Source organism: Hymenobacter sp. (genome assembly GCF_036388155.1).
Taxonomy (GTDB): domain Bacteria; phylum Bacteroidota; class Bacteroidia; order Cytophagales; family Hymenobacteraceae; genus Hymenobacter.
In genome coordinates, this window is record NZ_DASVSI010000150.1 from 1 (window position 1) to 57,671 (window position 57,671).

Genomic DNA, 57,671 nt, shown 5'->3' on the forward strand with positions numbered 1-57,671 from the left:
GCATCTCGCGTGCCACCACTAATCCTTTTTCAACGATTGAATTACTACCCCACGCGAGATGCTTCACTGTGCTCTGCATGACGTTCTTAATTAATCGTTAACCACTAATCATTAACCACTATCAAAATGGCCTTTGTCGAAAAACTCGCCCTGCTCCTCCATGGCCACCAACACGAAGCTTACGAATCGCCCGGCGACTTCAACGAGCGCGAAACGCGGCGGCTGCCCAGCTACCGCAACTTTCGCAAGCGCGCCTTCACGGTGGGCATTGGCGGGCCGGTGGGCACGGGCAAAACCGCGCTGCTCAAGGCCTTGTGCGAGCGCCTGCGCCACGAGTTCGAGCTAGGCGTGGTCACCAACGACATTTTCACCCGCGAAGACGCCGAGTTTCTCATTCGCAACAGCGCACTGAGCGAAGACCGGATTGTGGGCGTGGAAACCGGGGGCTGTCCTCACGCCGCCATCCGGGAGGATATTTCGCTGAACATGGACGCCCTCGAAGGCCTCATGCAGCGCTTCGATTACGGCTTGGACTACCTCTTTGTGGAGAGCGGCGGCGACAACCTGGCCGCCCACTTCAGCCGCGAGCTGGTGGACTATTCCATCTACGTCATCGACGTGTCGGGCGGCGACAAAATCCCGCGCAAGGGCGGCCCCGGCATCACGCAGTCGGACCTGCTCATCATCAATAAAATCGACCTCAAAGACTTAATTAAAGCCGACCTCGGCGTGATGGAGCGTGACTCGCGCAAGATGCGCGGCGAGGGGCCATTCCTATTCGCTCGGGCCGTCGACGGGCACGGGCTGGAGGAAATCATCGCCCACATCAAAGCTGCCAAAGCCCGGGCCCTGGCCGCCGTGCGCGAAGACCGGCGGTAGCCTACCGGTCAATCCTAGCCAAAGCAGCGCGCAATTCATCGGCCGAGACGGGGTGAAACGGCAGGCCTTTTTCAATCTGTTCGCTCATCACGACGTCTTTGATGGCAAGGTAGGTAACGCCGCTTTCTCGTTTTATGGCGACCAAGGTGGCCGGCTCGCCTGCGGGCGCGGAGTGGAACAGCTGCAGCCGGGTGCCGGGGCGCTCGCCGTCGCTGGGTATCACGGCCCGCGCCCGCCGAAACACCAGCTGCACCCGCGTATTGGGCGCGTCGGTTTCTACGCCGTAGTAAATGCGCTGGCTGGCTAGCTGCCCCGTCCGGTCGCAGTTGGCCCAGCCCAGGCTGGTGGCGCTGAACAGGTAGCCGCTGAGTGAGTCGAGGCTGGTGGCTTGGAGCGTCCGGGCGTCGGCGCGGCGCAAGTACTGGCGGGCGCTGTCGGCCCGGAAGCTTTTTAAGTTGTCGAAGCCGTTCAGCCCGTTGGCTGTGCCGAGGCTGGGCCAGGGAAACAACACCTGCCCATCTCGGGCGAAGCCGACTTCAATTTCCCAGTTGCCAGCCATAGGCAGTTGCGGCAAGGGCTTGGCAGGGGCCACTCGCCGCTGGCGCCGAATGATGGTGAGGTAGCTGCGTGGCGTGGCGGCGGCGGGCCGCGCGCGAACCGGGCCGGTCAAGGTGGCCGGCCGGAAGGGAGGCAGCTGCCGCCCGGCGCTGCACAGCTGCTCCCGCAACACGGAGTCCTGAATGCCGACGGCCGTAGCGTTGACGACCGTGCCCCGACGGTCGACGGCCACCTCCAGCCGGCCGTACTCCACCAGCCGCCTGCCCACGAAGCGGCTGGCTTGCCGCAGGGCTTTGCGCTGTGGCAGTGTTTGGGCGGCCCGGAGGCGTTGGGCGGTGCTGGCAGAGAAGGCCAGCCGCTGCCGCAGGAAAGCCCGCAGCTGAGCTTCAGTGCCGCGTACCTGGGGCCCTTCCGGCTCAAACGCTTGTGGCTTCAGGGCCGGCCGGGGCCGTTGCCAGTCCAGTTTGCGCCCGGGCATGGGCACCCCCGCGTATAGCTGCATGCCTGCTTTGGGATGCGCGGCCGGTATCTGCACCAGCAGCTCCGCGCCGGGCCGGAGGTTGCAGGGCTTGCCATTGGCCGAAACCGCCGCCAGGTGCAGCATCCCGCCGGTTTCGAGCAGGCCGTCCTGGCTGGAATTGGTGGAAAGGTTGTTGAGCAGAATGTCGGGCAGCGAATAAAATTCCTTGAGCTGCAGCTCCACGGGGCCCGTCGGGGTGGGAGCACCCAGGGCGGCTTCCACAAAAGCCTGGGCCGGCACCCAAATGGTGGTGCCTTCGGTGCCGTAAAGCACCGTGTCGCGGCCGGGCCGCAGCCAGAAGCGTTGCGCAATCTTGGCCGCCCCAATGGCAACGGTGTCGGTTTCGGCGGGTTCCGGCGCAGGCGCGGCATCGGCGTACGTGGTGGGCCGGGGTGCCGGGGCGCGGAGTGGTTGGGACCGGGGAAGGGGTGGTAAGGCGAGGCGCCCTAGGTGGTCGGGGGCAATGGCTGCTACCACCGCGGTAGGGGCGGCGGGGGCCGGAGGCGCAACGGGCTGTGGGCGCTGGCGGCCCGCCTGGGGTGGCGAGGCATGCTGGGCATCAGGGCTGGCGCAGGCTGCCAGGCACACGCTCACAACAAGATTGTAGAAGAAGCGCATAGGCGTCGGGTCCGGGCTGTGAAATCCGGATGACAGCCGAACGCAAAATGCGCCTATCTAGTATTTGCGCTTCAAGGGGTTATAGCCCAACAGCTCTTCGTGGCCCAGCGCTTCCAAAAGCTGGTCGCACAGGGGCTGCAGCTCCAGGCGGCTGCGTGCGGCGGCCCGCAACACCCACACGTTCTCCCGCGCTTTGGCCACCGAAACCACGTACGGCTGGCTGCTGATGCGAAAATGCGGCCCGGTGCTGCCCGGCATCTTTTGCCGCTCCAGCACCTCGGCCAAGTGGCGAAACCGCGCATCATTGGGGCTGCCCACCAGGAAGGCCGAGAAGAAGGTTTGGTAGTCGGCAAAATTGGCGGGCGAGGTGGCGATGTGCTCTTCCGGCGCAAAGGCAAACCGGTCCAGCACCAGCAGCCGGCCAGCCACGCGCACCCGCAGCTCCGAATGCAGCGCCGTAAAGGCAAACCGCTCCCCCTGGTCCATGCGGCCGGAATGAAACCAATCGACCAGGAGCAGGAGGGAGGTGGGGTGCAGCTGCCATTCCTGCAACTGGCGGTAGCGGCTTTCGGCCTGCAGCACCACCGGGTCGGGAAAGACTACGGCCAGGGCCTGCTCGCCCAACTCGCCCACGGTGTGCTGCTCGGCTTGGCTGCCGTCAATCGAGCGAAAAATCTTCGTGCTGGCCTGCGTGCTCACCACGGTGCGCGTGTGCGCGTGGCCACGAATGCGCAGCCGAATGACGTCGCCGGCCACCATGCCCCCGCCGTAGCTGCTCAGCACCACGTGGCAGGCAGTCGTGGGCGCCGCCGGGTTGAATACCTTCAGCGGCTGTTGGTTGTGGCAAGTCACCAGCCGCGATTTGTCGCGCACTTGCGCTACTTCCAGCGTGCTCCAGGCGGCAGCAGGGGCGGCGGGCACGGGCAATAAAGTGGCGGGCGAAGGCATCGGGCAGTAAAGAGTAAAAGGGGCGTGGCGCGAAGTACGGCGGTGGCCGCTGCTAACCACCGGCCTAAGCCGCTCACATGGTTGGGCTGGGCGGCGGGCCCGGCTGCAATTTGCTTACGCGTTGGGCAATAGAGTCGCGCTGGGGCTCGTTTTTATGGCGGCCGGTCTGTATTTTTCGGGACACGTCCGCGTTTGGCTCATGCAGAACTACTACCGCGTTTTAGGTATCGGCCCCCTGGCCACGGCAGGCGAAATCGAGCAGGCTTATGCGCGCCAACGTGCGCGCTTCAAACGCCTCGCCGCCGCCGACCGGGTCATGAAAGCCCGCCTAGCGGACGTCGAAACCGGCTACGACATCCTGGCCCACCCCCTCCGGCGCATTGCCTACGACTTGCTGCTGGAGCAGCTGCCGCCCGCCCCGGTTAGCGCGCGCCACGACGAGCGCCTGCTCCGCTACGCCCGCGTGGCCCGGAGCTTCAACGTGGCCCTGCTGGCCTGCTGCCTGCTGCTGGCCCTCGACCTGGCCTTGCCCCAACGCCAGTTTGCCAACGAAACGGTGCGCACGCGCTTTCCCGTGTCGGTGTCTTCGTCGCTGTCTAACCCGCAAATTGCCTACCGCGTGCACACCGAGCACACGTCGTTCCGGCTGCCCAGCGCCATCGGCTACCGCGTGCGCGAGCAAGACCGCATCACGGTGTGGAAAACGCGGCTGCTGGGCGTGGTGCGCCGGGTGAGCGCGCCCAACTCGCCCGACGGCCCAGCGCCGTTTCAGCCCTATGGCGGCACCATTTACGGCACGTTTGCGCTGCTGCCCCTGCTCATGGGCGTGGTGGCCGCGGTGGGCTGCCTGCCCGGCCGCACCGTCGAAACCATCGTAAACACTGCCGTCGTGAGCGGGTTATTGGCTATCCTCACCCTGGTGGTGTTGCTCTGGTTTTAGCCCATCGGCCAAGGGGAGGCAACGCACGAGCTGTCGCCGGGCCAACGCTAGCGGCGCAGCGCTCGTACTTTTCGACTCTCCATCTTCCCGCTGATTAGAATACATGGATTTCACTTCCTCCCGCCCCGAAGACCTCCTCTTTGACGCCGCCCGCCGCGGCGACGTGTCGACCCTGCACGAAATCCTGGCCTCCGGGCTCGACGTGAACACGCCCAACTCTAAAGGGTTCACCGCCCTCATCCTGGCAGCGTACGACGACCACTACGACGCCACTAAGTTCCTGCTGAACGCCGGCGCCGACCCCAACGTGCAAGACGTAACCGGCAACAGCGCCCTGATGGGCGTCAGCTTCAAAGGCTATTCCGACGTGGCCCGCCTGCTCATCGACCGCGGCGCCGACCTCAACCTGCAGAACGGCAACGGCGGCACGGCCCTCATGTTTGCCACGCTCTTCGGGCGCAACGAGATGGTGCGCATCCTGGTAGAAGCCGGGGCCGACAAGGACATCAAGGACGCGCGCGGCCTCACCGCGCTGCACCTGGCCGGCCAGCAGGGCAACGAGGAAGCCTGGGCCGTGTTGGGCGGAGAATAGCAAGGCCCGCCGGCTTGGGTAATGCGCGGGTGCTGCCCAAGCTGGGGGCCCAATAGTCAGTGGCAAAGCGAAGCACGCGCTTGCGCATTGCGGCGGTCGTCAGCAACACCCTGGGTACAAGATTCAATAGCAACAATTGCCTGTGGGTGAGCAGTGTGTCCAGGTAGTTTGCCTGGATAGGGTTTTTCAGCACCTTCTGCAAGGGCCTGCTTTAGGTTGCAAAGGACTTAAATAACCGCATGAATAAGGCCGTCATGCCGAGCGAAGCGTCTGGCATGAAGCACTGACTCAAGCGTCTGGCATGCTGAGCGGAGCGAAGTATCTTCTCACCTAAGCACGAGTCGTATGGACCTGAGAAGATGCTTCGCTCCGCTCAGCGTGACAGAAGGCGCGGGCGAGGTGGTTTGCCACGCTCGGCATGAAGCTCAGAAGAGTCGATTGTTTCTGAATGGGTGCGTAGGCGACTGCCTTTTGTGACGCATGAATGATTATCGCCCCGCAACACATTCGGGCAGAGGCAGCGATAAAGAGTAGTGGCTTGCGTAGGCTCGCGGACTACGGCAAGTAGAATAATTACGGGTTAGCTGACCGCGCGAGTCGGAAACAGTTGGCCGCTATTCACAGGCGGCAGTATGGCATAAATCGAAGTAGTGGGAAGGAACATTTTTTTTTAGGTTGCTACGGGCTGTCCTAAGTGCGTGTCCTTGGCCATTACCCGGTAGCCCAAGCCGTCTGCTTTGTACATAGTGTACTGGGAAGAGCTATTTATGTGCTCAATGAGCCGTAAGGCAGTGTATGGGGCTTTCTGCTATCCAATCCAGCAGTTAAGCTTTCTTTACCTGAATCATTCTTAGCGATGAAATCACGGCCTTTTTAGAGAAAAAATACAATATTATAGATGTCATTTACAAAACGAAAAAAATGTTTTTATTTTAAGAATATAAAATTTGCAATGATGGAGAAGAATATGCTTTCTTTGCATCGTTAAGTTTTACTAGACAGAGAAATAGAAGTTATCAGTAGCTATCCGTCCGTTATCATTAGTGGCTTAGATTAGACGTATTAGTAGAAATAAATAGGGTAGAACACTGGCTTTTAAAGGTGATTCTACTGGGCATATAACTATTCTATACCGGTGTGCCCCCGACTATAAAGTCGGGGGCATTTCCCATACCACTCCCTCAATCGATTGTTGGCGCTTCCGGCGCTTTTCTTTCTTGCTTATCCACTCAAACCCGCCCGCTATGTTATTCATTTCTACAGTATTGTTGCTCAGCCAAACCTGGGCCGCCGGTTCGCAACTGGAAACAGGCCCTCCTTTGCCCGTAGTTGCCCATGCTGTTGCCGCGCCCACAGTGGCCGGCCGGGTAGTAACCGAGTCGGATGTGCCGCTGCCAGGCGTGGTGGTGACGGTGCAAGGCACGCCCCACGTGACCAGCACCAACGCCGACGGCGACTTTCTGCTGCCCCTGGCCGACGTAAAAACGGTGCTGGTGTTCAAGTGCCAGGGCTACCGCGACCAAACGTTGACCGTATCGGCCAGCACGCCCCTCACCGTCAAAATGTACTCGGCGGGCGTCGCGGTTCCGGTTGGTGGGGTACCCATCAAGTCGGAGGCGCTGAACTACTCGGAAGTGCTGCCCTCCTTTCCCGGAGGCGAAAAGGCTTTCCGCACCTTCGTGGGCCAAAATGCCCGTTTTCCCGAAGCGGCGCTGGCCAAAGGCATTTCAGGCACCGTCTACGTGGGTTTCATCGTCGACGAGCAGGGCCGCATCACCGACGCCGAAGTGGTGAAGTCGGCCGGCAATGGTTTCGACGAAGAAGCCCTGCGCATCATACGGCTCATGCCGTGGTGGAACCCCGGGCAGGTGGCCGGCAAGCCGGTGCGGGTGTCGCGCGTGTTGCCCATCCCGTTTGTCATCCGGGAGAGGCCGTAATCATCACTGCCGTTTCATGAAAAAGGCCAGGAGACGGAAGTTTCCTGGCCTTTTTGTTATGCTATTTTGGGTGGCAGGCTCTAGGTGCCGGCCCTGTTGTGGGACCGCCGGCGTCACGTACCTGCACCCTCCTGCACGCCAGCCCTACACAAACAAGCCCCGACCAACCGGCCAGGGCTTGCAATTGGGCTTGTATTTATGGTGCAAACCCGCTACAGGGTGTTGCCAGTGGCCACGGTGCCCGGTCCCTGGTAAAACAGCGAGGTCCCGTTGCCGGTCAGGATGTTGTTGAGAATGCGGTTGTTGTTGGTGCGGGGCGTGGTTTCGCGCACGCCGTAGGTGCAGCCCGATACCTGCAGGCTCTGCACGGTGTTTTGCTGAGAGGGAATAAACTCGGTAGTAGAGCGCGAGGTGATGCGCACGCCCTCGGCCCCGCAGTTGGAGATGGTGCCGTCTTTCACGTTGATGGACTGGCTGTCTTCGATGAGGATGCCGTGGCTGCTCGACCCGATGATGTCGACGTAGTTGACGGTAACGCCGTTGGAGCCCGACACGCTGAAGAAGCCGCGCCCGCACTCCCGGGCCGTCACCCGGTTCACGGTGATGTTGGGGCCGCAGCTGTTGGCCACCCGGAAGGCCGCGTAGCCGCCGCCGTAGTTGGCGCGGGTGGCATTCACGGTGCCCACGGTGCCGTTTTTGGACTTGTTGAGCAGCAGGCCGCAGGCGCCGGTGCTGTTGGTGGTGACCGTGCCGATGGTGAAGCCGTCGACGCCGTAGGTTTCCACGGCGTTGTCGGTGGTGCCGGTCACGTTGGCGTTGTCCAGGTTCAGGTTGCGCGACCAGTCGCCCTTGCTGTCATCGACGCGGATGCCCAGGCGGCCGCCGTTGCTGAAGTTCATGGTGATTTGCGACAGCACCATGTTGGTGCAGCTTTTCAGCCAGATGCCGTAGCGCGGGTTGCCGGTCACGCGCAGGTTGCGAATCTCAATGTCGGTGCGGCGCTCGCCCTGGATGGGCACGATGAGCGGCTCGCCGCTGTCGTTCACGTTCATGGTGGTGCCGTTGAAATTCAGGATGGTGTAGCTCGGGATGTTCACCGCTTTGATGACGCCGGCGTCGGGCCCGGTGTCGCCGGAGTTGCGGATGTTCACGGTCTCCTTGGTGGTGCGGCCGGCGGTGAGGTTGTTGGCGGCGGTCTGGATGGCCGTTATCATGTCGGGGCCGGTGTAGCGGGTCACGCCGTTCACCTTGGCCGTCCAGGTGGAGTTGTATTTGGTGACTTCGCCGGTGGCCAGCACAGCATCGGCCGTTTGGCTGGTGGCCTGCACGGTGGCGGGCGTCACGTTGTCTTTGGAGGCGCAGCCGGGGGTAGCGAGCAGGGCCAGGCAGGTGGCGCCAACGGCCAGGGGCCGGGCAACGGTAAGCATGTTTTTCAGCATTACTTGGTGGGTTTTGAATGGGTTGGAATTGGACTGTGATGTCCAGCCTCCCCACGCCCTCCAAGCGTTGGTTAGGTACCATTCCCCGCGGCGCGGGAGACGTGGTCAGCGGGTTCATCGGCAGCAAGTTGCCGCCTTCCTGAGGCCCTCCTGTCCTGTACCTGCATGTTACTAACTCGATATTAATTTGGATAGGGCTACCGGCGCGGCCGCCACCCACGCGCTGCCCTCGGTCCGGCCTCAGGCGAGCAGCAGCGCCGCCAGGGCCAGCAGCGCGGGCACGGTTTGCACCAGCAGGATGCGTCCGCCCGCCGTTAGGGAGCCGTAGATGCCCGCCACCGCCACGCAGCCCAGAAAAAACGACGCCACGTTGCGGTGCCACTCGGGGTTGGTAATCAACAGGGCCCACACCAGCCCCGCCGCCAGAAAGCCGTTGTACAGCCCCTGGTTAGCGGCCAGCACCTTGGTGGGCTCGAACGCTCCGGCCGCAGCGAGCGAAACGTTTTGGGCCCGCGCGTGGTCCAGGCAAACATTTCGAGCCACAGGATGTACAGGTGGATGGCGGCCACGAGGCCGATGAGTACTTGGCTGAGCAGTTGCATGGCGGAAATATAGCGGTTTTACCATGCCAACTTACGGGTTATTCCTTCTGACGCCGTGCTTAATGCCAACTGGATGTTTCTGAGGGGCTTCGGGCACACAAAAGGCCCTGCCGGTGGGGCGGGCCTGGTGTTAGGAGGGGATGCTATTATATCGAGTGGGTGTAGGGGCTCTTGCGTACCTCCAATAGATAGCCGGTCTGTTTTAAAAAACGGCCTTTCATCTGCTGAATCTTGGTAGCAGGTAGGGGGCAGTGATGGTGGATGATAAAAAACAACTTGGCTGCAATGGCCACCTTTAGATTGAATAATGTGCTCTTCAACTGCTCAACGGCATGTTCAACGTCACTCCCTTTCAACTCTACATACAACGCCTGAGTAGATAGTATCACCACATAGTCACATTGCGGGACGGATGCCGACAGGTGCTCGTCTACTTTGATGAGATTTACTGCTACAGCGGAAGGGTAGACCAGAATAAATTTACTACGCTCCTCTTCTAATACCAGCCGCAGGATAGCCCGCACCGTCTTAGCTGGCTTTTTCATTCGCAGCAGCTTGAGCTTCTAGTTGCAATAGCTTGTCGAACTGCTGCGAAATCCTTTCGGATACTTCATCCAGTTTATCGGCTACTATCAAGCCGTCTTCGGCGGAGATGATGGAGCGGGCTTTGCCATCTGCTAAAGCGTAGACGCGAAAATCATCTAGGGCCAGTTGTTGGTTTTTCGGTACGATGCGGTAGAGGGCTTTTAATTGTTGAGGAGAGTTTTTGAACTGCTCGGCCAACTGATGAGCCCGGATAAGATTATTGAATGTTGAAAGTAGATAAGGGCTGTGCGTGGTAATGGTTAGCCGTGAGGAAAAATCGACTAGACTTAAGTTAAATACGCTAGCCATGAGCCGCACTATGGCCCATTGTGAATCAGGATAAAGGTGAGCCTCGGGTTCTTCCACATACAGTGCATGAGCGACGGATTTTTGGTCACTCAAAAAGCTAAGGAGAAAAAGTATCAATGGGAATGCTTCTTGTTGACCGGAAGAGGCATGGGTCAATGAAATTTGTCTTCCATCAGTTAACATCAGCAAGTCATCGTCTTGCCGTGTCACGAGTTGACCTTTTAGTATATATTCCACCAAAGGGGCTAAACTCTTTAGGTGGGATTCGTCAGGCGAAGGTTGTGTATTACGAGCAAACTCGTACGCCCTCAGAAAGTCCCGTAAAAGCGGGTCTGTGACTGGTGTAGTAGATAGAAAGGTAAGAAGGGTACCCTTGAGAGCGGAAAAAATAGAGCGCCCCGCAATAACAAAATCTTGGTCTAGGAATGGTGGAGAGCCCATCACATCCCAGATTTTATACATCCACTCGTCTATTAACCTGGTCTTGTCAATTTCCGCTTGTTTGATTATGGGCCTGCTGGCTCGTTTGGGAGAGGCAACAGTATACTTCTCTTCAAGCAACCTAAGTTGAGTTCGTAGTTCTGCGGCGAGATTTTGTATAACAGTGGAGTAAATCAGCCGAAGTCGTTTTTTTTCCTGTTTAATTTCTGCGAACGCTTCACCTATTTCATAACGTACAGAGAAGTCAACCGTAGTCTGCCACAGATTCGGGAAATATTCCTTAAAGCCTTCCAAGTATAACGCATCCATACTACGCTTGTCTGGGCCTACTTCTCCCCCAAATGTTAAATCAGAGAAAAAGGAACGGAACCAGTACAAGCATCGAGCACACACACTTTTACCGCTAGCCTGTGGGCCAATAAAAATTGTGATTTCACCCACATCTAGCTCTACGTTGAGCCCGGCAAAATTTCGGATGATGAGACGTTCCTGCATAATTAATGACAAAGAAAGCAGTTTACTCCCCCAGCTTCTTTAAAATTCCGGTGCTGCTGTGACGATGACCGTTCCGGACCATACACGCCGGCCACCCAAAGCTAGCGCTCATTAAGCCGAAACGTTGGCGGCACTCGCTGCTCCTGTTCCAGCGCAAGAACGAAGGGCATGAGAAGCGAGGATTAAGCCACCGGCGTAATATCGAAGGTTGCCAATCCCGCAACTGAAAAGGGGAGGCGTGTGGGTGACGATGGCGGCTATTTCGAGCGGTAATGCCCCGGCCCGCAGCGGCCGGGGCGGCCGGGCCACCAAGCAATAGATACCGGAGTAGTGGTTGTCGTCTACTCTATCGAAAGCGAACAAGCCACGCCTGACGTACTCCAAATAGCTGCTCAAGTCTCCTTCCGGGGTGGCAGCGGTGAAGGTTGCCTTGATTTCCTCGTCGGTTGAAAGCTCCGGCAAGGCGTTGAGATAATCGTTGAGGACGTCCAGGTTTTCTCGGGAGGCCACCACCGAAGCCGGCAGCTTGCCGCCCCACGAGCTTAACTGCATGAGGTAGCCGTCGGCGTCCACCGCGAACCAGTCGAAGTCATACGCGCCTGCTGGTCGTCGTCAGAAATGCGCATACCCATCTGGTTTGACTACTCCCCTAGCTTCCCCAGAATCTCCAGCGCCGCCGTGGCAATCACCGTACCCGGCCCATACACCCCGGCCACGCCAGCATTGTAGAGGAACTTGTAATCCTGGGCCGGAATCACGCCGCCGGCGATGACCAGAATGTCCTCCCGGCCCAGCTCCTTCAGCTCCGTGAGCAGCTGGGGGAGTAGGGTTTTGTGGCCGGCGGCGAGGCTGCTCACGCCCACCACGTGCACGTCGTTGTCGGCGGCTTGGCGGGCCACTTCGGCGGGGGTTTGGAAGAGGGGAGCAATGTCGACGTCGAAGCCTACATCGGCGAAGCTCGTGGCGATGATTTTGGCGCCGCGGTCGTGGCCATCCTGGCCCATTTTGGCCACCAGCATGCGGGGGCGGCGGCCTTCGCGGGCGGCAAAGGCATCGGCGGCGGCGCGGGCTTGTTCGAAGGCTTCGTTGTGCGACATCTCTTGGGAGTACACGCCGGCCACGGTGCGCGTGGTGGCCTGGTGCCGGCCGTACATGGCTTCGAGGGCGTCGGATATTTCGCCCAGGGTGGCGCGGGCGCGGGCGGCGTTCACGGCCAGAGCCAGTAAGTTGGTAGTTGGTAGTTGTTCGTTGTCAGTTGTTAGTTTCGATTTGGTCAATTCTTCGACTCTAACTCCGGCCGCCTCAGTGAGGGCCGCCAGAGCCACTTTCACCGCCACGTTATCGCGGGTAGCACGAATGTTCTTGAGCCGGGCGATTTGGCTCTCGCGCACCGCGTCGTTGTCAATGTCGAGCACCTCGACCTCGGTTTTCTCGGTGGTCTGGTACTTGTTCACGCCCACGATGATTTCCTTGCCCGAGTCGATGCGCGCCTGCTTGCGGGCGGCAGCTTCTTCGATGCGCAGCTTGGGCAGGCCGGTTTCGATGGCCTTGGCCATGCCGCCCAGCGCTTCCACTTCCTGAATGAGGGCCCAGGCCTTGTCGGCCAGCTCGTGGGTGAGGGTTTCCACGTAATAGCTGCCGCCCCAGGGGTCCACCACTTTGGTGATGTCGGTTTCGTGCTGGAGGTAGAGCTGGGTGTTGCGGGCAATGCGCGCCGAGAAGTCGGTGGGCAGGGCAATGGCCTCGTCGAGGGCATTGGTATGCAGGCTTTGGGTGCCGCCCAGGGCCGCGGCCAGCGCCTCGATGGTGGTGCGGGCCACGTTGTTGTAGGGGTCCTGCTCGGTGAGGGAGTAGCCCGAGGTCTGGCAGTGCGTGCGCAGGGCCAGGCTCTTGGGGTTGGTGGGGCTGAACTGCTGCATGAGCTTGGCCCAGAGCAGGCGCCCGGCCCGCAGCTTGGCAATCTCCATAAAGTGGTTCATGCCAATGGCCCAGAAGAAGGACAGGCGCGGCGCAAACTCGTCAATCTTCATGCCCGCCGCCAGGCCGGCGCGCACGTATTCCAGGCCATCGGCCAGGGTGTAGGCCAGCTCCAGGTCGGCGGTGGCGCCGGCTTCCTGCATGTGGTAGCCCGAAATGGAAATGCTATTGAACTTGGGCATGCGGGCCGCCGTGTAGCTGAAAATGTCGGCGATGATGCGCATGCTCGGCGCGGGCGGGTAGATGTAGGTGTTGCGCACCATGAACTCCTTCAGAATGTCGTTCTGAATGGTGCCCGACAGCTTTTCCGGGCTCACGCCCTGCTCTTCGGCTGCCACGATGTAGAAGGCCAGCACCGGCAGCACGGCCCCGTTCATGGTCATCGACACCGACATTTGGTCGAGCGGAATCTGGTCGAAGAGGATTTTCATGTCCTCCACCGAGTCGATGGCCACGCCGGCCTTGCCCACGTCGCCCTGCACGCGCGGGTGGTCCGAGTCGTAGCCCCGGTGCGTGGCCAGGTCGAAGGCCACGCTCAGCCCTTTCTGCCCCCCAGCCAGGTTGCGCCGGTAAAACGCGTTGCTGGCCTCGGCCGTGGAAAACCCCGCGTATTGCCGGACGGTCCAGGGGTTCTGCACGTACATGCTGGCGTAGGGCCCGCGCAGGTAGGGCGCCTGCCCCGCCCCAAAGCCCAGGTGGTCGAGGCCCGCCACGTCGGCCGCCGTGTACACGGGCTTAATGGCAATGCCCTCGGGTGTGAGTGCAGCGGCAGTTTCTGGCGCGGCGGGGGCAGCGGGGCCAGCGGCGGCGTTGTAGGGAATCGAAGAGAAGTCGGGTTTCATGGGTGGGAATTACGACGAGGAAGGAACGTCATGCAGAGCGCAGCGCAGCATCTCGCGTGTGGGTGTAATTCAATCGTTCAACGTCATTGATTAGCGGTGGCACGCGAGATGCTTCGCAGCGCGCTGCATGACGTTCTCTATCACCGCCCTTGCAGGCGGGCCAATACTTCCTCGGTGGTGTAGCCCTGCACCTTCATTTCGTGGAAGCCAAACACGCGCACGGCCTCGTGCAGCGTGGCCATGTCGGAGCTGAGCAAAGCCGGTGGAATGAAGTGCTGCTTCTCGGTCGGAATCTGGTAGATGAAGCGAGCAAACTTCTGGAACTGCTCTGGCGTGGCATACATTAGAGTTGCTTCCTCGGGCGTGGAGTACAGCAGCGAGAGCGTGCCCGGCGGGTGGCTGGCCGCAATTTCGGGCCGCTCGTGCGGCTGCAGCATCTGCACAAAGGTTTCCAGGATGACTTGGTTGGTGTTGGTGCCCAGCAGCACTACGGCCGCGCGCTTGCTTTTCTTTTCGCGGCGCTCAAAATGCAGGGCCGTGGCCAGGCGCAGCACCTCGGTGGGATACGCGGCGCGGGTCACGTCGAATTCAGCCGAGCGCAGCAGTTTTTTGGGGTGGAAGCTGAACTGCTCGTTCGGGTTCTGGAAGCGGTTGGTGCCCACCACCACTTGCTGGCCGCTGGCAATGCGTCGAAAAGTCTCGGTGGCCACCGCCTTGATTTCGTCCAGCATCTGGCCGCGCACGCGGGGCAGCCCCCCGGCCGCCTCCATGCGCTGAAACACCACCCAGGCTTCCTGGGCCAGCTGGTCGGTGAGCGTCTCCACGAAGTAAGACCCGGCGGCGGGGTCCTGCACCCGGCCCAGTCCCGATTCTTCGCGCAGCAGCACCGACAGGTTCCGCGCCAAGCGACTGGAAAATTCGTTGGCGTCCGCAAACAGGTTATCGAAAGGCGCCACCGACAGCGAGTCGGCGCCGCCCAGCACGGCGCTCATGGCCTCGGTGGTGTGGCGCAGCAGGTTGGTGTGCGGGTCGAGGGTGGTCTGCGTCCAGGTGGCCGTGGTGGCATGAATGCGCAGTCCCGCGTTCAGCGTGGCGGGCAGCCCAAAGGCGTGCAGCAGCGTGGCCCACAGCCGGCGCAGGGCCCGCAGCTTGGCTATTTCCAGAAAGTAGCTGGGCATAACCGCCACGTGCACGTGCAGCGCCGCCGCCACTTGGGCCGTGCTGATTTCTTCGTTGGGCAGCTCTGCCAGCAGGGCGGCGGCGGTGTTTAGGCTGAAGGCAATTTGCTGCGTGGCCGTGGCGCCGCGGTTGCCAAAAAAAGCGCCGTTCACGGCCAGGGTCCGAAATTCGGGCATACCCGAACACAGCTTCACGCAGCGGCGCAGCACCGGGCGATGGTCGGCTAGCTCGCCACCCTCGGGCGCCTGCCCCGGCACAAAGCGCAAAAAGCCGCGAAGGGCGGTGCCCGGGGCCGCGTCTACGAGCTGGCTCAGCAGCAGGTCGGGGTCGGTGGGAGTGGTGTAGCCGATGAAGGCCTTCGCGAGCGGCAACTGCTCGACCAGGTAATGCACGGCAAAGGCCGAGGCATCGGTCAGCACAAAGTGGATGCCATCGGCCCCGCGGGCCAAAGCCTCCCGGGCCTGGTCAATTTGCGCGCGTCCGTCGCCGGCCGGAACGTTCAAGGAAGGCACGTTCAGCCACGGCGACACGGGGTGGGGCAGGGGGGCAGGCGCCCCGCCGAGCGCGGCCAGGGCTTCGCGGTGGTAGAAGGGCTCCACGCTAAAGCCGTCGGGCAGGGGCCAGCGCAGCGTGGCCGGGTCCTGGCCCTTCAGGTCGCGGGCCAGGCGGGCTTGCCATTCGGCGGTGGTCACGGCCGGGAACTCAGCAAAAGAAACGGGCGTGGTAACCGGGGTGTCGGACATATCTCTCTGAAAACTCTTGTTCTGCTGCGACGCGCCCGCGCAGCGGGCCTGCCTGTAAACGGGCCGAAAGATACCGCCTGCACCCCGAAGGCCCTTGCACAGCTTTTGCAGGTCTTAGGCAAGGCCAGCAACGTAGATTTGCGCTGGCAACTTCCGTTGCTTTCGTTTCTCGCCTGTTTTTCGTTACATGCAGCCCCTTTCTTCTCGCTTCTTCCTGGCGCCTGTTTTGGCACTGGCCCTGCTGGCCGGCTGTCAGCGCGCGGCCTATGCGCCCACGGCCCGTTTTGCGCCTGTAACTAGCCAGCCCGTGGGCAAAACCCAGGCCGAGGACCCGGCCATGGCCGCCATCATAGCCCCGTACCACGACAAAGTGACCAGTCAAATGGCCGAGGTGCTGGGCACAGCCCCGGCGCCGCTGGTCAAAAGCCCCGGCGAGTCGCCGCTGGCCAACTTCGTGGCCGACTTGCAGCGGGAACGCGCCAGCCAGGTGCTGGGCGAGCCCGTGCCCCTGGGTGTGATGACCAACGGGGGCTTGCGCGCCAGTTTTGCGGCCGGGCCCGTCACCTTGGGGTCGGTGTTTGAATTGATGCCTTTCGAAAACGAGCTAGTGGTGCTCGACGCGCCGGGCCCGGTGGTGCAGCAGCTGTTTGACTACGCGGCCCGCTCGAAGATGGCCGTATCGGGCGCTACCTACGCCGTCACGTTCGACGGCCTGCCCAAGGACATTCGCATTGGCAGCCAGCTGTTCGACGTCAACCAAGACCGAACCTGGCCCATTGCCATCTCTGATTACCTGGCCTCGGGCGGCGACAACATGGTTTTCTTTAAGGCGCTCCCGCCCCGGCACACCAACGTGCTGCTACGCACCGCCATCGCCGACCACATTCGCAGCCTCACCAAAGCCGGCAAACCCGTAACGGCCCGGGTGGAAGGCCGTGTCAAGGCCAACTAATTTTTTCTATGCAACGCCGCGAATTCCTCCGCAACTCCCTGCTCGGCACTGCCGGCCTCACCGTGTTGGGTGGGCTGGGCGCTACTGCCGAAGCCGCTCCCGCCGCCAAAGGCCCCATCAAGCTCACCATTCTGCACACCAACGACATGCATTCGCGCATCGAGCCCTTTCCCGACAACGGCGGGCAGTGGGCCGGGTTGGGCGGCATGGCCCGGCGGGCGGCACTCATCAAAGACATTCGCGCCAAAGAAGCCAACGTGCTGCTGCTCGATTCGGGCGACATTTTCCAGGGCACGCCCTACTTCAACTTCTTCGGCGGCGAGTTGGAATACAAGCTCATGAGCCAGATGGGTTACGACGCCAGCACCCTTGGCAACCACGACTTCGACAACGGCCTCGACGGGCTTCAGCGCCAGTTGCCCAACGCCACGTTCCCCTTCCTCGTCGCCAACTACGACTTTTCCAAAACGGCCTTGGCTGGCCGGTTTGCTCCTTACAAGGTGTTTGAGAAGCAGGGGGTTCGCATCGGAGTTTTTGGGTTGGGCATTGAATTAGCGGGGCTGGTGGGCGACAAAAACTTTGGCCAAACCGTGTACCTCGACCCCGTGGCCAAGGCCAAAGAACTGGTTGCCCAGCTGCGCGGCGCCGAGAAGTGCGACCTGGTCATCTGCCTGTCGCACCTGGGCTACAAGTACGAAAGTGCCAAAGTCGACGACCGCAAGCTGGCGGCCCAAGTGGCGGGCATCGACCTGATACTGGGCGGCCACACGCACACGTTCATGGACGCGCCCGAGCCCATTGCGGGCCCCGGTGGCCACTCCACGCTGATAAACCAAGTGGGCTGGTCGGGTATAAATTTAGGAAGGTTGGACTATGAATTTTCGGCGAAAACAAAACGCGCTGGTTTAGCTAGTGCCGCTGTTGTGCCGGTTCGGTCAGCCTGTTAAAAGCGCGACATAAACAAGCCTTTTGCGGCTTTTTTAAGTGCGGAGTTTTCCACAATTTTGTCCCCCTCTAAAAAATAATGGTACCGTTCAGGTGCTGATTTCGTCACTGCTTTCGTTGCCGGTTAGGTACCGGTTAATGCCTAATTGTTCTCATGCTCAAAGATTTTCGCACGGTTTGGGCTGGCTGCCTTCGCAGCATCTCGGCGGAAATCGGGGAGCAGAGTTTCAGAACCTGGTTTCAACCCATCGTTCCGGTTGAGCTAAAAGGCAACGTGCTGACCATTCAGGTGCCCAGCGCGTATTTCTACGATTGGCTGGAGGAGCACTACGTGGACGAGCTGCGCCGGGCGCTGTTCCGGGAACTGGGCCCCGAAGGCCGCCTGGAATACAGCGTGGTGGTGGACCAAGGCAACGAGCAAGCGCCCCCGCGTGCCCTGCACCTGCCTCCGCCCCGCAAAACAGCCGCCCCCGACCCGCGCGATGCGCCCCAAACCCCGCCGCCCGCACCCGGTGGCAACCCGCTGGCGGGCAGTGCGCGCGCGGCCTCGGCGCGCTACGTCAATTCTGGCGCGGTGCGCACCACGCCGCGCGGCAACTTTGGCAGCAACAACCTGGCGGGCGCCGAAACGCTGGCCCCGCCCCGCAACCCCTTCGACACGGCCCGTCCCATGGACGGCAACCTCGTGCCGTCGCAGCTCAACGGTTCGTACACGTTCGACAACTATATCGAAGGCGACTGCAACCGGCTGGCGCGCTCGGCGGGCTTGGCCGTGGCCAATAAGCCCGGCACCACCAGCTTCAACCCCCTCATGGTGTACGGCGGCGTGGGCCTGGGCAAAACGCACTTGGTGCAGGCCATTGGCAACCACATCAAGGCCACGGCGCCGGAGCGGTTTGTGCTCTACGTGTCGGCGGAGAAGTTCACCAACCAGTTCATCGACAGCGTGCAGCGCGCCCAGGTGCAGGACTTTGCCAACTTCTACCTGCAAGTCGATGCCCTGATTCTGGACGACGTGCAGTTCCTGGCCAACAAAGGCAAAACCCAGGAGATGTTCTTTCACATCTTCAACCACTTGCATCAGTCCGGCAAGCAGATTGTGATGACGTCCGACCGTCCGCCCAAGGACCTGTTGGGCTTGGAGGACCGGCTGCTAAATCGTTTCAAGTGGGGCCTGACGGCCGACGTGCAAAGCCCGGATTTTGAGACGCGGGTGGCCATCATCCGCAACAAGATGGAGCAGGACGGCATCGACATTCCGCCGGACCACGTGGTGGACTATTTGGCCAACTCCGTGCACACCAACGTGCGCGAGCTGGAAGGCGTAATTGCGTCGCTGGTGGCCCAGAGCAGCTTGTCGCGCCGCGACATTGACCTGGAAATGGTGAAGCAAGCCCTGCGCCACATCATTGAAGAAGTGGAAGCGGAAGTAAACCTCGACTTCATTCAGAAGACGGTGGCCGCGTATTTCAACATCTCGGTGGAGCTGTTGAAGGACAAAACTCGCAAAAAAGAAGTGGTGACGGCCCGGCAAGTGGCCATGTACTTTGCCAAGCACCACACGGCCCACACCCTGAAAACCATTGGGTTCCACTTCGGCGGGCGCGACCATACTACAGTAATGCACTCGGTGCAAACGGTGTCGGACCTGGTGGATTCGGACAAGAAGTTCCGCGACCAAGTCGACGAGCTACGCAAGAAGTTCTCGAAGTAGGGCGGGCACCTAACTTCAGCCGAAGCGCGTTACATTTGGAAAAGCCCCTGCTTTATGGAAACCCTTGCTCCGGAAATCTCCGACTACGAGTTTGAACGCGGAAAGCCCATGCCCAGCTTCAATCACAGTGCGATTCAACTCAATATCGGATTTGAACTGAAGACCCGTTACCGCGAGCAATTTCGTTTCATGTCGGAAATCAACATCGCCATTTCGGGTCGGGTAATGGTGCCAGACATCGGAATCTTTCCCAAGATGGCTCTCGACATGGCCAATGACAGCATCGTGGCGCCGCAATTGCCCCTCACAACCATTGAAATTTTATCGCCCTCGCAGGCATTAAGCGAGCTGATTAGCAAGGCTAACGGCTATTTTCAGGCCGGTGTAAAATCGTGCTGGATAGTAGTGCCGGAAGTGCGCGGCGTTTTCCTGTACGGAACGCCCGGCAATTATACTTTTTTTCATCACGGCCAGACCCTCACCGACCCGGCCACTGGCATCGAACTGCCGCTGGCACCGTTGTTCGAGTAGCGCTTAGGCGGTGGCCGCGGGGTTGCTTTCTAGCAGCTGCACGTTGTGCTGGGTAGCAAACTGCCGCACTTGCTCCCGGAAGCGGGTTTTGCGCATCTTGCCTTTTACTTCACGCAAATTCAGGGCGTAGACTTCGCCGTCTTTTTGCTGCACGCGGAGCAGCATGGGGCGCAGTTCGAGCACGGCAATTTTTTCGGCCGCAAATACTTGTTTTGGGCGGAACAGGCCGCCTTTGTGCACAATGTAGCCGGGCGTGAATTCTAAGTAGCTCTGGGTGCCAAAAATGGGCGCGTTGTGCACCAGCACGTAGCCGATGTACACGAGGCTAAACACCAGAAACACCCAGTGCAGGAAGTGGTAGTCGTGCGCATTGGAGTCGCCCCACATCATGAACAGCACGTACGTCACCCAAAACAAGCCAATGGCGAGCTGGCCCCAGAAAGGGATGCGGGAGGTGTTGGCGGGGCGAAGGCGAATGCGTGTGGTACCAGTGGGCATGGGGCAAAAATAGGGCGAAGAATTCAGTCGTACGCGGCGGCGGAGCTGCTGCCTAAAGCAGAACGTCATGCTGAGCGCAGCCGAAGCATCTTGCCCGCAGTAGTAAAGTGAATTACTACCACACGCGAGACGCTTCGGCTGCGCTCAGCATGACGAGCTTTTAGCGTAGTCGGAGCTGAAACTAGCCGACGAACTTGGCTTCCAAAGTCATTTCGGGCACGGCGCTCAGGGCTTTCGAGACGGGGCAATTGGCTTTGGCGTCTTCGGCGTGCTTCTGGAAGTCGTCGGCCGTGATGTTGCCGCCGCTCACGTGGCCTTCCACGCTGATGTGGATGCGCTCGATGACGGGGTGCCCATTGTTGGGGTTCATCGTGACGGTCGAGGTCGTGTTGATGGTTTGGACTTGGTGGCCGTGCTTGCTGAGCACGCTGGTCAGGTACATGGTGTAGCAGCCGGCGTGGGCCGCGCCAATGAGCTCTTCGGGGTTGGTGCCGGGCTTGCCTTCGAAGCGGCTGCCCACGGAGTAGGGGGCGTTGAGGTTGCCGCTTTCGGTGCTGAGCGTGCCGCTGCCTTTGATGTCGCCGGTCCAGGCGGCGGTGCCTTTGTGGTCTGCCATGATGGTGTTGTGGTTATTGAGGTAAGTGTTGAGTATAGGTAACACGCGTAACGGCGCCAAGTTAGGTGGGTTGCCGTTGCCAACCATCCGTGCACTCGGCCAACGTACCTTCGCGGCCCTTTCAACGGCGTTTTTATTCGGATTATGGGAGTGAAATCTGTGTTGAGCCGCCCCTTGGCAAGCTACGTGGTGCACCGCGACCAGCAGTGGCAGCGCGACCCGGTGGGCACCCAGCTCCGAACGTTGCAGCAGCTCACTACAACGGCCGCGGCTACCACTGCCTTTGGCCGCGACCACGACTTGCCGCCCGCCGCCACGCCCGCCGCGTTTGCCCGGCAAGTGCCCGTGCGCGACTACGAGGGCCTCAAGCCGTACTTCGACCGCACCCAGGCAGGCGAGGCCGACGTGCTCTGGCCCGGCCGGCCGCTGTACCTGGCTAAAACCAGCGGCACCACGTCGGGCACCAAGTACATTCCCATCACGCCCGACAGTATCGGTAACCACATCGACGGGGCCAAGGACGCCCTGCTTCACTACGTGCACCGTACCGGCCGCAGCCGGTTTCTCGACGGCAAGCTGATATTCCTGTCGGGCTCGCCGGAGCTGGAACTGCACCACGGCATCCGTACCGGGCGCCTCTCCGGCATTGCCAACCACCACGTGCCCGCCTACCTGCGCCGCAACCAGCTGCCCAGCTACTCAACAAACGTCATTGAGGACTGGGAAACCAAGCTGGAGCGCATCGTGGACGAAACGTTGGGCAAGAAAATGACCCTGATTTCGGGCATTCCGCCCTGGGTGCAGATGTACTTCGACCGCCTCACGGCCCGTACTGGCCAGCTCGTTAAGGACATTTTCCCCGATTTCAACCTGTTCGTGTACGGCGGCGTCAACTTCGAGCCCTACCGCGCCAAGCTCTTCGAAAGCATCGGCCGACCGGTGAACAGCATTGAGCTTTTCCCGGCTTCCGAAGGCTTTCTGGCCTTCCAGGATGAACCCGGCAACCCCGGCCTCTTGCTGCTGTTGAACAGCGGCATCTTCTTCGAATTCGTGCCCGCTGAGCGGTTCTTTGAGCCCGATGCCCCGCGCCTCACCATCGCCGAGGTGGAACTAGACCGGCAGTACGCCGTGGTGCTGACTTCCAACGCCGGCCTGTGGGCCTACAGCCTCGGCGACACGGTGCGGTTCGTGAGCTTGCGGCCGCATCGCGTGGTGGTGACGGGGCGCATCAAGCACTTCCTGTCGGCATTCGGCGAGCACGTCATCGGCGAGGAAGTGGAGTACGCCCTGCGCGAAGCCATGGCCCAGTTTCCGGAAGTCGAAGTCATCGAATTCACCGTGGCCCCGCTGGTAAGCGACGAACCCGCCACGCCCTCGCGGCACGAGTGGCTGGTGGAGTTTGCTCGCTCCCCGCAAGACGCTGCCGCGTTTGCCGCCGCCTTGGACCTGGCTCTGCGCCGGCGCAACAGCTACTATGAGGACCTGCGCAAGGGCAACATCTTGGTGCCGCTGCAACTCACGCCGCTGCCGGCTGGCGCTTTCCAGCGCTACATGAAAAGCCTGGGCCGCCTGGGCGGGCAGAACAAGGTGCCGCGGTTGGGCAATGACCGAAAGGTGGCGGAGGGATTATTGCAATAATGCTTTCTCATGCGCATCGCCTTCGACCTCGACAATACGCTCATTCGCTGTGGGCACAACTTTCCACTGGAGAAGCCCGCGTGGCCTACCATAGCCCGGCTGTTGGGCAGTGAAGGGCTGCGGCAAGGAGTCGGCGAAGCAATCAGCTACTGCCGCAGCAGGGCTGGGAGGTGTGGGTATATACGACGTCTTATCGCAGTGCTTGGTACATTCGTCGGTTATTTTGGCTCCACGGCATCCGGTTGGATGGCGTGGTGAACCAGCCGCGACACAACCGTGAAGTGCAGGCCCGTTGCACCAAGCACCCGCCCAGCTTCGGCATCGATTTATTGATTGACGACTCGGATGGTGTGCGAATGGAAGGAGAGCGGCACGGCTTCCGGGTACTGGTGGTGAAACCGGGGGATGAGGAGTGGGCGCAGAAAATTCCAAAGGCCCTAAAAGCGCATTGAAACGCTGATATCAGACATGAAAAGAAGTAGAATCATTATCACGGCCAACGTCGACCTTGATGGAGACTGCACATTTGATATTGATGTAATCAGGCACGATGTAAAGACTCATACCTACTTCTATGGTGATGCTAGCGTATTTAAAGAGTTTGGGAAGAAACTCTTGGACTTCCCAAAAAATGTGGCCGAAACAGTCAGTTTTGAAGCAGGCTATGCCGAACATCCTTCAGTATTTGGCTACTTGCGGATAGAAGCTTACTGCGCTTCTCCGGTTGGGCATACGGCCTTGCGCATAATTGCCGAAAACAACAAAAATCCGCCTGGGCATCATCGATTTGAATTTTCGATTCCATCAGAAGCTGCTTCGCTCAATAAGCTAGGGGCACAGCTGGCCAATTGGCAGGTTGAAACCACTCCGCAAATAATCTGGAAAGCCGAAACGCGATGGCTTTAAAACCTGCCCTCCACGCCGCCTGCCAGGCCTTCATCGAGCAGCGCATCGCCGCGGCCCGCACCGCCATGCAGGCCGCGCAGGAGTCGTCCAGCTCCGAAACCAAGAGCAGCGCCGGCGACAAGTATGAAACCGGCCGCGAAATGGCCAACGCCGAGCGCGACCGCAACGCCGCCCACATGCAGCAGGCCCAGCAGCTGCAGGCCGAGCTGGCCCGCATCAACCCCGAAGCCGCTTGCGATACGGTGCGGCCGGGCGCGCTGGTGAGCACCAGCATGGGCCGGTTCTACATCGGCATCAGCGCGGGCCAGCTGGTGGGGCACGAGGTGTTTGCGGTGTCGGCGGCGGCGCCAGTGGCGGCGGCGCTCAAAGGGCTGCGGGCAGGGGAGGAAGCCGCATTCAACGGCAAGCCGGTGCGGGTGTTGGCGGTGGAGTAGGAACGGGGGCTACCGAGCGTTCCATTCGGCCTGCAGGGCAGGCAGCCGGCCGGTGCCGTCGGTGAGCCAGTGCATGGCCGAGTCGGCATCGGAAAAGTAGTGCGACTCAAACCGAATGGCGGGCTGCACCAAATCATGAAGCGCGTCGATGACGAGCTGGTTGTGGACACGGCTGCCGTCGATGGCCAGCACCAAGTGCTGCAGCGGCAACTGCACGATGGCGGGCATCCAATGGGTGCCCAGCCACAGCTCGTCGGCTACCGATATGTTCGGCACCGTGTTCATGTCGAGCAGTAAGGTGCGCACCGCCAACTGGCGAACCACTTCTAGGAGCTGCGCGGCGCTGGTGCGAAGGGATGCCATGCCGACGTCGGTAATCCATTCCAGACGCAACAGGCCCAGTAGTTCGTCGTGCTGCAAGCGAAAATCGGGAATGCTGCTGATTATCAAAACGCCGCGGGCTCAATGACGTGGAATGGTAAGTGCGCTTCCATTTGTCAAGTCAGTTTTTGTGTTGCAGGCTTGGGCTGGGGCCGCGAAGTTTCCTGCGCTACGGCCTACTTCCACTCCCCGCCGCCGTTGGCGGGCGGCGCGTCTTCGGGGTTGAGGAGGCGGAATTCTACCCGGCGGTTCACCTTGGCGTCGGCGTCGGTGATTTCGTCTTTTAAGGGCCGGGAAGACCCGTAGCCGAAGCTCTCGATGCGGTTGGGTTTGAGTTTGCCCTTCCGCTCGATGTAGCGCCGGATTTCCTCGGCGCGGTCCTGCGAGAGGCGCTCGTTCACGTCGGGGTCGCCGCTGGTGTCGGTGTGGCCCGAGATGTTGAGGCGGAAAGTGGGGTGGTCGACCAGGAAAATGGCCATGCGGTCCAAGGTCGGGTGCATGGAAGCCAGGATGGACGACTTGCCTTGCTCAAACTCAATGTTCTTAAAAATCAGCGGCAGCTTGTAGTTGATGCTGTTCGTGAGCAGGGTCATCACCGTGTCGCCCTTCAGGGCAAACTGTTTTTCCACGCTGAAAAACTCCGGGCTTTGAATCAGCATGGCGTAGTGCGACCCTTCAATCAGCTCGAAGTCAAACGTGCCATCGGGCCGAATAAACTTGCTGGCCACCTCAATGCCGTTGTCGGTGTCGATGATGCTCACGATGCCGTTGAGCGGTTTGTTGGATACGGAATCGAGCAGCGTGCCCTCCACGTGTGTCGTGGCCAATGGCTGGGCTTCCATGGGCAGCGGGAAGGAGTACAAGTCCAGGTTGTTGATTTCCTGCGCCTCAGAGCGGGCGTAGTACAGGTTCTTGCTTTCCCGGTCGATGGTGAAGTAGTATTCCGAACCCTTCCCGTTTACCAGCGGGCCAATGTTTCGGGGCTCCTGCCAGCGCCCGCCCACCCGGTAGGTTTTGTAAATGTCGAAGTCACCAAAATTCAGCAGCTGCCCCCGCGAGCTGAAGTACAGCACGTGGTAGAGCGGGTGGTAGAACGGGCTGACTTCGCTCTCGCGGGTGTTGACCACGGGGCCCGCGTTTTCGGCGGGGCTCCATTGCCCGTTTTTCAGCTTGCGGGTGAAGTAGATGTCCGACAAGCCGAAGCCGCCCAGGCGGTCGGACGCAAAGTAGAGCGTGTCTTCGCCCTGCGACAGCGTGGGCTGCGAGTCCCAGGCCGGCGAATTCACGGCGGCGCCCAGGCTTTTGGGCGTGCTCCACTTGCCGTCCTTGCCCAGGGTCGCGGTGAACAGGTCGCAGTTGCCGCGGCAAGTGGCGCACTCGCAGCGGGCGAAGAAAATGGTGCGCCCGTCTTTGCTAAAGCAAGCCGAGCCTTCGTTGTTGGGCGAGTTGATGGGCTTGGGCAGCGGCTCGGCATCGGCCCAGCTCACGCCTTCTTTGCGCGAGGTGTACAGGTCCTCGTCGACCACGCCGGTCAGGCCGCGGCGCTTGCGCTTGCTGCTGAACAGCAGCAGCGTGTCGTTGACGGCCAGCGCGGGGCCGTAGTCCGGCGCCTTGCTGTTGATGGCGTCGCCCATGCTCGTGTACACGCCCTTGGGCGGGTGGAACGTGTTGATGTTTTTGCGGTACTCCACCAGGTCGTAGTACGTCTTGAGGGGCACGTACAAGTCCTGGTTTTTCTGCTCCAGCGAGTCGTAGTAAAGCTGCACTTTGGGGATGTCGGTGCGGTGGTGCTTGAGGGCGAGGCGGTAGTACGCCTTGGCCTTCACCTGCTGGCTGTCGCGCTCCAGGAGCTGGCCCAGGCGCCAGAGCATGTCGGTGTTTTTGGCAAAGTTGGTCGGGCCGAAGCGGGCCACGTAGTCCTCCAGCAACAGCCGCGCTTGGTGGTACTGGCGGCGCTTCTCGGCCTTGGCAATGGCGCGCAGGGCCTTTTTGTCTTCGTAATACGAGTACTTGTTAATGTTCACAAAGTCCGGCGTGCCGTCGGGGCGCAGCTGCAGCTTGCGGCTGATGCGGCTATTGAGGCCGCGCACGCGGTAGGTGCCCGGCACAATGGCAGGCTTGCCGGCGGGTGCGGAGGCGGCGGCGGGCTTCTTCGGTGTTTTGGCCGGCGCGGCGGAGGCGCCCCCGCTGGTGGTGTCGGCCGAGGGCGAAGCCGCCGCCGGAATGCGTTTCGAGGGCCGGCGCTGGGCGTGCGCACGCGGTGCGGCGGCCATTCCCAGCAAAATGAGCAGGAAAAGAAAATGGCACCGACGCAATAAAAATGACATTAGTAGAGATAATAAAATAATAAGTTGCGCAAGTTGCCAACAAATTAGCGATTTATGAGGCCATGTGCCCTCGAGCATCGTAGTTACGTGCGACGCTTTGGCGGCCTGGCCCAGCTGGCACGGCCCTTGAAGACCAAACGCGTCGGGAAAGCGTACCTTGTGCCTCCCGTTTTCTCAGGCGTTGGGCTGCCATTGTGGCACCTGCGCTGTTGCTTCTGGCTTTACTCTTCCTCATGCGTCAAGCATCTGTTTCTTTCGTCGCTGCGTCGCCAAAACTGGTCCGTAACGACTCTAATTCCCAATCCGAAGCCATCGCCATCATGGCCGCCGACCCCGACCATCTGTTGCGCGGCGACGATGCTCCGCCCACGTTGCCGCTGCTGCCCGTGCGCAACACCGTCCTGTTTCCGGGCGTGGTGCTGCCGGTGACGGTCACCCGCAAAAAAAGCATCAAGCTGGTGCGCAAAGCCTACAGCACCGACAAGCTGCTGGGCGTGGTGGCGCAGCAAAACCCCGATGCCGACGAGCCCTCTACCGACGAGCTGCACCCCGTGGGCACCTTGGCGCGCATTCTCAAGCTGCTGGAGCAGCCCGACGGCCAGGTCACCATCATCCTGCAAGGGCAGGTGCGCTTCACCATTGAGGAGCAGCTCACGTTCACGCCGCAGCTCACGGCCCGGGTTAGCTACTTCGCCGAAGTAGCGCTGAACCCGGATATCCCCGGTGAATTTGGCTTGCTGCAAGCCCTGCGCGAAGCCGCGACCAAGGTGCTTGAACTAACGCCCGAAATCCCGATGGAAGCCCGGGCCATGCTCGACGGCATCCAGTCACCGGCTTTCCTCACGCACTTCCTGTCGTCGAACGTGCAGCTCGACCTGCCCGCCAAACAGAAGCTGCTGGAACTGGCCGACCCCGAGCAGCAGGCCCGTCAGCTGCTCGAAGCCCTGCTAAGCCAGGCCGAGTTGCTCGAAATCAAGCAAGACATTCGTTCCAAAACGCACACCGGTATTGATGCGCAGCAGCGGGAATACTTCCTGCGCCAGCAGCTCAAAACCCTGCAGGACGAGCTGGGGCAGGAGGGACCCGACGAGGACGTGAGCCGCCTGCGCGCCCGCGCCGAAACCAAGAAGTGGCCCGAGTCGGTGGCGCTCCACTTCAAGAAGGAGATGGAGAAGCTGGCCCGCACCAACCCCATGGCGCCGGATTATTCGGTGAGCATCAACTACGTAGAATTCCTGCTGGATTTGCCCTGGGGCGAGTACACCAAAGACAAATTCAACCTCAAGCAGACCAAGAAAATCCTCGACACCGACCATTTCGGTCTGGAGAAGGTGAAGGAGCGGATTCTGGAGTACATCGCCGTGCTCAAGCTGAAGCAGGATTTGAAAGCGCCCATCCTGTGCCTCTACGGTCCTCCCGGCGTGGGCAAAACCAGCCTGGGCCGCAGCATTGCCGCCGCCATGGGCCGCAAGTACGTGCGCATGAGCCTGGGCGGCGTGCGCGACGAAGCCGAAATCCGCGGGCACCGCAAAACCTACGTGGGCGCCATGCCGGGCCGCATCATCTCGCAGATTAAGAAGGCCGGCGCGTCAAATCCCGTCATCATTCTCGATGAGATTGACAAGGTGAGCAGCGACTTCCGCGGCGACCCCAGCTCGGCCCTGCTCGAAGTGCTGGACCCGGAACAGAACGCTACTTTCACCGACAATTACCTGGAGGTGGAATACGACCTGAGCAAGGTCCTCTTCATTGCGACGGCCAACTCGCTCGATACCATTCAGCCCGCCTTGCGTGACCGCATGGAAATCATCGACCTGACCGGCTACACGCAGGAGGAGAAGGTGCAGATTGCCCGCAAGCACCTCTGGCCCAAGCAGCTGAAGGAGCACGGCTTGGGTGAGAACGAAGTGAAAATCACCGACGCGGCCCTGCACCGTGTGGCCGACGACTACACCCGGGAATCGGGCGTGCGTGGCCTGGAGCGCAAACTGGCCGCCGTGACGCGCAACCTGGCTCGCCGCAAGGCCGGCAAGGAAACCCTGCCCGCCGTGATGGAGCCCGCCGAAATCCGCAAAATCCTCGGCTCGGCGATTTTCGACCGCGACCAGTACCAGGACAACGACACCGCCGGCGTGGTGACGGGCTTGGCCTGGACCAGCGTGGGCGGCGACATCCTCTTCGTGGAAAGCCTGCTCAGCCGCGGCCGCGGCAAGCTGACGCTCTCGGGCCAGCTGGGCGATGTGATGAAGGAGTCAGCCATTACGGCGCTGTCTTACCTGCGCAGCCGGGCCGACGAAATTGGCATTGACTACCGCTTGTTTGAGCAGTACGACCTGCACATTCACTTTCCCGAAGGCGCCGTACCTAAGGACGGACCCAGCGCGGGCATTGCCATCTTTACCAGCATGGCCTCGGCCTTCACGCAGCGCCGGGTTCGCCCGCGCCTGGCCATGACCGGTGAAATCACCTTGCGCGGCAAAGTGCTGCCGGTGGGCGGCATCAAGGAGAAGCTGCTGGCGGCCCGCCGGGCTGGCATGAATGACATCATTCTGTGCCCCAAAAACCGCAAGGACATTGAGGAAATTCAGGAAGACTACCTCAAGGGCCTCACCATTCACTACGCCGACCGGGTGGATGACGTGCTGCGCGTGGCCCTGCTCGATGAGCTGGTGCCGCACCCGCAAAAGCTGCCCGTGCGCGACGAGCCCGTGCCCGCCGTAGGGCCCAGCGTGGAAGTGCAGTAGAACAAGCCGAAAGCTGCTTGGCACGACCTTTTTCTCGTTCCGAACGACTTTTTTCTCGCTTTGAGCGACCTTTTGCCGGTGCTCGGGGCGGTAAAACTAGCTCGGAGCGAGAAAAAGGTGGCCCGGAGCGGCTTGTGGGGTGTTCGCAGGGACCTGTTGCTAGCTCCGAACGACATAAATCCCCCTCCGAACGGCATTTATGTCGTTCGGAGGGGCAAATCCCTCGCGTGGAAGTACTTTCTGCTTGCTTGCCAGCGTTGGGTGCCCGGGGGAGGCTACCCCGCCGCTTATCTTAGACCTATGAAGCACTTTTCCGCTCGTCGGCTTGCCGGCTTTTGCTTGTTTTTGGGAGGTATCGGTGGGCGGCCGGCCACTGCGCAGCAGATTGGGGGCCGCACCGTTTTCCCTTTTCTGGACTTGCCGCCCGGTGCCCAGCTGGCGGCGCTGGGAGGAATGAACGTGTCGGCTCGCAACGACGACCCCACCATGCTGTTCGGCAACCCGGCCCTGCTCAACCCGGAAATGGACGGCCGTTTGGCATTGAGCTACGTGGCTTACGTGGCCGACATCAAGCAGAGCACTGCCGCCTATGTCTTCAATACGCAGAAAGCCGGACGCTTTGGCGTGGGCCTGACGTACTTGAACTACGGCAGCTTCGAGAGCTACGACCCCGCTGGCAATAGTCTGGGCACGTTTAGCGTGAACGAGTACACGGTGGGCGTGTCGGACTCCTATACCAAAGGAAAATTTACGTTCGGGGTCACCACCAAGCTGGCGGTGTCGGGCATTGCCGGCAGTCGCTCGCTGGCTGGGGTCGGGGATGCGGGCGTGGTTTACCAGCACCCCACGGCCGATTTTACGGCGGGGCTTGCGGTGAAAAACGCCGGCTTTCAGTTCTCGCCCTACCCCGGCACCGACCGGGGCCCCTTGCCGCTCGACGTGCAGATTGGCGCCACCGTCAAGCCCGAGCACATGCCCCTGCGCTTTGGCCTCACCATTCACCACCTGCAGCAATGGGACATTCAGTACCTCGACCCCAACCAGCGCGGCCAGCCCGACGCCAACGGCGTGGAGCAAAAGCCCACCAAGAGCTTTGGCGACAACCTGGCCCGGCACTTCACGGCCAACGCCGCCCTTGTGCTGAGCAAAGGCTTCCAGGTTCGTGCCGGCTACAACCACCTGCAGCGCCGCGAGCTGCGCCTCGACAACGCCAGCGGCGGCGCAGGCCTCAGCTTTGGCGTGATGCTGAAACTTGCGGGCTTCCAAATCGATTATACCCATGCCACGCTCCAGGCCGCGGGCTCCAGCGAATACTTCACGCTGTCCCGCAGCCTCGACTCGTTGTTTAAGAAGAAAGAGGGCGACAGCGCCCCGCCTCCGGCCGACCAGCCGAGGCCAGACGGCAGAAAAACCAAGTACCGAAAAGTCGGCTCTTGACCGGCGGGACGGAGGTGTACCAACGTCCCGCAGCATTCCGTAAACCAACTTTATGCAAGATTTCCTGACCCCGGCCCAAATCGTGGCCGAACTAGATAAATACATCATCGGCCAGCACGACGCCAAGCGCCACGTGGCCATTGCCCTGCGCAACCGCTGGCGCCGCCTCCACGCGCCCGCCGACATGCAGGCTGAAATTGTACCCAACAACATCCTCATGATTGGGGCCACCGGCGTGGGCAAAACCGAAATCGCCCGCCGCTTGGCTCACCTCGCTGACGCCCCCTTCGTGAAGGTGGAAGCCAGCAAGTTCACCGAAGTAGGGTACGTGGGCCGGGACGTGGAAAGCATGGTTCGCGACCTGGCCGAGCAGAGCGTAAACCGCGTGAAGGCCCGCCGCCAGGAAGCCGTAAAAGCCCAGGCTGCCGAGGCCGTGGAGGAAGTGATATTAGACGCACTGATTCCCCCAGTGTCGCGCCCCGCAGGCGTGAAAACTGGCGTGGGGTTCGGCAGTGGGGGAGGCGACGACATGCCGCAGTCCGATGCCGAGCTGAACGAGCGCACCCGGGAGCGTTTCCGCCAGAAAATCAAAAACGGCGAGCTGGAAGACCGCAAGATTGAAATTCAAGTATCGCAGTCAGGGCCGAGTGTGGGCATTATGGGAGCACCTCCCGGCATGGACGAAAACACGCTGTCGGGCCTGCAAGACATGCTGGGCAACATGCTGCCCAAGAAAACCCGCAAGCGCAAGGTGACCGTGGCCGAGGCCCGCAAGCTGCTGCTTGACGAGGAAGCCGCCAAGCTCATCGACATGGACGAGGTGAAGGACGAAGCCGTGCGGCAAGCCGAAAACGCCGGCATCATCTTCATCGACGAAATTGATAAGGTGGCCAGCAGCAACGGCAAAGGGAGCGGTGGGCCGGACGTGAGCCGCCAAGGCGTGCAGCGCGACCTGCTGCCCATCGTGGAAGGCTCGGCCGTGAACACGAAGTATGGCATCGTCAACACCGACCACATCCTGTTCATCGCCGCGGGTGCTTTCCACGTGAGCAAGCCCTCCGACCTCATCCCCGAATTGCAGGGCCGCTTCCCCATCCGCGTGGAGCTGCAGAGCCTGACCAAGGACGACTTCTTCCGCATCCTGAAGGACCCACGCAATGCTCTCACCAAGCAGTACGAGGCCCTGCTCAAAGCCGAAGAAGTCGCGCTGACCTTCGACGACGCGGCGCTGGAGCGCTTGGCCGAAATTGCCTTCGAGGTGAACGCCGAGGTGGAAAACATTGGCGCCCGCCGCTTGCACACGGTCATGTCGCGCTTGCTGAACGACATTCTTTACGACGTGCCCGACAAGATTGGCCCCAATGCGCACATCCAAATTACAGCCGCGCTGGTGGATGAGCGGCTGGCCAGCATGGTCAAAAACCGCGACCTCAGCCAGTACATCCTGTGAAAAAGCAGCAGACACAAAAAAGCCCCGGCCACAGCGGCCGGGGCTTTTTTGTGCTCGTAGCTCAGGCTAGTACCCGGGGTTTTGTTGGCCCGCCAGAGTGGGGTTGTTGCTGGTTTCCAGCGAAGGAATGGGCCACAAAAACAACGGTGAGTTATACGCAATGTCAATCTGGCCAGCTGGGACAATGGGGCCATTGCAGGCATAGGCCGTCGGGGTGATTTGGGCCGTGGCATACTTAGCCGGGATGCCGCCGCCGGGCCGGGGGCTGAAGGTCTTTTCGCCCGAAAGGCGGTAGATGTCGTCCCAGCGGAATCCTTCGGCCACCAATTCAATGCGCCGCTCGTTCAGAATAGCCTGCACCAACGCCGCGCCGGAAAGCGAGCCGGGGGCGTACTGTTCAGCGGTGTTCGTGACGGCGCGGTTGCGCACGGCATTGAGCAGGGCCAGCGCCAGCGTGTTGTTCGTGCCCAGTCGGGCCAAGGCTTCTGCCTGATTGAGTAGCACTTCGGCGTAGCGGATGATGGGGGCAAAGTCGGTGCTCGTGGCGGGGTCCCGGTACTTGCGGGTCACAATGCGCGGCTGGCTGCCAGGGTCAAGCTGCATGAGCTGGGTCCGGCGCAGGTCGTCGCAAGTGAAGAAGGGTGCATTGTACAGAATGGGGCTGATGGCCAACAACGCGCGGCCAGAGCCGGTCGAGTTCGCGGGCGGCCCCGAGCGCGAGGCAAACACGTTGGGCAAGGCCCCGTTCGTACCGGGGTTATCGTCCGAGCTGTTCTCAATCGAGAAGATGTTCTCGTTCGTAACCGTGGTACCCCCCGGGAAAGCGGCTTGTGGCGTGGCCGCCAGGGCATACCCCCCAATGGGGCTGGTGAAGGTAGTGGTGCCCTGAATGAGCTTGTTGCCCTCGGTCACTGCCGCCGCCCAGTTGCCTTGGTGCTGGCGCAGCCGCTGCTTGAGGGCAATGGCCGCCCCTTTGGTGGCGCGGGTTACGCGCAGGTTGCCCGAGCGGGTGGCGGGCAGCTTGGTTTCGGCTTCGTCCAGGTCAGCCAGCATTTGGGTGTAATCCTCAGCCACAGTGCCGCGCTCCACCGTGCGGCTCTCCGTAACGCCTTGCACCGTGCTGATGGGCGTGGTGCGATAGGGGACCCCCGGGCTGGCGCCGTTGTTCTCCGTATAGGGGCGCGAAAAATGGAGCACGAGCTGATGGTGAGCCAACGCCCGGAGGAAAAGAAGCTCTCCTTCGTATTCGGTGGCGACTGCAGCCGTAATAATGCCGTTCGAAGCCGCTTGGCGGACGCCCGCCAGGGTTACGTTGGCTTGGTTGATGACGGAATAGCAGCCGCTCCAGATGCCCACGATGTTGGGGCTGGCCGCGGTAATGGCGTTGGTGTACACAATGCCGAAGAAGCCGGCCATGTCCACCACGTCCTCGCCGCGCACGTCGTCGAGCTCGGTGGCCGCCCCGCCGAAGGGGTAGCCGCGGGTCTGGAGGGCGCCGCCGGTCAGGGGGTCATAGTAGCCCGTCTGGGCGGCGTTGTACACCCCGGTCACGGCCAGCGCCACGCGGGCCGCGTCGGTGTAAATTACGTTCTCGCCCAGCGCGTTTTGCGGCTCTAGGTCCGTAACGTCGCAGGCGGTGAAACCCACAATCAGGGCGCTTGCCAAAGCCAATCTACGAAGCGGCTGATGGCAATAGGAAAAGAAATTGCTCATGTCGTCGATGGAGTTGAAAGGTTAGAAAGCCACGTTTACACCTGCCGTGATGACGCGCTGCTGGGGGTTGCTGTTGAAGTCGATGCCCGACTGGTTGTTGGACGTGTTGCCCTGCGTGGTGGTAATGTTGGCGTTTACTTCCGGGTCCACGCCCTTGTAATTGGTGATGGTAAAGGCGTTTTGCACCTGCCCGAAGACGCGCACGCGGCTCACCACCGTCCCTAGCACCGACTTGGGCAGGGTGTACCCAAGCGTGAGGTTTTGGAGGCGCACAAAATCCCCATTTTCCACAAAGCGTGTGGAAGCGGCGTTGTTGAGATTGGTGAAATCAGAGCGTCCCAGGATGGCTCTGGGCACATCCGTTTGCTGGCCCGGCGTTGTCCAGCGGTCCAGGATTTCGGTGCTGTTGTTCACAAAATCCAGGCGCAGCAGCTGCTGGCGCGTCACGTTCATGATTTTGTTGCCGCCGGAATAGCGGAAAAACACCTCGAAGTCGAAGCCGCCATACGTGAGCGTGTTGGTCAGGCCGCCGAAATACGTGGGGTTCGAGGGGCCCAAAATGAAGCGGTCGGTGGCGGCGCTAAGCGTGGAGGCTTGCGACACGTTGGTGGGGTTGGCGGGGTCGTACACGGCGTAGGTGCCCGTGTTGAGGTTTCCCTGCACCAACGAGCCATCGCCTTTCCGGTAAATCGGGTTGCCGTTGGCCGCGTTTACGCCCTGGAAGTCGTAGCCGTAGATTTCGCCGATGCCGTTGCCAATGCGCGTGACGTTGTAGGGGTTGAGGATGTCCTCGTTGTTGTTGGCCAGCCGCGTGATTTCCGTGCGGTTGGTGGAGAAGTTGAAGTTGGTGCTCCACGAGAAATTCTCCCGGCGGATGTTCACCGTGTTGATGCCCAACTCAAAACCCTGGCTCAACATGGCCCCCACGTTGGCATTGTAGCCGTTTTGGGGAATGCCCAACGACACGGGGGTTCGCACAAAAAGAATGAGGTCGTCGTTGTTGTTGCGGTAGTAGTCGGCTGTCAGGTTCACCCGCGCATCGAATAAGCCGAGGTCCAAGCCAAAATCGGTTTTCTTCGAGTTTTCCCACTTCAGGTCCACGTTGCTAAACTGGCCGCTGGTGCCCGCCGTGGTGTTGTAGCCGATGCCGGGCTGGGAGCCGTACTTGGCCGAGCTGTACAGGCCGAAGTACGGGAAGTCCCCGATTTCGGTGTTGCCCACCACGCCGTAGGAGGCCCGCAATTTCAAGTCACTCAGCCAGCCCAACTCAAGCCCTTTGAGGAACGGCTCTTGCGACACCCGCCACCCGATGGATGCCCCGGGGAAGTAGCCCAGGCGGTTATCCGGCGAAAGCGACGAAATTCGGTCGGCTCGCAAGGTGGCCGTAATGAGGTAGCGGTCCAGGAAGGAGTAGTTCAAGCGGCCGAAATATGACTGGTAGCCGCGCTCCACAAAGTCGCCAAACACGTTGGGCGTGGTCACCGTGCCCGAGATGAGGCTGTTGGGCCCGAAGTAGACGTCGGACAGGCCCAGGCCCTGGGCTGCGAAATACTGCTGCCGGGACCTCTGCCACTCTCCGCCCACCACGGCGTTCACCCGGTGGTTTTCGCCTAGCTGCCGTTGGTAGGTGAGCGTTATTTGCGAGTTCCAGCGTACGTTGGGCGCCTGGCTCTGCAACACCACGCCGCCCGAACTGCGGCCGTCGCCCTGGCGCGGGTCCAGGAACTGAAAGTCCTCGTTCAGGTTGGTGTCGGTGCCCAACTGGCCTCGGAGCCGCAGGCCTTCTATCGGCTCAAGTTCGCCATAGACGTTGCCCAGTATCCGGTAGCTGGTGTTGCGATAAATGTTGTTTTCGAGTTGGAAAATGATGTTGGGGTAGGCGAAGGCAATGGCCTGGGCGTTGTTGCCCTGCCCCAACGCACCCGAGGTGGGGTCCACATATGGCGTGCCATCGGGGTTGCGCGCGGGTACGTTCGGGAAGGCCGACAGCGCATTGGTTACGTTGCCTGACAAGCCGTTGGTGGAGGTGTTGAGGCCCAGCGTTTGCGTGCGGGTCGCGCCCAGGTTCAGGCCCACCCGGAACCAGTCTTTCACCGTTTGGTCAACGTTCGAGCGGAAGGAAAAGCGCTTTAGCTCGTTTCCGCGCACCACGCCTTTCTGGTCGGTGTAACCGCCCGAAAAGTAGAAGTTGGTGCGTTCCGTCGCTCCCGAAACCGACAACACGTGGTTTTGCTGCACTCCAGTCCGAAAAATCTCATCCTGCCAATCAGTGTCCGCCAGCGAGCCATTCACTTCGAAGGGCGCCGCAATGGGCTGCGTGATGGGCGTAGTCGAAGCATTGGCCTGCTTCTCGTTGCTTATCTGAATAAACTGCTCAGCGTTCAGTACCTCGTAGCGCTTCAGGGTTTGGGCAATGCCCACGTAGTTGTCATACGTCACTTGGGCGCGGCCTTGCCGGCCCTTCTTGGTGGTGATGAGGATGACCCCGTTGGCGCCGCGTGAGCCGTAGATGGCCGTGGAGGAAGCATCTTTTAGTACCTCATAGCTCTCAATGTCGTTGGGGTTGATGTCGGCCAAGGGGTTGGTCGTAAAGCCCGAGCCCAACTGGCTTTGGCTGCCCGTAAAAATGGGCACCCCGTCCACTACCACCAGCGGTGTCGTACCTGAAGAAATAGAGTTTACCCCGCGAATGAGGATGCGGGGCTGCTGTCCCAACAGTGCTGAAGGCGTCGTGATGTTTACGCCCGGCGCCCGGCCCGCCAACTGCTGCGCAAAGCTGGGAGTGGCCAGGTTGGCAATGGCCTCGCCTTGCACCGAGGAAATGGAGCCCGTCACGTCGCGGCGCTCTTGGGTACCGAAACCCGTCACCACCACTTCGCTCAGCTGCTTGACATCGGCCGTCAAGGCAATGGCAAGAGTGCTTTCGGTGCCAATGGGCCTTTCCTGGCTGGTGTAGCCCACCGAGCTAAATACAAGCGTACCGCCTGCAGCGGGTACATCGAGAGAAAATGCTCCTTCAGAACTGGTTGATACGCCATTCGTAGTGCCTTTGACAAGCACTGTTACCCCGGGAAGCCCTTCACCCGTTTGTTGGTCAGTTACCCGGCCAGATACAGTTCGTGTTTGCGCTAGTACCCCGGTAATAAATGTCAGCATGAGCACCAAACTCATGAGTAAGTTTGTCTTCATTGGTCTATGCGTTTATGATATCAGACAGTGGAAATGAATAGATAAAATAAGGATTTCTAACAAAAAAGTTACAATGATTCATTTAAAAATCATACAATGTTCAGCTTTCTCTAATTAGTCAAATGTGATAAACTAGACAATCAACAGTTGCTTTTTGGAAGAGACTCACGCAGTTACGTAAGGCAAAAAACGTAAGGTCCAATCTGGCTTTGCTAGCATAAAAAAGCCTCTACTTACGTTGTAGAAGCTCTCTTTTGGCGAGCGAACACCGGTTACCACACTACTCATCCCAGTATTGAACTCCAGACAATTTCGACTCATCTTATATCTTACAATGGGAAATAATTAGTACAGCGGGACTTGCTGCCCATCGTGGAGGGCTCGGCCGTGAACACGAAGTACGGCCTCGTCCACACCGACCACATCCTGTTCATCGCCGCCGGCGCTTTCCACGTGAGCAAGCCCTCGGACCTCATCCCCGAACTGCAGGGCCGCTTCCCCATCCGCGTGGAGCTGCAAAGCCTGACCAAGGACGACTTCTTCCGCATCCTGAAGGACCCGCGCAACGCCCTCACCAAGCAGTACGAGGCCCTGCTCAAGGCCGAAGAAGTCGCGCTGACTTTCGACGACGCCGCGCTGGAGCGGCTGGCCGCAATCGCCTTCGAGGTGAACGCCGAAGTGGAGAACATCGGCGCCCGCCGCTTGCACACGGTCATGTCGCGCTTGCTGAACGACATCCTCTACGACGTGCCCGACAAGATTGGCCCCCACGCGCGCATCCAAATCACGGCCGCGCTGGTCGACGAGCGCCTGGCCAGCATGGTCAAAAACCGCGACCTCAGCCAGTATATGCTGATAATTTTAATGAAATGCTTCATTTCCTGAAACGAAAAAGCCCTCCCGTTGCAACAACGAGAGGGCTTTTTACATTAGCTACTCAAAACTAGGGTAGGACCCGCACGCGAACCGGCCGTGGGATGATAGTCGTACCCCCTTCTAACTCAATGAGAAAATAGAAGGCAATATCCGTTGGGGTACTGTTCGTGCTAGGCACCGGAATGGTGGGCACTGGCGGAGTACCGGCGTTTGGACCAACTGGCCCGAAGGTGTCTCGTACCTGAGCAGCAGTTAATGATGCTGTGGCAGGCTGAGAATTACGGTACCTCAAGTAATCCGCAAGCGTAGTTTTGAAAGTAATAGCATTGGTTCCGTTGCCATTAATCGGCGCAGAATTGAGAGAGGAAACGGGAACCGTGGAGTTGATATTGGCTAGGTTAAGTGCAACAACGGAGCTGCTGGTAGCAACTTTGGTGATTTGCTTAATAGTGCCTTTATCAGCAGGTATGGCCAGTTCAATGGTAATGTTTCCCCCGCCACCAACCGAAGTGGTAACCACGGGGAAACGCTCAATTGTAGTAGCGTTGGTTACTGTAACTGGAATCTCGGCAACGCTGTCTTCCAATGGTCCTAGGCCCGGACCGTAATCTTTCTCACAAGAAAAGATACCGACTGAGAGAAGTACTAAGGCGCAAGTTTTTATGAAGTAATTTTTCATGGAGAGCAAAGTGAAGGATAATGTCTAATCGGACCGACCGTTAATCGATGTCCCACCATACCGCTACCGTCGTGCCAGGCACAGGATTGGGTGCGTTGTTAGCGTTGCCAGACGATTCGGAAGCCGGGTACACAAAGCGCTTTGGAAGGACGTTTGGGTCGTCTCCCTGAGCGTTCAAAGCCAAAGCTAGACGGGGGAAGCCAGTCCGGCGGTAGTCGTTGTAAGCTTCATAGCCATTACCCACCCAAGCAATCCATTTCTGGGTCATTATCTTATTCAGATTCTTCCGCTTGGTATCTGCATCAGTGCCCGTTGCCAGGGTTACTACCGAAGGATTCGCCGCAAAATAATCGTTGATTTGGGCAGGAGTTAAGCCCACCTTGGTCATAGACGCACGCACTGCATCACGGAACAAGGTTTGAGCGTCGCCAGCGGTACCTAACATAAGTGCCGACTCAGCACGAATGAATAGCACTTGAAAGTTTGTGAGCAAACGGATGGGCGCGTTGCCAGTACTTCCAATCAAATAGCTACCGTAACGCGAACGGTTGGCAAGAGCCGGTCCAGCACCGGGCGCGCCGTTTTGAAAGCCAGTAAAAGTTAAGAAGCTACCCGCAGTAGTTCCCGGAAGCGTTGTTACTGTACCAGTAGTGTTAACTGTGGCAGTGGGCGTAAGCGTTGAAGCAAAATAAAACGCCAACCGTGGGTCTTTGCGCACATTCATGCTGTCTAGTAACCGTTGGCTCAGTAAGATGTCAGTTGTTCTATTCACATAGTTGAAGCTGTAAATAGGATTTTGACTGCCTGGTGATGAGCCAAATGACACTTCGAAGTCCTCAGAATTTGCTGTAATGTAGCTGTCGGGTTTAGCAAGAACCTCGTCAATAATGGTTTTTGCCAGGACCGGGTCACGGCGGCTAATGGTGTTAGCCATTTTGAGCAGCAGGGTATTCCCCATTTTTTTCCACTTGGCTAAGTGAGCCTGAGTGGCAGCCGGTGTGAGGTTGCTAGGGTTACTTGCCCCGTAAATAGGGTCGTCAGTGGCTGAGGGGTTGAAAGTGCTGGGCTTGTCAAGGTCAGCCAGCCCTTCTTTCACTAAATCAAAAAGGCTTTGAACTCCTAAAGCCGTGTTCCCTTTATAAATGTCTTCTTGCTTGTCGAAGCGCGGTTGCAGTTTATCGAGACGCTGTAGAGCTTCTGAATAGGGAATGTCGCCCCATAAATCCGTTGTCACGGCAAAATTGTACGCCTTGAGCAACTTGCCAATGCCGGCATAACTTGGGCTAGTTACTCGGTTGGCGGCCTCAATCATGCTTTGCGAATTCTGCAAGGCCCCTGCATACAATTCCCCCTGCCACTGATTGTCCAAACCACCGCGGATGTTGTATACGTCTTGGGGTGCGCTCTGGGTACCCGTTCCCGCCACATGTTGCACAAGCAGCGAGGTAATGCGGTTAATCTCGTTCCCATTAGCAAACGCAGTCGTTATCGCCGTGCTTGGGAGCAGGTTTGATGGCGCAGCAACGAGTGGATTGTTAGGGTCTGTGTTAACGTCAAGGAAATCTTTGCAGGCGGTGGTGCCCACAAGAAGCGCCACCAACGAATAACCTATGAATTTTTGCGATTTCATGCTATGAATTTCGAAACGATTAGAGAGTAAAACGGAGGTTAACTCCATAGTTCCGCGCATTGGGAGAGCCTTGCAGTTCCAATCCTCGAATATTGCCCGAACCCTGGGTATTCACTTCCGGGTCGAAGGGAGCATTTGGGGCATAGAAGAACAAGTTGCGACCCGACAGCGAAATACTCGCTTGGCCGAAAGGCGTGCGCTCTAAGAGTGTTTTAGGCAAGCTATAGCCCAAGGATACCTCCCGTAGACGGAAAACCGTAGCGTCAAAAACGCTCAAGTCCGTTGCTAAGCCGCCAAGTCCCGCCCAATAGGATTGCGCATCGATTTGAACATTGTTCGGCCGATATCCGGTCACGCTTCCATCAGCAGCAGTAATTGGAATTACGCCAGGCATCATGCGGGGAAGTTCCCGGTCGACCCCAGTTTCCTTTAAAGCACCCAGGCTTCTAAATTGAGGGGCAGTGAACGAGAAAATGCTGCCGCCATACGTTGCGTCTGTTAAGAACGACGCAGTAATGCCTTTGAAGCTAAAAGTGTTAGTAATGCCACCCTGCCAGTCAGGATTGGGATTGGAGATTACTTGGTTGGTGAGTTCAGGGGCAAACAGTCCCGTGGTGGGGTTAATGATGTATTGGTCAAAATAGGGGCTGTTGCGGTCGGTAACTCGTGGCTTAGCATTGCCACGAATAACGCCATAGGGTTGACCCACTTTGAAGGATGGAGTGACCCCGGTGAAGGCATTGCCGTTAATCTGTGATTCTGTTACCCCTTCGGCAATTTCTCTTACCACGTTGCGGATTCGGGTGAAATTGGTTGAAATGTCCCAGCGGAAATTCGACGATTTAACAGGGGTAATGTTCAAAAGAGCTTCAAAACCTCTGTTTTCCAGACGGCCCACGTTAGCATAGCGCTGTAAGAAACCCGATGATGGGGCAGTAGAAACGGGAACAATTTGGCTTTCGCTGATAGTGTAGAAGTACGTTAAGTCCAGGGATACCCGATTTTTGAGGAAGCCCAAGTTGGTGCCCACTTCATACGATTGCGTGAATTCCGGTGTCAGCGTTGCGCCGCCGCCGGCTGTGTTGCTATAGTCAAAACCAGCGAACGTACCAGCCTGAGTGGTAACTGGGAACTGGATGGAGGCAACGTTATTGCCTACTGCGCCAGTAGCTTCGTAAGTCGTTGCCAGGGTATAAACGGGAGCATCACGACCTACTCGGGCTACGTTGCCTCGGATTTTTCCGTAGCTTAAATAGTCGTTGGAAATCTTGAAGGCATCCGTGAATACAAAGCCTACAGTAGCGGAAGGGTAGAAGAAGGTGTTATTCGCCTTTGGCAAAGTCGAAGATTGGTCCATGCGACCAGTCAGGTCAACAAACAGGTAGTTATTGTAAGCCAATGACAAATTGCCGTAATAGCCCAACAAACGACGAACCTCTGTGTCTTCATCTGTACCGGTGTACACCTTACCATTTGATGCATTAAAGAAATCAGGGAAAATCAAGTCGCTGGCCTGGGAAACAATGTTCTGCACACGCCGCTGGTTGATATTTTGACCCAGCAATAAGTTGGCATTCAAGCCTTCCGTTAAAATATTGTCTTTCTTCAACGTAATCAGTAAGTCACCATTGATTTCGGAGCGATAATAAGTTTCGTCAATAATCCGGCCGTTAGCGGCGCGTATCGAGCCAACGTCGTAAACCTGTTTACGGCGGTCGGTATAGGTGTCTAAACCTGCACGGTAAGCAACATTCAACCACGGGGTCACCTCATAGCTAAGGTTTGCTACGTTGATGAAACGCGTTAGGTCCGAACTACTAGAATTGCGCTCCAAACCCCAGTAAGGGTTTTCAATAGCGGCATTTATGAAGATGCTGCGCTTTGTAACGGGGTCGATGTATGGCCGGCCCTGTAAGTCATAGCTACGGGGAACGACGTTAAGGCGGCCAAAAGGAGAGCCACTGTTGCCTTGTGGAGGACCGGTCTGTTTTGTTTGAATGAAGTTTACCGAGCCACCCGCACGAAGCTTATTGACAAGGAGGGTATTACCTGCCAATTGTACGCTAGTGCGGTTGAGCTTGGAAAACGCAGTGATGCCTTTCTGAGCAGTGTTGTTGATGTTCAATGACAAGTTCTGGTCAGCATTGCCACCTGCAATGTTGACACCATTTTGAAGAATGGTGCCCTGACGGTAGAAATCCTTGATATTGTCTTTGTACAAGCGGTAGTCCTGTTCCTGAAGGTTACCAGCAGCATCAAGGTATTGCAAACCGTTGAAAAGCGTGGGCGCAGTGCCGAAACGAGGGCCGAAAGAGTTGGATACACCAGTGTTTGGGTCACCATTAACCAATACGTTGGCGCCATTGGTGCCCTGTCCATAATCGTTTTGCAGTTCCATCAAACCGTATACCTGCTGCGCCGATAGGCCCGAGGTAACGGTTACTTCTAGCTTCTTGTTGATATTACGTCCGGACTTGGTGGTAATGATTATGGCACCCGAGGAAGCTCGCGAACCATACAGGGCCGCCGCAGCTGGGCCTTTTAGAATGTTGATGCTTTCGATGTTTTCTGGGTCAATGTCTAGGGCACGGTTGGACTGCTGCGCATCAAAAAGCGAATTATTAGTCCGGTCCAAATCGTTGCTTATCGGAATGCCATCAACCACAAAAAGCGGTTGGTTGCCACCCTGTAGCGACGTTATGCCACGGATGTTAATATTCGAAGATGCTCCTGGCAGACCGCTTGACGTGACGATATTCACACCGGCTACTTTGCCCTGGAGCGAACTCAATACGTTTGGCTCCGACCTTTGTGAAATCTGGTCTGCTTTGATTTGCTGAGTAGCGTAGCCCAAAGAGCGAGTATCGCGCTCAATGCCCAAAGCTGTCACGACAACTTCGCTCAGTTGCTTTACATCCTGGGCTAGTGCCACAGTGAATTGCGATTCGGCACCGATAGGGCGCTCCTGTGTGGTCATTCCAATGGAACTGAACACCAATGTGCCGCCTGCTTCTGGTACGTTCAACGTGAAACCACCGTCTGAATTGGTTGACGTTCCGTTGGTGGTTCCTTTTACAAGTACCGTGACGCCTGGCAGGCCATCTCCGGTCTGTTGGTCGGTTACCCTTCCGGAAATCGCACGAGTTTGCGCAAGGACTCCGGTGATAAAAGTAAACATGAGCATAACGCTCATGAGTAGGGTTTTTTTCATGGACATTTAAGTTGGTGATGAATGAGGAGATAGTGAGCAGCTTCAAAAATAGAGGTAAGGCGCTGCAAAGGCTAACTTTTTTTTTAAAGAGGCTCTTTGTGTTAAAAATTTTCGCTTCTGAGCTGTCACGGCAACGACCATAAAAAAAACCAACCTAGATGGTTGGTTTTTTTTATGGTCGTTGCCGTGAGTTTAATACCCAGGATTCTGCACCAAATTGGGGTTTTGTTGAATATCTACAACTGGGATTGGCAGAATACTTTTTTGCTGGCCGTATGCAATACGGCTTGAAGGACGTTTGTAGCGCATCAAGTCATAATAACGGTGACCTTCAAAAGCAAGCTCTAAGCGGCGTTCGAACAGAATCGCATCAATCAAGGCCTGCTTGTTAGCGAAGCTGGCGGCCGTGTAGACTATGCCAGGATAAGTAGTGGTGACAGGTGCGCCGCCAACGGTAGTGGTGACTGTGCCGCCGATGTAAAAAGGAATAGGTGGCAAAGAGCGAGTGCGTACTGTATTTAGCAACGTGATGGCTTCCGAACTGATGCCCGCATCGGCCTGGGCCAAGCCTTCTGCACGGTTCAACAAAACTTCGGAATAGCGCACAATTGGCACGTAGTCTGCAACACCAGCACTGTACTTTAGCGTGGATATAAGCGCTGTAGCCGTGGTGGGATAGTACGTGTTCAGATTGGGATTGGTAGCGTTCGTTGTAGCCGGGGAAAGTAGTTGGGTACGGCGGCGGTCCTTAGCACGAAACGAAAGGGTGTCAATTCTGGCATAAGGCGTTACGGTAATGTCTCGGCGGGTTAGGTAGTGCTGCCCGATTGCATTGTTCGTGTTGGGGTTATCAGCTGTGTTCATCGCTACCGAAAAAATCGACTCGCTAGTACGGAATCCTGCAGTTGTGAATACCGTAGCAGGGCTAGGATTCAAGGCATGGTTGCCTCCTTTGATGACGTCGTTAGCCATTGCAGCAGCGTCAGCATATTTCCCTTGATATAGGTAAATACGTGATAAGAGCCCGCGAGCAGCGTCTTTAGTAGCTCTAGCTGTGCGTTGAAAAGCGGAAGTTGCATACGTCTCAGGTAGGCTAGCAATAGCGTCTGTGAGGTCCTTTTCCATTTGTTCATACACTTGCTTTACTGTGGAGCGAGGCAAGTTCTGAGCGGGGTCAAATGCCGAGGTCGGATTATCGGGGGCAGTCAGCTGTAGCGGAATACCAAGGTGCGAAGCATCAGAAGTAAAGTTGTAAGGCTGAGCATACAAGTTCACCAAATGGAAGTATACTAAAGCTCGGATGAATTTCGCCTCCCCTTTGTATTGCTCCTCTAGTGCAGGGGTAACCCGTCCACCGCTTTTGGCAATTTGTTGCAGGAAAAAATTAGCCCCATACAACGTCCGGTAGCCGGCTGTCCAGGCGTTAGCTGCAGTGCCGTCGTTGGCTTGCTGGTTAAAGGTTGAGATGTTGCCGAAGAAAGTAGCGGTATTGGTGTCGTCGCTACGCACATCGCTATAAATAAGCGCACGACCGCCCAAAAATTCGGCATTCTGCAAATCGTTGTACATGCCAATGGCAGTCTTATCAAGCGAGCCAGCCGAGAAAGCATCTTCGGCTTCCAGAGCAAAAGGCGGCTCTTGAGTCAGGACTTCGCAACCTGTAGCAGAAGCAAGAAGCAAAGCCGCTACGGCCGCCGGTCGCAGATTATAATTACGAAACATATGAAGGAGTTGAGAAAGTTGAGGTTAGATACCGAGATTCAATCCAAATGTGAAGCTGCGGGTCGGAGGAACCGAACGGCCGTCGGTGCCGTAGGCAATGTTCGACGTGCGGTTGGTGTTTACTTCTGGGTCTAGGCCTTTATAACCGGAGAAAGTGTAAACGTTCTGCACCAAGGTATAAACACGTAGGTTGTTCAGGCCAATGCGCTTAACAAGAGCATCGGGGAGATTGTAGCCCAGGCTAAGCTGACGCAGGCGCAGGAAATCGCCCTTTTCCAAGAAGCGCGTCGACGCCATGTTCGATGCGGCATCACGCAATACCAATTTCGGAATGTCGGTTTCCTGACCTGGAGTCGTCCAACGGTCCTTAATTTCCGTGATGTTGTTCTGGAAGCTAGCGCTTAGCATGGCTTGACGGTAGCCGTTGAAAATCAAGTTGCCGCCGCTGTATTGCATGAATACTCCCAACTCTAGTCCTTTGAAGGAGAAGGTGTTGTCGAAGCCACCGTAGAAAGTAGGATAGCCTGTTTTTTTGGTGTACTTGAAGTCGGCCACGCCAATAGGTGTGGTTACGTCACCAGATTCAGTGAGCCAGCGACCTGTGGTGGTAGTGGCATTGTTCGTGTAGGCGGCATCATACTGCTTGATGTTGCCGTCCTTGTCAAGGAACTGCGCATTGCCATTGTCCGGGTTCACGCCAGCCCATACGGGCAAGTAGTATGCTGACAGGCTACGGCCAACGCTAGCACGCTGGCTCAGCGAAATGATGTCGTTTGGCGTAGCCAACTCCGTCACGCGATTTTTCAGAATGCTACCGTTCAGGTTTGAAGACCAGGTAAAGCCATTTTCCATGCGCACGTTTACCGTGTTCAAGGTTACCTCTACGCCGCGGTTGTACATCGAGCCTACGTTGCGGCTAACTGAGGCCCCGGGGATACCGGTTGTGCGCAGCACTGGGGCTGCCAGCAACAGGCCGCTTACATCGTTGTTGAAGAAGTCAAACGTTAGGTTAACGCGGTTCTGAACAAAAGCAGCGTCAAAGCCGATGTCAAATTTCTTCGAAGTTTCCCACTTCAGGTCAGGGTTGCCTACCTGCGAAAAGCTGAAGCCGTTGAGGTCGGCATACTGGCCACCGGCAATAAGGGTACGGGCAGCGTAGGAACCCAAGCCTGCCGAGTTGCCTACTAAGCCGTAGCTGGCGCGCAATTTGAAGTCATTAATAACAGAGATGTTTCTCATGAACGACTCCTGCGAAATGCGCCAGCCGGCCGAAACTGCTGGGAAGTAGCCCCGCTGGTTGTCTCTACCGAAGATGGACGAAGCATCAGCACGCAATGCGAACTGAGCATAGTACTTATCTTCAAACGAGTAGTTAGCACGGCCGTAATACGATTGGAAGCCGCTGTTAAACTCATCGCCGCCACCGAACAAGGTGGGTGAGTACAAGCCACTCAGGTTAGAGTTGAAACGGGGGTCGGCGAAGTTGTCGGCTACGCTATAAATGCGCTTGCGCTTGGTCTCCTGGTATTCAATACCACCTGTCAGGCTGATGGTGTGCTTCTCATTGAACGTACGGTCGTAGTTGGCATAGTTCTGCCAGTTGAACTGAGTAAAGTCCGAGTTGTAGCCCTGCACCAAACCATTGTAGGCGCGGCCCAAGTCGCCGAGGATGGGCGAGCTGTACTGGTCTTCGACGTTGGTGGTGTAGTCGATGCCGTACTTGGTGGTCAACTGCAGGCCTTTAATGGGCTCAACCGTTACATAGGCATTGCCCAAAGTGCGCTGCGAAGTATTGTCGTTACGGTTCAGTGTTAGGAAACCTGGGATGTTGAAGTAAGCGTTTGGAGCAAAGGCCGAATTTGGAATCATGTTATTGCCGTTGCCCAAGTTGCCTAAGGTGTTCAAGTAAAACGAGCCATCGGGGTTGTAAGCCGGCACGTTTGGCGGAGCAGTGTAACCCGAAACGGTAGCGCCTGCGAGCGCGTTTTCACCGCTGATGCCTTGGTTGTATGTCTTGGCATAGCTCAAGCTGGTACCCGCTTTCAGCCATTTCTTAGGCGTCACGTCCACGTTCAGACGGGCAGAACCCCGACGGAGGCGGTTGTTGAGGATGATGCCTTTCTGGTCGTTCCAGTCGCCGGAGGCGTAGTAGGAAGCGAATTCAGTGCCGCCCGACAAGGCCGCTTGGTAGTTTTGCTGGGTACCACGCTGAAAAATTTCGTCAATCCAGTTGGTTTCATCTCTAACGCCGTCGCCGTCGGTGTCAATGTTGTTAGCGATAACAGCGGGGATGCTGCCGTTGCCGAGGTTGCCGGGAGCACCGACATTACCCGTGCGGGCGTTTAGTGCCTTTTCATTGTTGATAGCAACAAAGTCGTCGGCACCCAGTACGTCAGGCTTGCGGATGGCGTCTTGGAAGCCATAATACGAGTTAACCGAAACCCGATTCTGGCCAGATTTGCCCCGCTTAGTGGTGATAACTACTACACCGTTGGCGCCCCGCGAACCGTAAATAGCGGCTGCTGAGGCGTCCTTCAGTACGTTTACCGAAGCAATATCATTGGGGTTGATGTCGGACAAGGGGTTGTACCGGGTGCCGAGCGCGTTGGTTTGTTCGGTGGCATTGAGCGGAACACCGTCAACAACAAACAGTGGCTGCGAGCTACCGGAAATTGAGTTGGCGCCGCGGATACGAATAGCGCCTTGGTCACCCAAAGTGCCGCTGGTGGAGGTGATATTCACACCAGCCATGCGACCCTGCAAGGCTTGGTCAACGCTGACAACGGGCTGGAGCAGGAGCTTCTCTTCCTTCACTTGTGCCACTGAACCAGTTATGTCCTTGACATCTTGTGAGCCACCATAACCTGTTACCACTACTTCAGTGAGCTGCTTGGTATCGGTGGACAAGGCCACAGCGAATTGAGATTCAGAGCCAATTGCGCGCTCTTGCGTGGTCATACCCACAGAGCTGATTACCAAGGTGCCTCCGGATTCTGGTACGCTTAAGCTGAAAGCACCATCAGCGTTTGTTGACACACCATTTGTTGTGCCTTTTAGCAGCACGGTTACTCCTGGTAAGCCATCTCCCGTCTTTTGGTCGGTTACCCGACCAGAGATGGTGCGCGTTTGCGCCATCACCCCATTCATTAGGGTAAACATGAGCACAAGACTCATGAGTAAGATTTTTTTCATGGACAAAAGGTTAAAGATTTAATAGGCTGCAAAAGGTTGCATTACCAAAAATACTTCATTGCTGCCACATTGCGAAAATGTTCGTGTTAAAAATTGCCTAAACCTTAAAAGTTGGTAATTCTTGACGCAACAAGTGCCACACTGGATTACCGCACTATAAAAAGGGCCTGCAGCGCGTATGGCGGATTGACTTGGTTGCCGGAAATGACTTTGGCTGGAGGGCCACTGGCCAGCCGCACATCGGTCAAAGGAGTGAGAATTACCCGAGACCCGTCTTCGAGCACATACTCGAAGGTGAAAAGAATGACATCGCCCGAGACAATCTCGTTGCGACTGCTGGGAGTGTCACCCAGTAGGTTATCCAAAGTTGGCGTGCTGACTCCGCTTACATAAAGGAGCCGTTGCAGGCCCGTGAGCGCCTCTTGGCTATTGAGCGTAACTGTGGCCGGAAACGAACTGTATTCACCCACAAGCACCCGAGGCCCAATGCTGGTTAGCTGCTTGAAGCTTTTGTACACTTCCACCGTTTTGATTTTTACATCGCGCTGGTTGGGGATGTCAAACGTGAATTCAAATACGGGGCGCGTCGGATTGGGGTCTGAGGCCAGACGGGTGATGCTGAATGCCGCCCGCGTCGTGTTGAAGTGGTCTTTTTTGGGGTCTGTGCTGGGCTTAGCAACAACCAGGGGTACGCTAGTGACCTCCGGGGCCGGAATCTTGCTGCTATCCTCGCAGGAACTGAGTGAGCCGATTGCTGTAAGTAGCAAGAGGCCAAAAATGATTTTATTCATAGTATAAGTCGATGTGGGGCTGTGGGAAAAGGTGGGCGCTACCGGTCCCAGAAAATACGATAATTGGCACTCCCGGGGTCCACTTGAGTTTTGGGTGCTTCAGGGTTGGAATTGGCCGTGATGTCCTGCTGGGAGTAGAACAAGCGCCGGGGGAACAGGCCAGCTCCACGGGTTGCCGGGTCGTTGTCATCAAGCAGTCCTGCGTTGTTGCCGATGTTGCCATTGTCCGGTACGGTGATGATGGGAAAGCCCGTGCGCCGCCAGTCCGTGTAGATGTCCGGGCCCATGCCAAAGCTGGCAATGTATTTCTCCTCCATAATGGTGCGTAGGGGGGTAGCGCCATCGAAACGAATAGCTGCGGCACTGTCGTAGCGTGCAACAACGCTGGAGGGGCCCGTGGAGAGAGGCGCAAGGGCCCGAGCGGCGTTAAGGTCGGGATAAGGAGACCCGGAAGAAAGAGCAGGAACAGGAGAGGTTCCTTCCGCAATAGCAATGGCGTTAAGCTTCGCAAACGAAGCGTCCACCGCTTGAATGAAAGCAACGCGAGCCGCGGCTCGGTTGCCCAGAATTGTCAGTTGGGCTTCTGCTTCCAAATACTTGCGGCTGAAGTACGGCAACAGGCGCTGGGCCACTAGCCCCCGGCCAAAGCTGGAATTCACTTCTCCGCCGCGGCCGTCGTCGTAGCGACCTCCTACCGGGTACAGACCAGGCAGTGTGCGCGTGCTCCCGGAGAGCGTGCTGGCGCTAGCCGGGCCGGTACTGCCTTGGCGCGTAGTAGCAAAATCGGGGTTGCCGGGGTCCTGATAATCGTAAGAAGACGAATTGATGACGGCTCCACGTAGCTGATTGAAGAAATAGTACGGGATGCGGGGGTCTGAAGTGCGGCCAGGAGCAAGGCCTGGGTTCACCGTATTGGTCCCATTGCCGTAGCGCATCATCACGTAAAAGAAGGGCGCAATGTTGTTTTCCCGGGCCGTGTTCACGTAATCCGACAAAAACCCAATGTTGCGGTTTGCAGGGGACTGGGAGGCGCCGTACTTAAACTCAAAGTCGTCGTTGGGACCCAACAGGTTGGCGGGGTTATCCAGCAGGGCCTTTACTTGTTGCTGAAAGGCGGCATCGTTGCGGGTCTTGCGAATTTGTACGTAAAGCTTCAGCTTGAGGGTGCGGCCAAAACGGGCCCACTTACCGGGGTCGCCGCCATAAATCAGGTCCCTAGCAGCCGGGCTAGTGCCGCCCTTTGCCAGGTTGGCGATGCCTTCGTCTATTAGCGCAAAAAGGCCCTGGATGCCCAGACTTTGGTTGCCGTTGTAGATGTCAGCGTCTTTGTCAAAACGCGGAGAGCGGTTCAGTGCTCCTTTAAGGGCCTCTGAATACGGCACATCGCCGAACAAATCCACCAACTGGCTGAACACATACGCTTTTTGTATCTGGGCGATGCCGACAAACAGCCAGCGCTGCTCTGCGGTGCCTTGTGTGATGATGAGTTCGTTGTTGGCCAGCATATCTGAATACAAGCCGTTCCATTGATTGCTAAACGAGTCGCCGCTTTGCTGGTAGGTGCCGATGCCCCGGCCGTTGGAAATCTGTTGCATCAGCGCCGAGGTGGGCTGCCCCAGGCCCGCAATGCTGAAGCCCAAATAGGTAGAAATAGCCGTTTGCGTAACCGGCAGCACTTGCTGCAAGTCCGCTTTGGTAGGGCTGATGGGGTCAACGTTTACGTCGTAAAAGTCTTTGCACCCCGGAGTTACCCACAGCAAACCGGCCGAGACCAGCGCCATGGAAATGGTACGTATTTTCATGAATAGGAAAGCTGAGTCTGATTAGAAATTAACCCGCAGGTTCACACCGTAGCGCCGGCTGTTGGGGGCGTTGGTGTACTCGAAGCCTTGCTGGTTGCTGGCCCCGAACGTGCTGGTTTCGGGGTCGAAGTTGGTGTACTTCGGGATGTTGGGCGAGTACCAATACAGGTTGCGGCCCGATACCGAGAGGCTGACCAGACCGAACGGTGTTTTGGCCAGCAGCGACTTGGGGAGGGTATAACCCAGCGAGATTTCGCGCAGGCGCACGGTGGTGGCGTCGTATATGCCAAACTCATCGATGCTGCCCAGGCCGGCAGCACCGGAACTGAAGTAGTAGTCGTTAACCGAGATGGCCGTGTTGTTCGGAATCGTCGAGCCGTCGGCGTTGGTGAGCGGCTGACGTGAGGTTGGGTCGCCCTGCACGCCTTTTATGATGACGAGGCGCTCCCGGTCTTCGGTGTCTTTGGTCACGCCACGGCCCAGGTACGACTGCAGCGTGGTCGAGTACAAGTCGCCGCCTTTGCGGTAATCCACCAGCACGTTCATCGTGATGCCTTTGTACGTGAACTGGTTGATGAAGCCCATCTGAAATTGGGGATTGGGGTTGCCAATTACCTTCGGGTTGGGGTCTTCAATCATGTAGCCCGTGGCCGGGTTGATGAGGTAGTTGCCGTTCACATCCCGAGCTGCCGTGCTGCCATACAGCACGCCGTAGTCTTCGCCCGGCTGCAGAATGGCTTGAATGCCGCCGCTGAACCCGGTGCCAAAAGCGAGTTGCGGCAAGCCATCAATCAGGCTGACTACTTTATTTTTATTGTGGGTAAAGTTGAAAGTGCTGCTCCAGCTGAAATCCTTGGTTTGGAAAGGTACCCCCGTCAGCGCCACCTCGACGCCTTTGTTGGAAATCTCGCCAAAGTTGGTCTCGAACGCTGCAAATCCGGTTGCCAAAGGCAGCGCCACAGGAGCAATCTGGTTGGTCGAGCGCCGGTCGTAATAGGACGCTTCCAGCGTGATGCGATTTTTATAGAACGAGAAGTCGGTGCCGACTTCCAACTCGTTGGTAAACTCTGGTGTCAGGGCCGGGTTGCCGATGACTCCGCCCAAACCCAGCCCGGTGATGCCGTTGAAGGGAAACTCTGTTCCAATGCCTTGGCCGGCATTGCCGAACGAGGGATTAATCCTAAAACGGGTCGGGCCAGCCGTGTAAGGAGTCGCATCGCGGCCCACGCGGGCGTACGCCACACGCAACTTAGCCAACGACAACGCCGGCAGGTCCAGCCCGAGGGCTTCGTTGATGACTACCGAACCGCTTACGCTGGGGTAGAAAAAGGAGCGGCCGCTTTTGCCAACTTCGCCGTTTTCATTTAGGGTCGAAGACCAGTCGTTGCGGGCCGTAGCCGTCAAGAAGGCCCAATCCTTGTAGCCAACCGTCACGTCGCCCAATATGCCCATCAAGCGCCGCTTCGAGAAAGCGTAGCCATTGGTGTTTTTCTCCCGGGTATTTTCGATGTTGTCGATGCCGAACACAATAATGCCTCGCCCCGAGTAAGCCCGGAAGTCCTGTTGGCGCTGATTGATGTTTTGACCAACCGATGCCCGCAGGCTAATGTCCTCGGTCAGATTCTTGTTAAACGTCAACAGTGCCGTCTGTTCGAGCTCTGTGTTGATGATGTTGTCCTCCAGCACATTGCCTTCTCCGCCATAGCCGTTGGAACCTGGGCGTACGGTGGTGCGCCGGTTGTCGGTGTAGGTATTGACGCCGCCAGTGTAGCTCAGCGTCAGCCACTCCTTAAAGGCATAGCTGAGGCCCACACTGCCCGTCACGCGGTCGACGCGGGAGGTATATTGGTTGTTTTCGGTGCTCCAGCGCGGATTGTCGGCCTGGCCGGAAAGCCACCCGAAGTATTGTTGCCGCGTGACGGGGTCGATGTAGGGTAGGCCCTGCAAATCGAGGTTACGCGGGATGAATAACGTCCGGGCGAAGGCAGAGGCGTTGCCCACGGCGTTGTTGGCACCTAGCTGAGGCCCTTGCTGTTGGGTGTTCGTGTAAGCCACCGAGCCATTCACGGTGAACTTGTTGAACTGCCCTGAACCGCCGGCGCTCAGGTTATTGCGCACTGACTTAGAATTCGGGATAGTGCCCACGTGGTCAGCACGTGAGAGAATGGCTGTGAAGGTGGTGTTGTCGCCCGAACCCGTGAGCGAAACCGAATTTTCGAATAAATGACCCGTGTCGAAGTAGTCTTTGACGTTATTGGGGTAAGCCTGGTAAGGAATTCGCGCATCCAATGGAATGCCCAAGTTGGCGTTGCCCGCCTGCGGGTGGGGCAGGGTAGTAGGCGCGAGGTCGCTGCCGAAAGCCGGGCCCCAAGAACCGTTGGTCGAATAGTTATTACCGCCGTTGCCGAAGTTAGCGCCTGTGCCGTACTTATTCTGGTATTCGGGCAAACCCGCAATTTTCTCCAGCGAGTAGCCAGTGGTGTATCCCAATTGAATGCCTTTGGCGCCGCGTTGGCCACTGCCGGTTTTGGTGGTAATAACCACCACCCCACCGGCTGCCCGTGAGCCGTAGAGAGCGGCAGCCGCGGCGCCCTTCAGCACGTTGATGGACTGAATGTTATTGGGGTCAATGTCGGCCGTGCGGCTCGAGTACCCTGCGCCGCGCACCAGCTGGTTCTCTGACTCGGTTTGGGAGTTGTCGTAGGGAACGCCGTCCACGATGAACAGTGGTTGGTTGTTACCCAGCAGCGACGTATTGCCTCGAATGGTAATGCGGGACGAAGCCCCGGGCAGACCACTTGAGCTAGTAATGTTCACGCCCGGCACTTTGCCCGAAAGCGTGCGCAGAATGTCCGGCTCCGACTTTTGCACCACTTGCTCGGCTTTTACTTCGGAAACCGCGTAGCCCAGCGCCCGTTTCTCGCGCTGAATGCCCAGGGAAGTCACCACTACCTCATCGAGCTGCTTGGCGTCTACTGCCAAAGAGACATCTACGGTAGAAGAAGCGCCCACCACTTGCTCGGCCGTCACATAGCCCAAGTACTTGAATTGAAGGGTGATATTAGGTCCCGATACGTTGAGGGCATAGCGGCCATTGACATCGGTCGCAGTACCAACGGTTGTACCCTTCACAATCACACTCACGCCGGGCAAGCCCTCGTTGGTGCTTTTGTCGAGCACACGGCCCGACACAGGTTGGCTCTGCGCCCAGCTCCGCCCGGCGAGGGTCAGGAGTAGAAGCAGGCTTAATAGTAAGGTTCTCTTCATTGAGTGGTTAAAAGGTGAGGGTGGAGAAAAGGGAAAGTTTATGGGGGTGGTAATGCTTTAAAAGCTGAAAGTACGGCTTTTGACCAATATTTCAGATTCAGGGGTATGAATTTAATATTTCGTAATCATCGTTTTTACTAACAAGCACATAGCTTCATCATAGATATGCTTTGTATAAATGCTCAAGGCATTAGAATTACACATTCAATAAAAAAGGGCTGCCATGATTGGCAGCCCTTTTCAGAGTTATCGAATAAGATAACTATAATTTATCCCAGAAAATTTTAGTGGAAACAGTGTTTCCACCCATGGCAGCACTTGCCTCCGCAACGTTAGCGCCATTTTGATTTAGCTCAGGAGTGGGGTATGGAAAACGCTTCGGAATGTCGCTTAACGCGTTGGCAGGCTTCACCAGGGAGGGCGAATCCAGACGACGCCACTCGGTCCAGGCTATTACGGGCTGCTCGTAAAGCGAAATCCATTTTTGGAAACCGATTTTCTGCCTATAAGTACCTGCAGCAGTTGTATATGCAACAGCAGGGCGTGCTAGGTAATCAGCAGCTTCAGTAGCTGTACCACCTACTTCCAAGATAGAAGCCGTAACAGCGGCGTTATAATGAGAAGTAGGCGTGCCACCTACTGCAAAACCGCGCTCTCGTGCCTCAGCGAGTAAGAACTCAACTTCAGAGTAGGTTAACAAAACGCCTGGGAGGGTTGGGTCATCAAGCCGCTCGCCGGGAAGTGAGAAATCGGCTGCGTCGTTCAAGGAGCCATATACGCCACCGACGTAGAGGCCTGGTGCCTGGGGCTTGAAATAGATGCCCAAGCGTGGGTCATTCAAAGTGTTGAGCACGTCAACAAAAGTACTTGCCCCGACAAAGTCCTGACGGTTACTAACCACCAAGTCCTCGTAAAGCGGGTTGGTGTTTGGCTGCGCACTTATGAAAGCAAAAGTAGCATTGTCAGCGCTTGAGGTAAATACATTGGGCGCAGCTTGTTCAGCCGCCGCTCTGGCTTTGGGTTCGTCATCATCAGCAATGGTCAGCGCCATGCGGAGTTTTAATGAGTTACCAAATTTCCTCCAGTGAACAATATCGCCACCGTAAATAATGTCAGCAGTGCCTAAACCAGGAGCAGTGTTATCAAGGGCTGCCAGTGCAGCATCCAGACGAGTGAACAGGGAGGCATAAATGGTCTTGGCATCGTCGTATTTAGGCAGTGGCTTAGTAAAGTCCAACGCCTCGGTATACGGAATGTTGCCATACGTATCTACCAGTGTCTTCCACGTGTAGACCGATAGAATCTCAACGCATGCTTGCTGGTTAGCCTTAATCTTTGCAGCCCTCTCAGCATTGGGCTCGGCACTGGGCTCGGCGGCAATGACTCTCTTGGCCTCGTTCAGGTTGCCCAAGGCATTCAAATACAATGCATTCCAGAAGGCATTGTTGATTTGCCGGGTCTGAACGTCATAGTTGGCCTCATCTGTGTAGGTCGTTTCAGTCCAGTACTGTACATACAGACGGAACGGATTTAAGTTCACGTTGGTGCTGGTGACGGTGCGAGCAAGAGCACGTTCAGCAGTACTAACCAATGTGACACCGGGTACGGTGGATGGTCTTTTAACATCCACGTTGTACTCATCCAGGCTATCAACGCAACTGGTTGTGAACACCAGCATCAGGCTTGATAGCAAATAAAGAGCTCTTTTCATAAAATTAGGATACTGCAATTAGAAGCTGAAACGAAGGTTGGCACCGAGAGTGCGGGTAGTCGGGTATGAACCTGACTGGTAACCTTGACCAAAGTTGCCGGAGCTGAGACCTTCTTCTGGGTCAGCATCGGGCAAGTTCTTGTGGATAAGCCACAGGTTGCGGCCAACAATAGACAAGTCAATGCCTTTTACAACACCCAAACGCGAAGTGAGGGTAGTGGGTAAGGTATAGGTCAGGTTAACCTCGCGCAGTTTTACAAAGCTTGCGTCATACACAAATCCAGCATTTGGATTGCCACCGTAGCCATAAGGTGCAATGGCTCCATTATTCTGAATACGCACCGTGTTAGGAGAGCCATCGGGAGCAACGCCAGGCAGGATGATGCCGCCACCTTGCGCGATAGGCAAACGCGAAGGATTGCCTAAGTCGTTCAATGTGGCTGTCTCGGGCTGCAAGCCGGAAGACAAGCCATAGTAGCGGTCGAGCGAGAAGATATCACCGCCCGAGCGCACGTCTACCAAGAAGGTAAGCGAAATGTTCTTGTAGGAAACCGAGTTGGTAACGCCGCCACGCCATTTCGGATTGGGGTCGCCAATTACGGCGTTAGCATCTGTAAATTCGTAAATGCCCGTTTCTGGGTTTACTACTCGCTGACCATCTCGGTACACATAGTCACTGCCACGCAATACGCCGAAGGGTTGTCCTACAGTTGCATTTGATGAGATACCGCCCTGGTAGCTGGTCAAACGAATGGTTTGCACATCTTCGTAAAGTGATAGTACTTCGTTGCGGTTACGCGTCCAGTTGACATTCACACGCCAATTGAAGTTTTCGTTTTTGATGGGCACCACAAACGCCGAAACTTCCACGCCGCGGTTGCGCACGTTACCAGAATTTACATACCGCTGAGCGTAGCCAGTAGCGGCAGAGATATTGACTGGAATGATTTGGTCAATACTATTCGACTGATAAGCCGTCAAGTCGAAACCAATGCGGCTTTCCAAAAATGCGGCTTCAATGCCTACCTCAGCACTGCGAGTTTTTTCCGACTTCAGGTCAGGATTGTTCTTGATTGTATTCAAAGCAAAAAGCGGAACCGAGCCAAAAGCGGTAGGCTTAGCGTACACATCAAGTACGCTAAGCGCCGCAGCACCAGCACCTACTTCAGCATAGTTGGCTCGCACTTTACCGTAAGAGAGCCAAGGCGTCTTCTCTTTTAAATCTTCGGAAAAAACGTATCCCAAAGCGGCGGAGGGATAAACGTATGAGTTGTTCGCTTGGGGAAGAGTCGTGGATTTATCCCGACGAGCGGTCAAATCCAAGTAGACCCGGTCACGGAAACCAAAAGTCGCACTGGCAAAGATGCCATCGCGTCCTATCCTGTTCAATTGTTCAGTAGGAGGGTTCAACGGGTCAACGGTATTGCTGAGGGAATACAAATCCGGCACAACGAGGCCGCCGTTAGTAATGGCGAAAATGCTCTCGCGACGAATGCGGTTAACGTTGGCGCCTACCAAACCAGTCAAAGAAAACGCGTCGCTCAATTTGAACTTGAAGTTACCAATCAAGTCGAAGTTAGATTCCCGGTAGGTAGCATTGAAACGCGAATAATAAGGCTGATAGCTACCCGTCGTGCTTCCCACGGCGGAGCGCTCTTCTTGCTGTTCGTCGTAGGTATCGAGCGATACGCGACCAAGGATGTTAAACCAA

Annotated in this window: 38 protein-coding genes and 2 pseudogenes (1 of these 40 running past the window's edge); 15 read left to right on the forward strand and 25 right to left on the reverse strand. The window is 57.7% G+C overall.

The genetic code is table 11. The features are described from left to right. Window positions 1-126 precede the first annotated feature (126 nt). A complete protein-coding gene (ureG, locus tag VF629_RS21550) occupies window positions 127-879 on the forward strand; it encodes an urease accessory protein UreG (protein ID WP_331060576.1) in 753 nt (250 codons plus the stop codon). A 1-nt stretch (window position 880) separates the two neighbouring features. Here the strand turns inward: ureG and VF629_RS21555 are convergent, their stop codons facing one another. Beyond that, window positions 881-2,575 (reverse strand): hypothetical protein, encoded by a 1,695-nt coding sequence (locus VF629_RS21555; RefSeq protein ID WP_331060577.1) that lies wholly within the window; start codon window positions 2,573-2,575, stop codon window positions 881-883. A 57-nt stretch (window positions 2,576-2,632) separates the two neighbouring features. Then, window positions 2,633-3,523 carry an urease accessory protein UreD gene (locus VF629_RS21560; protein ID WP_331060578.1) on the reverse strand — a complete coding sequence of 297 codons (891 nt, stop codon included), beginning with the start codon at window positions 3,521-3,523 and terminating at the stop codon, window positions 2,633-2,635. A 199-nt stretch (window positions 3,524-3,722) separates the two neighbouring features. Here VF629_RS21560 and VF629_RS21565 point away from each other — a divergent pair, with 199 nt between their 5' ends. From VF629_RS21565 to VF629_RS21575, 3 genes are all read left to right on the forward strand, one after another. Next, a complete protein-coding gene (locus tag VF629_RS21565; protein WP_331060579.1) occupies window positions 3,723-4,463 on the forward strand; it encodes a hypothetical protein in 741 nt (246 codons plus the stop codon). A gap of 103 nt (window positions 4,464-4,566) precedes the next feature. Next, on the forward strand, window positions 4,567-5,055 hold the full coding sequence (locus VF629_RS21570) for an ankyrin repeat domain-containing protein (protein WP_331060580.1): 489 nt from the start codon (window positions 4,567-4,569) through the stop codon (window positions 5,053-5,055). Between the two features lie 1,244 nt (window positions 5,056-6,299). Continuing rightward, entirely contained in the window at window positions 6,300-6,992 is a 693-nt protein-coding gene (locus VF629_RS21575; protein WP_331060581.1) for a TonB family protein, read from the forward strand. A 212-nt stretch (window positions 6,993-7,204) separates the two neighbouring features. Here the strand turns inward: VF629_RS21575 and VF629_RS21580 are convergent, their stop codons facing one another. From VF629_RS21580 to VF629_RS21615, 7 genes and pseudogenes are all read right to left on the reverse strand, one after another. Then, window positions 7,205-8,431 (reverse strand): right-handed parallel beta-helix repeat-containing protein, encoded by a 1,227-nt coding sequence (locus VF629_RS21580; protein WP_331060582.1) that lies wholly within the window; start codon window positions 8,429-8,431, stop codon window positions 7,205-7,207. Between the two features lie 240 nt (window positions 8,432-8,671). Beyond that, window positions 8,672-9,033 (reverse strand): annotated as a pseudogene (locus tag VF629_RS25835) (DUF1304 domain-containing protein). 146 nt (window positions 9,034-9,179) lie between these two features. Beyond that, complete coding sequence (locus tag VF629_RS21595) at window positions 9,180-9,578, reverse strand: hypothetical protein (RefSeq protein ID WP_331060585.1); 399 nt, start codon at window positions 9,576-9,578, stop codon at window positions 9,180-9,182. After that, a complete protein-coding gene (locus VF629_RS21600) occupies window positions 9,562-10,863 on the reverse strand; it encodes an AAA family ATPase (RefSeq protein ID WP_331060586.1) in 1,302 nt (433 codons plus the stop codon). Before VF629_RS21600 ends, VF629_RS21595 begins: the two co-directional genes overlap by 17 nt. A 111-nt stretch (window positions 10,864-10,974) precedes the next feature. Continuing rightward, window positions 10,975-11,415, reverse strand: coding sequence for a hypothetical protein (locus VF629_RS21605; RefSeq protein WP_331060587.1), 441 nt, complete (start codon window positions 11,413-11,415; stop codon window positions 10,975-10,977). Window positions 11,416-11,504: 89 nt separating this feature from the next. Further along, window positions 11,505-13,682, reverse strand: a complete 2,178-nt coding sequence (gene scpA / locus VF629_RS21610) for a methylmalonyl-CoA mutase (RefSeq protein WP_331060588.1) — start codon at window positions 13,680-13,682, stop codon at window positions 11,505-11,507. Window positions 13,683-13,822: 140 nt separating this feature from the next. Further along, the gene (locus VF629_RS21615; protein WP_331060589.1) at window positions 13,823-15,604 is read right to left on the reverse strand and encodes a methylmalonyl-CoA mutase family protein; all 1,782 of its coding nucleotides are present in this window, start codon (window positions 15,602-15,604) and stop codon (window positions 13,823-13,825) included. Window positions 15,605-15,791: 187 nt separating this feature from the next. On the opposite strand from VF629_RS21615, the gene VF629_RS21620 reads away from it, so the two are divergent. The 4 genes from VF629_RS21620 (at window position 15,792) to VF629_RS21635 (ending at window position 19,746) form a co-directional block, all read left to right on the forward strand. Further along, entirely contained in the window at window positions 15,792-16,556 is a 765-nt protein-coding gene (locus tag VF629_RS21620; protein WP_331060590.1) for a 5'-nucleotidase C-terminal domain-containing protein, read from the forward strand. A gap of 8 nt (window positions 16,557-16,564) precedes the next feature. Continuing rightward, complete coding sequence (locus VF629_RS21625; protein ID WP_331060591.1) at window positions 16,565-17,503, forward strand: metallophosphatase; 939 nt, start codon at window positions 16,565-16,567, stop codon at window positions 17,501-17,503. A gap of 152 nt (window positions 17,504-17,655) precedes the next feature. Next, window positions 17,656-19,215 carry a chromosomal replication initiator protein DnaA gene (gene dnaA, locus VF629_RS21630; RefSeq protein ID WP_331060592.1) on the forward strand — a complete coding sequence of 520 codons (1,560 nt, stop codon included), beginning with the start codon at window positions 17,656-17,658 and terminating at the stop codon, window positions 19,213-19,215. A 54-nt stretch (window positions 19,216-19,269) separates the two neighbouring features. Further along, window positions 19,270-19,746: a Uma2 family endonuclease gene (locus VF629_RS21635; RefSeq protein WP_331060593.1), complete on the forward strand. Its 477-nt coding sequence runs from the start codon at window positions 19,270-19,272 to the stop codon at window positions 19,744-19,746. Between the two features lie 3 nt (window positions 19,747-19,749). Here the strand turns inward: VF629_RS21635 and VF629_RS21640 are convergent, their stop codons facing one another. After that, window positions 19,750-20,244 (reverse strand): hypothetical protein, encoded by a 495-nt coding sequence (locus VF629_RS21640; protein ID WP_331060594.1) that lies wholly within the window; start codon window positions 20,242-20,244, stop codon window positions 19,750-19,752. A 181-nt stretch (window positions 20,245-20,425) separates the two neighbouring features. Then, window positions 20,426-20,905: an OsmC family protein gene (locus VF629_RS21645; protein WP_331060595.1), complete on the reverse strand. Its 480-nt coding sequence runs from the start codon at window positions 20,903-20,905 to the stop codon at window positions 20,426-20,428. A 99-nt stretch (window positions 20,906-21,004) separates the two neighbouring features. Between VF629_RS21645 and VF629_RS21650 the strand changes: the two genes are divergently transcribed. The 3 genes from VF629_RS21650 (at window position 21,005) to VF629_RS21660 (ending at window position 23,838) form a co-directional block, all read left to right on the forward strand. Next, window positions 21,005-22,498: a GH3 family domain-containing protein gene (locus VF629_RS21650; protein ID WP_331060596.1), complete on the forward strand. Its 1,494-nt coding sequence runs from the start codon at window positions 21,005-21,007 to the stop codon at window positions 22,496-22,498. Window positions 22,499-22,966: 468 nt separating this feature from the next. Further along, a complete protein-coding gene (locus VF629_RS21655) occupies window positions 22,967-23,404 on the forward strand; it encodes a hypothetical protein (RefSeq protein WP_331060597.1) in 438 nt (145 codons plus the stop codon). Then, entirely contained in the window at window positions 23,395-23,838 is a 444-nt protein-coding gene (locus VF629_RS21660; RefSeq protein ID WP_331060598.1) for a 3-oxoacyl-ACP synthase, read from the forward strand. The genes VF629_RS21655 and VF629_RS21660 overlap by 10 nt, the downstream gene beginning before the upstream one ends. A gap of 9 nt (window positions 23,839-23,847) precedes the next feature. On the opposite strand, the gene VF629_RS21665 is transcribed toward VF629_RS21660, so the two are convergent. Then, entirely contained in the window at window positions 23,848-24,288 is a 441-nt protein-coding gene (locus VF629_RS21665; protein WP_331060599.1) for a hypothetical protein, read from the reverse strand. Between the two features lie 107 nt (window positions 24,289-24,395). Next, window positions 24,396-26,492, reverse strand: coding sequence for an OmpA family protein (locus tag VF629_RS21670; RefSeq protein WP_331060600.1), 2,097 nt, complete (start codon window positions 26,490-26,492; stop codon window positions 24,396-24,398). 287 nt (window positions 26,493-26,779) lie between these two features. Between VF629_RS21670 and lon the strand changes: the two genes are divergently transcribed. The 3 genes from lon (at window position 26,780) to hslU (ending at window position 32,177) form a co-directional block, all read left to right on the forward strand. Then, window positions 26,780-29,290, forward strand: a complete 2,511-nt coding sequence (gene lon, locus VF629_RS21675) for an endopeptidase La (protein WP_414653920.1) — start codon at window positions 26,780-26,782, stop codon at window positions 29,288-29,290. A 300-nt stretch (window positions 29,291-29,590) separates the two neighbouring features. Continuing rightward, the gene (gene porQ, locus VF629_RS21680) at window positions 29,591-30,727 is read left to right on the forward strand and encodes a type IX secretion system protein PorQ (protein ID WP_331060601.1); all 1,137 of its coding nucleotides are present in this window, start codon (window positions 29,591-29,593) and stop codon (window positions 30,725-30,727) included. A gap of 52 nt (window positions 30,728-30,779) precedes the next feature. Continuing rightward, window positions 30,780-32,177, forward strand: coding sequence for an ATP-dependent protease ATPase subunit HslU (hslU, locus tag VF629_RS21685; protein ID WP_331060602.1), 1,398 nt, complete (start codon window positions 30,780-30,782; stop codon window positions 32,175-32,177). A 66-nt stretch (window positions 32,178-32,243) separates the two neighbouring features. Here hslU and VF629_RS21690 read toward each other — a convergent pair whose 3' ends face one another. Both VF629_RS21690 and VF629_RS21695 read right to left on the reverse strand, forming a co-directional pair. After that, window positions 32,244-33,848: a RagB/SusD family nutrient uptake outer membrane protein gene (locus VF629_RS21690; RefSeq protein WP_331060603.1), complete on the reverse strand. Its 1,605-nt coding sequence runs from the start codon at window positions 33,846-33,848 to the stop codon at window positions 32,244-32,246. Window positions 33,849-33,911: 63 nt separating this feature from the next. Then, window positions 33,912-37,079 carry a TonB-dependent receptor gene (locus VF629_RS21695; protein WP_331060604.1) on the reverse strand — a complete coding sequence of 1,056 codons (3,168 nt, stop codon included), beginning with the start codon at window positions 37,077-37,079 and terminating at the stop codon, window positions 33,912-33,914. A 348-nt stretch (window positions 37,080-37,427) separates the two neighbouring features. Here VF629_RS21695 and VF629_RS21700 point away from each other — a divergent pair. Beyond that, window positions 37,428-37,964 (forward strand): annotated as a pseudogene (locus VF629_RS21700) (AAA family ATPase); the annotation flags it as partial. Between the two features lie 58 nt (window positions 37,965-38,022). Here the strand turns inward: VF629_RS21700 and VF629_RS21705 are convergent. The 10 genes from VF629_RS21705 to VF629_RS21750 all read right to left on the reverse strand — a co-directional run. Continuing rightward, window positions 38,023-38,634 (reverse strand): hypothetical protein, encoded by a 612-nt coding sequence (locus VF629_RS21705; protein ID WP_331060605.1) that lies wholly within the window; start codon window positions 38,632-38,634, stop codon window positions 38,023-38,025. A 40-nt stretch (window positions 38,635-38,674) separates the two neighbouring features. Next, entirely contained in the window at window positions 38,675-40,312 is a 1,638-nt protein-coding gene (locus tag VF629_RS21710) for a SusD/RagB family nutrient-binding outer membrane lipoprotein (RefSeq protein WP_331060606.1), read from the reverse strand. After that, on the reverse strand, window positions 40,284-43,475 hold the full coding sequence (locus VF629_RS21715; RefSeq protein WP_331060607.1) for a SusC/RagA family TonB-linked outer membrane protein: 3,192 nt from the start codon (window positions 43,473-43,475) through the stop codon (window positions 40,284-40,286). Before VF629_RS21715 ends, VF629_RS21710 begins: the two co-directional genes overlap by 29 nt. A 192-nt stretch (window positions 43,476-43,667) precedes the next feature. Further along, window positions 43,668-45,197 carry a RagB/SusD family nutrient uptake outer membrane protein gene (locus tag VF629_RS21720; RefSeq protein ID WP_331060608.1) on the reverse strand — a complete coding sequence of 510 codons (1,530 nt, stop codon included), beginning with the start codon at window positions 45,195-45,197 and terminating at the stop codon, window positions 43,668-43,670. Window positions 45,198-45,221: 24 nt separating this feature from the next. Further along, window positions 45,222-48,389 (reverse strand): TonB-dependent receptor, encoded by a 3,168-nt coding sequence (locus VF629_RS21725; protein ID WP_331060609.1) that lies wholly within the window; start codon window positions 48,387-48,389, stop codon window positions 45,222-45,224. A gap of 146 nt (window positions 48,390-48,535) precedes the next feature. After that, complete coding sequence (locus VF629_RS21730; RefSeq protein WP_331060610.1) at window positions 48,536-49,180, reverse strand: hypothetical protein; 645 nt, start codon at window positions 49,178-49,180, stop codon at window positions 48,536-48,538. A gap of 38 nt (window positions 49,181-49,218) precedes the next feature. Continuing rightward, the gene (locus VF629_RS21735) at window positions 49,219-50,982 is read right to left on the reverse strand and encodes a SusD/RagB family nutrient-binding outer membrane lipoprotein (protein ID WP_331060611.1); all 1,764 of its coding nucleotides are present in this window, start codon (window positions 50,980-50,982) and stop codon (window positions 49,219-49,221) included. 21 nt (window positions 50,983-51,003) lie between these two features. Then, window positions 51,004-54,249, reverse strand: coding sequence for a SusC/RagA family TonB-linked outer membrane protein (locus VF629_RS21740; protein ID WP_331060612.1), 3,246 nt, complete (start codon window positions 54,247-54,249; stop codon window positions 51,004-51,006). 262 nt (window positions 54,250-54,511) lie between these two features. Further along, window positions 54,512-55,960 (reverse strand): SusD/RagB family nutrient-binding outer membrane lipoprotein, encoded by a 1,449-nt coding sequence (locus VF629_RS21745; protein ID WP_331060613.1) that lies wholly within the window; start codon window positions 55,958-55,960, stop codon window positions 54,512-54,514. An 18-nt stretch (window positions 55,961-55,978) separates the two neighbouring features. Continuing rightward, window positions 55,979-57,671, reverse strand: the 3' portion of a protein-coding gene (locus VF629_RS21750; protein WP_331060614.1) for a SusC/RagA family TonB-linked outer membrane protein. 1,508 nt of this gene lie beyond the right edge of the window; the window shows 1,693 of its 3,201 coding nt (coding positions 1,509-3,201); its start codon lies beyond the right edge, outside the window — the gene reads right to left on this strand; the stop codon is at window positions 55,979-55,981.

What these genes read in the sequence shown, in the direction of transcription:
- ureG (WP_331060576.1), top strand. Translation starts at nt 127, where the DNA reads ATGGCCTTTGTCGAAAAACTCGCCCTGCTCCTCCATGGCCACCAACAC.
- VF629_RS21555 (WP_331060577.1), bottom strand. Translation starts at nt 2,575, where the DNA reads ATGCGCTTCTTCTACAATCTTGTTGTGAGCGTGTGCCTGGCAGCCTGC.
- VF629_RS21560 (WP_331060578.1), bottom strand. Translation starts at nt 3,523, where the DNA reads ATGCCTTCGCCCGCCACTTTATTGCCCGTGCCCGCCGCCCCTGCTGCC.
- VF629_RS21565 (WP_331060579.1), top strand. Translation starts at nt 3,723, where the DNA reads ATGCAGAACTACTACCGCGTTTTAGGTATCGGCCCCCTGGCCACGGCA.
- VF629_RS21570 (WP_331060580.1), top strand. Translation starts at nt 4,567, where the DNA reads ATGGATTTCACTTCCTCCCGCCCCGAAGACCTCCTCTTTGACGCCGCC.
- VF629_RS21575 (WP_331060581.1), top strand. Translation starts at nt 6,300, where the DNA reads ATGTTATTCATTTCTACAGTATTGTTGCTCAGCCAAACCTGGGCCGCC.
- VF629_RS21580 (WP_331060582.1), bottom strand. Translation starts at nt 8,431, where the DNA reads ATGCTGAAAAACATGCTTACCGTTGCCCGGCCCCTGGCCGTTGGCGCC.
- VF629_RS21595 (WP_331060585.1), bottom strand. Translation starts at nt 9,578, where the DNA reads ATGAAAAAGCCAGCTAAGACGGTGCGGGCTATCCTGCGGCTGGTATTA.
- VF629_RS21600 (WP_331060586.1), bottom strand. Translation starts at nt 10,863, where the DNA reads ATGCAGGAACGTCTCATCATCCGAAATTTTGCCGGGCTCAACGTAGAG.
- VF629_RS21605 (WP_331060587.1), bottom strand. Translation starts at nt 11,415, where the DNA reads ATGCAGTTAAGCTCGTGGGGCGGCAAGCTGCCGGCTTCGGTGGTGGCC.
- scpA (WP_331060588.1), bottom strand. Translation starts at nt 13,682, where the DNA reads ATGAAACCCGACTTCTCTTCGATTCCCTACAACGCCGCCGCTGGCCCC.
- VF629_RS21615 (WP_331060589.1), bottom strand. Translation starts at nt 15,604, where the DNA reads ATGTCCGACACCCCGGTTACCACGCCCGTTTCTTTTGCTGAGTTCCCG.
- VF629_RS21620 (WP_331060590.1), top strand. Translation starts at nt 15,792, where the DNA reads ATGCAGCCCCTTTCTTCTCGCTTCTTCCTGGCGCCTGTTTTGGCACTG.
- VF629_RS21625 (WP_331060591.1), top strand. Translation starts at nt 16,565, where the DNA reads ATGCAACGCCGCGAATTCCTCCGCAACTCCCTGCTCGGCACTGCCGGC.
- dnaA (WP_331060592.1), top strand. Translation starts at nt 17,656, where the DNA reads ATGCTCAAAGATTTTCGCACGGTTTGGGCTGGCTGCCTTCGCAGCATC.
- VF629_RS21635 (WP_331060593.1), top strand. Translation starts at nt 19,270, where the DNA reads ATGGAAACCCTTGCTCCGGAAATCTCCGACTACGAGTTTGAACGCGGA.
- VF629_RS21640 (WP_331060594.1), bottom strand. Translation starts at nt 20,244, where the DNA reads ATGCCCACTGGTACCACACGCATTCGCCTTCGCCCCGCCAACACCTCC.
- VF629_RS21650 (WP_331060596.1), top strand. Translation starts at nt 21,005, where the DNA reads ATGGGAGTGAAATCTGTGTTGAGCCGCCCCTTGGCAAGCTACGTGGTG.
- VF629_RS21655 (WP_331060597.1), top strand. Translation starts at nt 22,967, where the DNA reads ATGAAAAGAAGTAGAATCATTATCACGGCCAACGTCGACCTTGATGGA.
- VF629_RS21660 (WP_331060598.1), top strand. Translation starts at nt 23,395, where the DNA reads ATGGCTTTAAAACCTGCCCTCCACGCCGCCTGCCAGGCCTTCATCGAG.
- VF629_RS21670 (WP_331060600.1), bottom strand. Translation starts at nt 26,492, where the DNA reads ATGGCCGCCGCACCGCGTGCGCACGCCCAGCGCCGGCCCTCGAAACGC.
- lon (WP_414653920.1), top strand. Translation starts at nt 26,780, where the DNA reads ATGCGTCAAGCATCTGTTTCTTTCGTCGCTGCGTCGCCAAAACTGGTC.
- porQ (WP_331060601.1), top strand. Translation starts at nt 29,591, where the DNA reads ATGAAGCACTTTTCCGCTCGTCGGCTTGCCGGCTTTTGCTTGTTTTTG.
- hslU (WP_331060602.1), top strand. Translation starts at nt 30,780, where the DNA reads ATGCAAGATTTCCTGACCCCGGCCCAAATCGTGGCCGAACTAGATAAA.
- VF629_RS21695 (WP_331060604.1), bottom strand. Translation starts at nt 37,079, where the DNA reads ATGAAGACAAACTTACTCATGAGTTTGGTGCTCATGCTGACATTTATT.
- VF629_RS21705 (WP_331060605.1), bottom strand. Translation starts at nt 38,634, where the DNA reads ATGAAAAATTACTTCATAAAAACTTGCGCCTTAGTACTTCTCTCAGTC.
- VF629_RS21710 (WP_331060606.1), bottom strand. Translation starts at nt 40,312, where the DNA reads ATGGAGTTAACCTCCGTTTTACTCTCTAATCGTTTCGAAATTCATAGC.
- VF629_RS21715 (WP_331060607.1), bottom strand. Translation starts at nt 43,475, where the DNA reads ATGAAAAAAACCCTACTCATGAGCGTTATGCTCATGTTTACTTTTATC.
- VF629_RS21720 (WP_331060608.1), bottom strand. Translation starts at nt 45,197, where the DNA reads ATGTTTCGTAATTATAATCTGCGACCGGCGGCCGTAGCGGCTTTGCTT.
- VF629_RS21725 (WP_331060609.1), bottom strand. Translation starts at nt 48,389, where the DNA reads ATGAAAAAAATCTTACTCATGAGTCTTGTGCTCATGTTTACCCTAATG.
- VF629_RS21730 (WP_331060610.1), bottom strand. Translation starts at nt 49,180, where the DNA reads ATGAATAAAATCATTTTTGGCCTCTTGCTACTTACAGCAATCGGCTCA.
- VF629_RS21735 (WP_331060611.1), bottom strand. Translation starts at nt 50,982, where the DNA reads ATGAAAATACGTACCATTTCCATGGCGCTGGTCTCGGCCGGTTTGCTG.
- VF629_RS21740 (WP_331060612.1), bottom strand. Translation starts at nt 54,249, where the DNA reads ATGAAGAGAACCTTACTATTAAGCCTGCTTCTACTCCTGACCCTCGCC.
- VF629_RS21745 (WP_331060613.1), bottom strand. Translation starts at nt 55,960, where the DNA reads ATGAAAAGAGCTCTTTATTTGCTATCAAGCCTGATGCTGGTGTTCACA.